At 74.6% G+C, this 47,122-nt stretch carries 39 protein-coding genes, 3 tRNA genes and 1 pseudogene; 16 read left to right on the top strand and 27 right to left on the bottom strand.

The genetic code is table 11. The features are described from left to right. From ACWENR_RS09660 to ACWENR_RS09645, 4 genes and pseudogenes are all read left to right on the top strand, one after another. Positions 1–212, top strand: a pseudogene (locus tag ACWENR_RS09660) (hypothetical protein); the annotation flags it as partial. Between the two features lie 32 nt (positions 213–244). Beyond that, positions 245–442, top strand: coding sequence for a cold-shock protein (locus ACWENR_RS09655; RefSeq protein WP_452276589.1), 198 nt, complete (start codon positions 245–247; stop codon positions 440–442). A gap of 407 nt (positions 443–849) precedes the next feature. Next, a complete protein-coding gene (locus ACWENR_RS09650) occupies positions 850–3,012 on the top strand; it encodes an RNA degradosome polyphosphate kinase (RefSeq protein ID WP_452276595.1) in 2,163 nt (720 codons plus the stop codon). Positions 3,013–3,036: 24 nt separating this feature from the next. Continuing rightward, positions 3,037–3,990, top strand: a complete 954-nt coding sequence (locus ACWENR_RS09645) for an NUDIX hydrolase (RefSeq protein ID WP_452276588.1) — start codon at positions 3,037–3,039, stop codon at positions 3,988–3,990. A 93-nt stretch (positions 3,991–4,083) separates the two neighbouring features. Here the strand turns inward: ACWENR_RS09645 and ACWENR_RS09640 are convergent, their stop codons facing one another. The 4 genes from ACWENR_RS09640 to leuC form a co-directional block, all read right to left on the bottom strand. Beyond that, the gene (locus tag ACWENR_RS09640) at positions 4,084–6,000 is read right to left on the bottom strand and encodes an endonuclease/exonuclease/phosphatase family protein (RefSeq protein ID WP_452276587.1); all 1,917 of its coding nucleotides are present in this window, start codon (positions 5,998–6,000) and stop codon (positions 4,084–4,086) included. Between the two features lie 260 nt (positions 6,001–6,260). Beyond that, positions 6,261–6,977, bottom strand: a complete 717-nt coding sequence (locus ACWENR_RS09635) for an HU family DNA-binding protein (RefSeq protein ID WP_452276594.1) — start codon at positions 6,975–6,977, stop codon at positions 6,261–6,263. A gap of 172 nt (positions 6,978–7,149) precedes the next feature. Next, on the bottom strand, positions 7,150–7,737 hold the full coding sequence (leuD, locus tag ACWENR_RS09630) for a 3-isopropylmalate dehydratase small subunit (protein ID WP_452276586.1): 588 nt from the start codon (positions 7,735–7,737) through the stop codon (positions 7,150–7,152). Between the two features lie 13 nt (positions 7,738–7,750). After that, positions 7,751–9,199 (bottom strand): 3-isopropylmalate dehydratase large subunit, encoded by a 1,449-nt coding sequence (leuC, locus tag ACWENR_RS09625; RefSeq protein ID WP_452276585.1) that lies wholly within the window; start codon positions 9,197–9,199, stop codon positions 7,751–7,753. Positions 9,200–9,248: 49 nt separating this feature from the next. Here leuC and ACWENR_RS09620 point away from each other — a divergent pair, with 49 nt between their 5' ends. Next, on the top strand, positions 9,249–9,935 hold the full coding sequence (locus ACWENR_RS09620; RefSeq protein ID WP_452276584.1) for an IclR family transcriptional regulator: 687 nt from the start codon (positions 9,249–9,251) through the stop codon (positions 9,933–9,935). 94 nt (positions 9,936–10,029) lie between these two features. Here the strand turns inward: ACWENR_RS09620 and ACWENR_RS09615 are convergent. From ACWENR_RS09615 to ACWENR_RS09600, 4 genes are all read right to left on the bottom strand, one after another. Continuing rightward, positions 10,030–10,102, bottom strand: a tRNA-Glu gene (locus ACWENR_RS09615). A 170-nt stretch (positions 10,103–10,272) separates the two neighbouring features. Continuing rightward, positions 10,273–10,345 (bottom strand) — tRNA-Glu (locus ACWENR_RS09610). 137 nt (positions 10,346–10,482) lie between these two features. Continuing rightward, positions 10,483–10,554 (bottom strand) — tRNA-Gln (locus ACWENR_RS09605). 107 nt (positions 10,555–10,661) lie between these two features. After that, positions 10,662–11,465 carry a fumarylacetoacetate hydrolase family protein gene (locus ACWENR_RS09600; RefSeq protein ID WP_452276583.1) on the bottom strand — a complete coding sequence of 268 codons (804 nt, stop codon included), beginning with the start codon at positions 11,463–11,465 and terminating at the stop codon, positions 10,662–10,664. Positions 11,466–11,652: 187 nt separating this feature from the next. Here ACWENR_RS09600 and ACWENR_RS09595 point away from each other — a divergent pair, with 187 nt between their 5' ends. Continuing rightward, positions 11,653–12,939, top strand: a complete 1,287-nt coding sequence (locus tag ACWENR_RS09595; protein ID WP_452276582.1) for a hypothetical protein — start codon at positions 11,653–11,655, stop codon at positions 12,937–12,939. 149 nt (positions 12,940–13,088) lie between these two features. Beyond that, a complete protein-coding gene (locus ACWENR_RS09590) occupies positions 13,089–13,937 on the top strand; it encodes a 3-methyladenine DNA glycosylase (RefSeq protein ID WP_452276593.1) in 849 nt (282 codons plus the stop codon). A 25-nt stretch (positions 13,938–13,962) separates the two neighbouring features. Here ACWENR_RS09590 and arfB read toward each other — a convergent pair whose 3' ends face one another. The 7 genes from arfB to ACWENR_RS09555 all read right to left on the bottom strand — a co-directional run bounded on the left by arfB (position 13,963) and on the right by ACWENR_RS09555 (position 20,287). Further along, positions 13,963–14,388 (bottom strand): alternative ribosome rescue aminoacyl-tRNA hydrolase ArfB, encoded by a 426-nt coding sequence (arfB, locus tag ACWENR_RS09585; RefSeq protein ID WP_452276581.1) that lies wholly within the window; start codon positions 14,386–14,388, stop codon positions 13,963–13,965. 9 nt (positions 14,389–14,397) lie between these two features. Continuing rightward, positions 14,398–14,691 (bottom strand): hypothetical protein, encoded by a 294-nt coding sequence (locus ACWENR_RS09580; protein WP_452276580.1) that lies wholly within the window; start codon positions 14,689–14,691, stop codon positions 14,398–14,400. Positions 14,692–14,801: 110 nt separating this feature from the next. Beyond that, positions 14,802–15,665 carry a S1C family serine protease gene (locus ACWENR_RS09575; protein ID WP_452276579.1) on the bottom strand — a complete coding sequence of 288 codons (864 nt, stop codon included), beginning with the start codon at positions 15,663–15,665 and terminating at the stop codon, positions 14,802–14,804. A 44-nt stretch (positions 15,666–15,709) separates the two neighbouring features. After that, entirely contained in the window at positions 15,710–16,669 is a 960-nt protein-coding gene (locus ACWENR_RS09570; RefSeq protein ID WP_452276578.1) for a VWA domain-containing protein, read from the bottom strand. Then, the gene (locus ACWENR_RS09565) at positions 16,666–17,652 is read right to left on the bottom strand and encodes a DUF58 domain-containing protein (protein WP_452276592.1); all 987 of its coding nucleotides are present in this window, start codon (positions 17,650–17,652) and stop codon (positions 16,666–16,668) included. Before ACWENR_RS09565 ends, ACWENR_RS09570 begins: the two co-directional genes overlap by 4 nt. A gap of 29 nt (positions 17,653–17,681) precedes the next feature. Beyond that, positions 17,682–18,731 carry an AAA family ATPase gene (locus tag ACWENR_RS09560; RefSeq protein ID WP_452276577.1) on the bottom strand — a complete coding sequence of 350 codons (1,050 nt, stop codon included), beginning with the start codon at positions 18,729–18,731 and terminating at the stop codon, positions 17,682–17,684. Between the two features lie 1,028 nt (positions 18,732–19,759). Further along, positions 19,760–20,287, bottom strand: a complete 528-nt coding sequence (locus ACWENR_RS09555; RefSeq protein WP_452276576.1) for a hypothetical protein — start codon at positions 20,285–20,287, stop codon at positions 19,760–19,762. Between the two features lie 430 nt (positions 20,288–20,717). Here ACWENR_RS09555 and ACWENR_RS09550 point away from each other — a divergent pair, with 430 nt between their 5' ends. Beyond that, entirely contained in the window at positions 20,718–21,656 is a 939-nt protein-coding gene (locus tag ACWENR_RS09550) for an endonuclease/exonuclease/phosphatase family protein (protein ID WP_452276591.1), read from the top strand. 206 nt (positions 21,657–21,862) lie between these two features. On the opposite strand, the gene cimA is transcribed toward ACWENR_RS09550, so the two are convergent. Further along, complete coding sequence (gene cimA, locus ACWENR_RS09545; RefSeq protein ID WP_452276575.1) at positions 21,863–23,443, bottom strand: citramalate synthase; 1,581 nt, start codon at positions 23,441–23,443, stop codon at positions 21,863–21,865. A gap of 337 nt (positions 23,444–23,780) precedes the next feature. Between cimA and ACWENR_RS09540 the strand changes: the two genes are divergently transcribed. The 4 genes from ACWENR_RS09540 to ACWENR_RS09525 all read left to right on the top strand — a co-directional run bounded on the left by ACWENR_RS09540 (position 23,781) and on the right by ACWENR_RS09525 (position 26,440). Further along, complete coding sequence (locus ACWENR_RS09540) at positions 23,781–24,341, top strand: peroxiredoxin (protein ID WP_452276574.1); 561 nt, start codon at positions 23,781–23,783, stop codon at positions 24,339–24,341. Positions 24,342–24,343: 2 nt separating this feature from the next. After that, positions 24,344–24,874, top strand: coding sequence for a carboxymuconolactone decarboxylase family protein (locus tag ACWENR_RS09535; RefSeq protein ID WP_091096881.1), 531 nt, complete (start codon positions 24,344–24,346; stop codon positions 24,872–24,874). A gap of 185 nt (positions 24,875–25,059) precedes the next feature. Then, the gene (locus tag ACWENR_RS09530) at positions 25,060–25,518 is read left to right on the top strand and encodes a PRC-barrel domain-containing protein (protein WP_452276573.1); all 459 of its coding nucleotides are present in this window, start codon (positions 25,060–25,062) and stop codon (positions 25,516–25,518) included. A 187-nt stretch (positions 25,519–25,705) separates the two neighbouring features. Continuing rightward, a complete protein-coding gene (locus ACWENR_RS09525) occupies positions 25,706–26,440 on the top strand; it encodes a tyrosine-protein phosphatase (protein WP_452276572.1) in 735 nt (244 codons plus the stop codon). A gap of 306 nt (positions 26,441–26,746) precedes the next feature. Here the strand turns inward: ACWENR_RS09525 and ACWENR_RS09520 are convergent, their stop codons facing one another. Further along, positions 26,747–27,844 carry a branched-chain amino acid aminotransferase gene (locus ACWENR_RS09520; RefSeq protein ID WP_452276571.1) on the bottom strand — a complete coding sequence of 366 codons (1,098 nt, stop codon included), beginning with the start codon at positions 27,842–27,844 and terminating at the stop codon, positions 26,747–26,749. A 327-nt stretch (positions 27,845–28,171) separates the two neighbouring features. Further along, the gene (locus tag ACWENR_RS09515; RefSeq protein WP_452276570.1) at positions 28,172–29,203 is read right to left on the bottom strand and encodes a 3-isopropylmalate dehydrogenase; all 1,032 of its coding nucleotides are present in this window, start codon (positions 29,201–29,203) and stop codon (positions 28,172–28,174) included. Positions 29,204–29,426: 223 nt separating this feature from the next. On the opposite strand from ACWENR_RS09515, the gene ACWENR_RS09510 reads away from it, so the two are divergent. Then, the gene (locus tag ACWENR_RS09510) at positions 29,427–30,272 is read left to right on the top strand and encodes an FAD:protein FMN transferase (RefSeq protein ID WP_452276569.1); all 846 of its coding nucleotides are present in this window, start codon (positions 29,427–29,429) and stop codon (positions 30,270–30,272) included. Between the two features lie 445 nt (positions 30,273–30,717). Beyond that, positions 30,718–31,074, top strand: coding sequence for a hypothetical protein (locus ACWENR_RS09505; RefSeq protein WP_452276568.1), 357 nt, complete (start codon positions 30,718–30,720; stop codon positions 31,072–31,074). A 62-nt stretch (positions 31,075–31,136) separates the two neighbouring features. Here the strand turns inward: ACWENR_RS09505 and serA are convergent, their stop codons facing one another. The 5 genes from serA to ACWENR_RS09480 form a co-directional block, all read right to left on the bottom strand. Beyond that, a complete protein-coding gene (serA, locus tag ACWENR_RS09500; RefSeq protein WP_452276567.1) occupies positions 31,137–32,735 on the bottom strand; it encodes a phosphoglycerate dehydrogenase in 1,599 nt (532 codons plus the stop codon). 452 nt (positions 32,736–33,187) lie between these two features. Then, entirely contained in the window at positions 33,188–34,201 is a 1,014-nt protein-coding gene (gene ilvC / locus ACWENR_RS09495; protein ID WP_091096898.1) for a ketol-acid reductoisomerase, read from the bottom strand. A 92-nt stretch (positions 34,202–34,293) separates the two neighbouring features. Then, the gene (ilvN, locus tag ACWENR_RS09490) at positions 34,294–34,809 is read right to left on the bottom strand and encodes an acetolactate synthase small subunit (RefSeq protein ID WP_091096900.1); all 516 of its coding nucleotides are present in this window, start codon (positions 34,807–34,809) and stop codon (positions 34,294–34,296) included. Positions 34,810–34,861: 52 nt separating this feature from the next. Beyond that, complete coding sequence (locus tag ACWENR_RS09485) at positions 34,862–36,748, bottom strand: acetolactate synthase large subunit (protein ID WP_452276566.1); 1,887 nt, start codon at positions 36,746–36,748, stop codon at positions 34,862–34,864. Between the two features lie 189 nt (positions 36,749–36,937). After that, positions 36,938–39,349: a putative bifunctional diguanylate cyclase/phosphodiesterase gene (locus tag ACWENR_RS09480; protein ID WP_452276590.1), complete on the bottom strand. Its 2,412-nt coding sequence runs from the start codon at positions 39,347–39,349 to the stop codon at positions 36,938–36,940. A 128-nt stretch (positions 39,350–39,477) separates the two neighbouring features. On the opposite strand from ACWENR_RS09480, the gene ilvD reads away from it, so the two are divergent. Next, positions 39,478–41,325, top strand: coding sequence for a dihydroxy-acid dehydratase (gene ilvD, locus ACWENR_RS09475; protein ID WP_452276565.1), 1,848 nt, complete (start codon positions 39,478–39,480; stop codon positions 41,323–41,325). A gap of 164 nt (positions 41,326–41,489) precedes the next feature. On the opposite strand, the gene ACWENR_RS09470 is transcribed toward ilvD, so the two are convergent. From ACWENR_RS09470 to ACWENR_RS09460, 3 genes are all read right to left on the bottom strand, one after another. Next, a complete protein-coding gene (locus ACWENR_RS09470) occupies positions 41,490–43,175 on the bottom strand; it encodes a SulP family inorganic anion transporter (RefSeq protein ID WP_452276564.1) in 1,686 nt (561 codons plus the stop codon). Next, positions 43,172–43,510, bottom strand: a complete 339-nt coding sequence (locus tag ACWENR_RS09465) for an ArsR/SmtB family transcription factor (protein WP_452276563.1) — start codon at positions 43,508–43,510, stop codon at positions 43,172–43,174. Before ACWENR_RS09465 ends, ACWENR_RS09470 begins: the two co-directional genes overlap by 4 nt. A gap of 210 nt (positions 43,511–43,720) precedes the next feature. Next, positions 43,721–44,257: a hypothetical protein gene (locus tag ACWENR_RS09460; RefSeq protein WP_452276562.1), complete on the bottom strand. Its 537-nt coding sequence runs from the start codon at positions 44,255–44,257 to the stop codon at positions 43,721–43,723. Between the two features lie 366 nt (positions 44,258–44,623). Between ACWENR_RS09460 and ACWENR_RS09455 the strand changes: the two genes are divergently transcribed. Further along, on the top strand, positions 44,624–45,643 hold the full coding sequence (locus tag ACWENR_RS09455; protein WP_452276561.1) for a LacI family DNA-binding transcriptional regulator: 1,020 nt from the start codon (positions 44,624–44,626) through the stop codon (positions 45,641–45,643). A gap of 69 nt (positions 45,644–45,712) precedes the next feature. On the opposite strand, the gene ACWENR_RS09450 is transcribed toward ACWENR_RS09455, so the two are convergent. Further along, positions 45,713–46,975: an EAL domain-containing protein gene (locus ACWENR_RS09450; protein WP_452276560.1), complete on the bottom strand. Its 1,263-nt coding sequence runs from the start codon at positions 46,973–46,975 to the stop codon at positions 45,713–45,715. Positions 46,976–47,122: the final 147 nt, after the last annotated feature.

Raw genomic sequence — 47,122 nt, 5'->3', positions numbered from 1 at the left:
CGGCCAGATCGTCGTCGTCGACTGCGAAGGCGACCCCAACAACACCGACAAGTCCAAGCTCGTGTTCAGCCGCCAGCGGGGCGCTCGCCCTGGCCGGTGTGTGGCCGAGCCTGCGCCGCGACGTGGACACGGCCGACGACCTGGCGGCGGCGGCCCGGCTCGGGCTGGGGCCGACCACCGCCGCGCTCGCCGGCGCCGGCTGCGCCGCCTGACGGGCCCGCACCGGCCGTGTAGCGTGCGGGGCATGCAGGGCACGGTGGCGACCTACGACGCGGCGACCCGCAGCGGGCTGCTGCTCCTCGACGACGGCACCGAGCTGGCCTTCCCGGCCCGGGCGTTCGACGCCTCCGGCCTGCGGCTGCTCCGCCTCGGCCAGCGCGTACGCGTCGACACCGACGCCGCCGGCGAGGTCGTCCGAGTGTCGTTGCCGACGATGGCCTGAGCGGCCGGTCGAAGTTCGTTTTGCGTTAACCGGGATCGGGTGATTATGAGCGGGTGAGCACCCCTCGCGAGCCCGCCGACCGACCGCCCCACGCCACCGACCGACCGCCCCACGCCACCGACCGACCGCCCCACGCCGCCGACCCGACCGCGCCCCGCAACGGCACCCGCCCCCGGGGCGCCGACGGCCGCTTCCGCCCCCAGGGATCGCCGGAGACCGCCGACGACGCCCCCTCCCTCCCGCAGGCACCGGTCGGGACCGCCGACGACGCCCCCTCCCGCCCCCAGGCACCGGTCGGGACCGCCGACGACGACCGTTTCCGCCGGCAGGCACCGGTCGAGACCGCCGACGACAGCCCCGCCGCCGGCGCGGCGACGGTCCCCGGCACGGCTGCCGCCTCCACCGGCCTGGAGGAGGTGCTGGACCCGGTCGCCGGGCCGTCGGGCGCGTACGCGGCGCCCGCCGGGGTGGCGGACGGCGCAGCCGACGGGCCGCCCGCCGTGGCGCCGCTGCCGGAGGACCGCTTCCTCAACCGGGAGCTCTCCTGGCTCGACTTCAACGCCCGGGTGCTGGCGCTCGCCGAGGACCCGCGCACCCCGCTGCTGGAACGGGCCAAGTTCCTGGCCATCTTCGCCAGCAACCTGGACGAGTTCTACATGGTGCGGGTGGCCGGGCTGAAGCGGCGGCTCCAGGCCGGCCTGCCGGTGCGCGGCGGCGACCGGATGCCGCTGCGTACCCAGCTGGAGGCGGTCGCCGGGAAGGCCGCCGCGCTGGTCTCCCGACACTCGGCCTGCTTCACCGACGACGTGCTGCCGAGGCTGGCCGCCGAGGACATCCGCATCCTGCGCTGGGCGGACCTGGACGACCCGGAGCGGGAGCGGCTGCGCGCGTACTTCCGGGAGCAGATCTTCCCCGTGCTCACCCCGCTGGCGGTCGACCCGGCGCACCCGTTCCCGTACATCTCGGGGCGGTCGCTCAACCTGGCCGTGGCGGTACGCGACCCCGACGGCGGCTCCGAGCTCTTCGCCCGGGTCAAGGTGCCGAACAACGTGCCCCGGTTCGTCCGGGTGCACCGCGACCGGCCGGGCGTGCGGATGCTGCCGGTGGAGGACCTGATCTCGGTGCACCTGGGGCAGCTCTTCTCCGGCATGCAGGTGGTGGAGTGCCACCTGTTCCGGGTCACCCGCAACGCCGAGGTGGAGGTCGACGAGGACCGCGACGAGGACCTGCTCCAGGCCCTGGAGCGGGAGCTGGCCCGGCGCCGCTTCGGCCCGCCCGTCCGGCTCGAGGTGGACGCCTCGATCTCCGACCACATGCTGGAGCTGCTCGTACGCGAGCTGGACATGCACGACCAGGAGGTGCTGCGGGTGCCGGGCCTGCTGGACCTCTCGGCGCTGTGGCAGCTCTACGAGGAGGCGGACCGGCCCGACCTGAAGGACCCGCCGTTCGTGCCGGCCACCCACCCCCGGCTCACCGAGGGCGAGGTGCCCCGCAGCGTCTTCGCCACCCTGCGCGACGGCGACATCCTGGTGCACCACCCCTACCACTCGTTCGCCACCAGCGTGCAGCGCTTCATCGAGCAGGCCGCCGCCGACCCCGACGTGCTGGCCATCAAGCAGACCCTCTACCGCACCAGCGGCGACTCGCCGATCGTCGACGCGCTGGTCGACGCCGCGGCCGCCGGCAAGCAGGTGGTGGTGCTGGTGGAGCTGAAGGCGCGCTTCGACGAGGTGGCCAACATCGGCTGGGCGCGCACCCTGGAGCGCGCCGGCTGCCACGTCGTCTACGGCCTGGTGGGCCTCAAGACGCACTGCAAGACCGCCCTGGTCGTACGCCAGGAGGGCAACCAGATCCGCCGCTACTGCCACATCGGCACCGGCAACTACCACCCGAAGACCGCCCGGCTCTACGAGGACTTCGGCATGCTCACGGCCGACCCGGAGATCGGCGCCGACCTCACCGACCTGTTCAACGTGCTGACCGGATACAGCCGGCAGACCGTGTACCGGCGGCTGCTGGTGGCCCCGCAGGGCATCCGCAGCGGGCTGGTCGAACGCATCGAGCGGGAGATCGCGCACGTGCGCCTCGGCATGCCGGGGCTCGTGCAGATCAAGGTGAACTCGCTCGTCGACGAGGAGATCACCGACGCCCTCTACCGGGCCTCCCGGGCCGGCGTGCACGTCGACCTGCTGATCCGGGGGATGTGCACGCTGCGGCCCGGGGTGCCGGGCCTGTCGGAGAACATCCGGGTCCGCTCGATCCTGGGCCGGTTCCTGGAGCACTCCCGGATCTTCCGGTTCGGCAACAACGGCGACGCCGAGTTCTGGATGGGCTCCGCCGACCTGATGCACCGCAACCTGGACCGCCGCGTCGAGGCGCTGGTGCGGGTGAGCGACCCGGTGGCCCGGGCCGAGCTGGACCACGTCATGACCGCCGCGATGAGCCCCGACGTGGAGGCGTTCGACCTGGCTGCCGACGGCACCTGGAGCCGGCGTACGGGCACGGCCGAGGAGCCGCTGGTGCACCTGCAGGAACTGCTGCTGCGTCGCGTCGGTGGCACCGCGAGTTGACCGGCGCGCGCATAGGCTGACCAGATGCTGCATGAGCGGGACGGGGCCGGCCCGGGTCGGGCGCGGGCGGCCGACGTCCCGGGCGGGACACCACCGATCCGGGCGGCGGGCGGCGTCGTCTGGCGCCCCGACGGGGATCCCGGCGCGGGCGCGCGGCACGCCGGGATGCGCGTCTGCCTGGTGCACCGGCCCCGCTACGGCGACTGGTCGCTACCCAAGGGCAAGCTGGAGCCGGGCGAGCACCCCCTGCTGGCCGCCGTACGCGAGGTGGCCGAGGAGGCCGGCGTCCGGGCGGTGCCGCAGGTGCGGCTCTCCACCGTGCGCTACCGCAGCGAGGGCCGGCCCAAGGTGGTCGACTACTGGTCGATGCGCGCGGTGGCCGACGGCGGCTTCCAGCCGGACACGGAGGTCGACGAGGTGCGCTGGGTCGGCGTGGACGAGGCCGTCCGGCTGGTCAGCTACCCGCACGACGCCGAGGTGCTCGCCGGGTTCGCGGCCCTGCCGGCGGTCACCGGGACGGTCGCGCTGGTCCGGCACGCGCACGCGGGCAGGCGCGCCACCTGGTCCGGGCCGGACACCGGCCGGCCGCTGGACGCGCGGGGCTGGGCGCAGGCCCACGCGCTGGCGCCGCTGGTGGCGGCGGTCCGGCCGGCGCGGCTGCTGTCGGCCGCGGCCCGCCGGTGCGTGCAGACGCTCGACCCGGCGGCGGCGCTGCTGGACCTGCCGATCGAGGTGGACGGCGACCTGGACGAGCCGAGGCCGGGCCAGCAGCCCGACGAGTGCGCGCTGGCCGCCGCGGCCCGCCTGAGCGCGCTGGCGGCCTCGGGCGGGCAGGCGGGGGTGTGCAGCCAGGGCAAGGTGATCCCGGGCGCCCTGGAGCGCCTCACCGGCCGGGCCGACGACTTCACCACCCCGAAGGGCGGCGGCTGGCTGCTCGCCTTCACCGAGGACCGCCTGCTCGCCGCCGACCGCCTCTGACCCGCCCACCGACGCGACCATCCGGCCCGCCCCCGCCGGCGCGGCGGCACCCGGAGACCGACCGGGCCGGCCGAGGCGGCGGGCGCCCGACTACTACCGGGCCGGCGGCAGGGTCAGGGTCACCGCGACCGGGAGGTGGTCGCTGGCCGTGCCGCGCGGCGCCACCGCGTCCCGGGCGGCCAGGCCGGGCGTGACGAGGACGTGGTCGATCTGCTGGCGCGGGTCATCCGCCGGGCTGGTCGGCAGCGGACGGGCCGGGGCCAGCGCGTCGACGAGGCCGGCCCGGAGGAACTCGGCGAACGCCGGGTCGTCCGGCTCGGTGTTCAGGTCACCGGCGACCACCAGCGGGCGGTCGGCGGCGTACCGCAGGGCGAACTCGGCGACCGCGCGGGCCTGGACCACCGGGTCCTCGCCCGGCGGCGGTTGCAGGTGGGTGGCGACCACCGCCAGGCGGACGCCCTCGCTGAAGTCCACCGTGACGCCGAGGGCCTGCGCGCCGGTGGGCGCGCCGACCGCCGGCAGCCGCCGGGTCCGGGCCTCGTCCAGGGGCCAGCGGCTCAGCACGGCGTCGCCCCAGAGGGCGTCGGCGGCGGGGGCGAAGACGTACGGCATCTCCAGCCGCTCCGCCAGCAGGTCGAGCGTGTCGTGGCCGCCGTTGAGCAGCCAGCCCCGGTCCACCTCGCTGAGCGCCACGACGTCGGCCCCGGCGACCGCCCGGGCCAGCGCGTCCGGATCGAAGCGGCCGTCCGTGCCGAAGCCCATCCGGACGTTGTACGCCGCCACCCGCACCGTCTCGGGCGGGCCGTCCCGGTTGCTGGCGACCAGCAGCTCGTCGCTGGCGACGGCGGCGAGCAGGGTCAGCAGGGCGACGGAGGCGGCGGTACGCACCGGCGGCAGCGACGGCGCCACCCGATCCGCCGCGGGCCGGGCGGTCAGCGCCACCGCGGCGACGAGCACCGCCACGGCCACGGGCACCCCGGCGTTGGGGTGCCCCAGGTCGTACGCGGCGTAGTAGAGCACCGCCGCGACGGCGAAGAGCAGCATCCCGGCGACGACGGCGTACGCCCGCCGCCCCGCCGCCCGGGCCGGATCGGCGGCACCGCCGGTCGCCGGGCGCGGGTCCGCCGCGCCGGCGGACGCCAGGCAGCCGCCGAGCCCGGCCGCGCTGAGCAGGATGGCCGGCAGCAGCAGTCCACCGCGTTCGAGGGCGAAGAGGACGGCCCCGGCGACCAGGGCCGCCGGGGCGAGCCACCGCGACGTCCCGTGGCGGGGGGACGCCAGCGCGGCGAGCAGGAACCCACCGACGGCCAGGGCGACCGGGGCGGGCCCGAAGAGCGGCACCGTGGCGACCCCCACGTCGTCGTCGAGGTGCGAGCGCAGCAGGCCGAACTGGTAGGACGTCGCCGTGCGGGCGACCGCAGGGGAGAGCGCGACCATGCCGGCGAGCAGCACCGCCGGGCCGACCAGCAGCCAGCTCCGTACGCCGCCCTGGCCGGCCGGCGGTGCGGGGCGCGCCTGCCCGGCCAGGAAGAGCCCGGCGACCGCGACGGCGACCAGCCACGACGCCCAGGCCCCGCCCAGCGGCGGCTGGTAGGTGTCCAGCGCGGTGTGCGTGAGCGCGCCGAGCGCCAGCCCGAGCGCCAGGCCGGGCACCGGCCGGTCGGTGGTGGCGGCGACGCCGGCGAGCCAGACCAGCCCGGCGAGCAGGCCGGCCGTGGCGAGCCAGAGCTGGAGCCGACCGCCGGGTTGGCCGGCGACGGCGAGCCGGGCGGCGACGAGCAGCACGGCGGCGACGGGCGTGACCGGGCGGGCGCCGGCCCGGCGGACCAGCGCGGGAGCGGCCAGCGCGAGCACGAACCAGCCGAGCGCGAACGCCCCGAGCAGCTCGGCCGGGGTCGAGGCGGCCTGCCCGAAGATGGTGATGACGGCCGGCAGGAAGGCGCGCAGGACGTCGACCAGGAGCACGACGCCCAGGGCGAGGGTGAGGGTGGGAAGGTGGCGGTAGCGCACGGGGCTGCCTTTCGCCGACCGGAAGGGGTGCGGCGATTCTGCGGGCGGCGCGCCGCCCCGGTCAACGCCCCGGCGACGAAACCCGCCCGCCGGAGCGCCCGCTCCCCCGGCCGGCCACGACGCCGGGCGGACGCGACGCCGGGCGGACACGACGCCGGGCGGACACGACGCCGGGCGGACACGACGCCGGGCGGACACGACGCCGGGCGGACACGACGAGGGCGCCCACCCCACGGGTGGACGCCCTCGTACCGCCAGGATCAGCGCTTGGTCGCGGCCTTCTTGGCCGGCGCCTTCTTCGCCGGGGCCTTCTTGGCCGCGGCGCTCTTGCTCGCCGCCGCGGTGGTCTTCTTCGCCGCGGTGGCCTTCGTCGCCGCGGCGCTCTTCTTCGCCGGGGCTGCCTTGGTGGTCGCGGTCTTCTTCGCCGCGGTGGTCTTGGTCGCCTTCGCCGGGGCCGCCTTGGCCGTGGTGGTCTTCTTCGCCGCGGCGGTCTTCGACGCCGCGGACGTGGTCGCCTTGGCGCCGGTCGCCTTCGCGCCCGTGGCCTTGGCGCCCGTGGCCTTGGCGCCCGTGGCCTTGGCACCCGTGGCCTTGGCGCCGGTCGCCTTGGCACCCGTGGCCTTGGCGCCGGTGGCCTTCGCCCCGGTGGTCTTGGCGGCGGCCGTGGCGGTCTTCTTCGCCGCCGCCGTGGCCTTCGGCACCTTGCCGCTGGCCACCATCTCCTTGAATCCGGCGCCCGGACGGAAGGTCGGGACGGATGTCTTCTTGACCTTCACCGCCTCGCCGGTCCGCGGGTTGCGCGCTGTTCGGGCGCCCCGGACGCGCTTTTCGAACGCTCCGAATCCGGTGATCGCCACCTTCTCGCCCTTGGTGACCGCCGCCTGGACCTCAGCGAGGACCGCGTCGAGCGCGGCCGTCGCCGTCTTCCGGTCCCCCAGGCGAACGGCGAGCGCCTCGATGAGCTCGGCCTTGTTCACGACTTCCTCCCGATTGTGCAACTGACTCGACGCGAGCCATTCTGCGCGCACGGTATGCCCTGTGCTGCCGGGACACAAACATTCGGTGGAAAAAAGCCCTTGTGTCGTAACGGATTCGCCCCCACCGGTCGGACCGGTGGGGGCGGAAACCGCTGCGGGATCGGGCGTACGGCTATGCGACCGTCGGCAGGAACGGGGGCCGGGTGGCCTCGAAGGCGCCGATCTCGGCCTCGTGCCGGAGGGTGAGTCCAATGTCGTCCAAGCCCTCCATCAGCCGCCAGCGGCTGAAGTCGTCCAGGGGGAACGACCAGGTGGCCTCGCCGACCCGGACCTGCCGGGCGGTCAGGTCGACGGTCACCGGAGTGGTCGGGTCGGCCTCGACGAGATCCCAGATCTCCTCGACCGCTTTCAATTCCAACTCGACCGGCAGCAACCCCTCCTTGAGCGCGTTGCCCCGGAAGATGTCACCGAAGCGGGGGGAGATCACGGCGCGGAAGCCCCAGTCGCGCAGCGCCCAGACGGCGTGCTCGCGCGAGGAGCCGGTGCCGAACTCCGGGCCGGCCACGAGAATCGACGACCCGGAATACGCGGCATCGTTGAGCACGAATTCCGGGTCCTCCCGCCACGCGCTGAACAAGCCGTCCGCGAAACCGGTCCGGGTCACCCGCTTGAGGTACACGGCGGGGATGATCTGATCGGTGTCCACGTTGGAACGGCGCAGCGGCACGGCGGTGCCGGTGTGGGTGGTGAACCTCTCCATCTGCGGTGCCCTTCTACAGGTCGGCGGGAGCGGCCAGCCGGCCCGCCACGGCGGTGGCGGCGGCGACCGGCGGGGAGACCAGGTGGGTGCGTCCGCCCCGGCCCTGGCGGCCCTCGAAGTTGCGGTTGGAGGTGGAGGCGGAGCGCTGGCCGGGCGAGAGCGTGTCCGGGTTCATGCCCAGACACATGGAGCAGCCGGCGAAGCGCCACTCGGCCCCAGCGTCGGCGAAGACCTTGTCCAGCCCCTCCGCCTCGGCCGCCTCGCGCACGGCGGCGGAGCCGGGCACGACGAGCATCCGCACCCCGTCGGCGACCCGGTGCCCGCGCAGCACGTCGGCGGCGGCCCGGAGGTCCTCCAGCCGGCCGTTGGTGCAGGAGCCGACGAAGACCACGTCGACCGCGAGGTCGCGCAGCGGGGTCCCGGCCCGCAGGTCCATGTACTCCAGCGCGCGCCGGGCGGCGGTCCGCTCGGCCTCGGTGGGGAACTCCTCGGGATCCGGCACCGCCGCGCCCAGCGGCGCGCCCTGGCCCGGGTTGGTGCCCCAGGTGACGAACGGGGTCACCGCGCCGGCGTCCAGGGTCACCTCGGCGTCGAAGGTCGCGCCCTCGTCGGTGGGCAGGGTCCGCCACCAGGCGACCGCCGCGTCCCAGTCGGCGCCCTTCGGGGCGTTCGGCCGCCCCTTCAGGTACGCGAACGTGGTCTCGTCCGGCGCGATCATGCCGGCCTTGGCGCCCCACTCGATCGACATGTTGGCGATGGTCATCCGCCCCTCCATGGACAGCGACCGGATCGCCTCGCCGCGGTACTCGACGATGTGCCCGCGCCCGCCGCCGGTGCCGACCTGGGCGATCAGCGCGAGCACCAGGTCCTTGGCGGTGACCCCGGGGGCGAGCCGCCCGGTGACGTTCACCGCCATCGTCTTCGGCCGGGTCTGCGGCAGCGTCTGGGTGGCCAGCACGTGCTCGACCTCGCTGGTGCCGATGCCGAACGCGAGCGCCCCGAACGCGCCGTGGGTGGCGGTGTGCGAGTCGCCGCAGACGATGGTCATGCCGGGCTGGGTGACGCCGAGCTGCGGGCCGATGACGTGCACGATGCCCTGGTTGGCGTCGCCGAGGGGGTGCAGCCGGACGCCGAACTCGGCGCAGTTGCGGCGCAGCGTCTCGATCTGCGTACGCGAGGTGGGGTCGGCGATGGTGAGCAGGTCGCCACGCCGCTCCCGGAACGACGGGTCGGCGTACCCGGTCGGGGTGTTGTGGTCCTCGGTCGCGAGCGTGAGGTCGGTGCGGCGTACCCGGCGGCCGGCGAGGCGCAGCCCGTCGAAGGCCTGCGGGCTGGTCACCTCGTGCAGCAGGTGCAGGTCGATGAAGAGCAGATCCGGCTCGCCCTCGGCGGACCGTACGACGTGCGCGTCCCAGACCTTCTCGGCCAGGGTCCTCGGCTCGGTAGTAGTGACTCCCACCATCTGGACATCCTAAATTCTGGGAGGTAAATTTCGGCTTGTGGGACACAGTATGAGCGGTGTCGGCGTTCTCGACAAGGCGGTGGTCATCCTGGCCGCCTGCGTCGACGGCGCCAGCCTGGCCGAACTCGTTGAACGCACCAAGCTGCCCCGGGCCACCGCGCACCGGCTGGCGCAGGCGCTGGAGATCCACCGGATGCTGGTCCGGGACACCCAGGGCCGCTGGCGCCCCGGCCCGCGCCTGGGCGAACTCGCCAACGCCGCGCCGGACGTGCTGCTGACGGCGGCGGAGCCGCTGCTGGCGGCGCTCCGGGACGCGACGGGCGAAAGCGCCCAGCTCTACCTGCGCCGCGCCGACGAGCGGATCTGCGTGGCCGCCGCCGAGCGAGCCAGCGGCCTGCGGGACACCGTGCCGGTCGGCTCGGTGCTGCCGATGACGGCCGGCTCCGCCGCCCAGATCCTGCTCGCCTGGGAGCCGCCGGAGGCGGTGATGCCGCTGCTGCCCCGGTCCAAGTTCACCGGCCGCACCCTGGCCGAGGTACGCCGCCGCGGCTGGGCGCAGAGCATCGCCGAACGCGAGGCGGGTGTGGCGAGCGTCTCCGCCCCGATCCGCGACCGCACCGGCCGGGTCATCGCCGCGATCAGCATCTCCGGCCCGATCGAGCGCCTGGGCCGCCGCCCCGGCGAACGCCACGCCATGGCCGTCGTCCGCGCCGGCCAACGCCTCTCCGGCCTCTGACGCCACCCCGAACGCCGGCTGCTACGGAAGGTCGCCGGAAGACGGGATGCGAAACGGCCCGTCCCACCGGGAGTGGGACGGGCCGTTCGAGACGTAGCCCCGACCGGATTCGAACCGGCGCTACCGCCTTGAGAGGGCGGCGTCCTGGGCCGCTAGACGACGGGGCCAAGACTTCACTGCTTCCACCACCCTCGCGAGCGGTGCCGCTGTAGTCTAGCGGCGTCCCTCCGGAGACGAAAACCGGGGGCGTGCCCGGCGGCCGGGCAGCGGGCCGCCGCAGTCGACCGGGCATGCGAAACGGCCCGCCCCACCGGAGTGGAACGGGCCGTCCGAGATGTAGCCCCGACCGGATTCGAACCGGCGCTACCGCCTTGAGAGGGCGGCGTCCTGGGCCGCTAGACGACGGGGCCAGAACCTGCCTTGCCGCACCGCTCTGCCGAGCGGCGCGGCTGGACTCTATCAGAGAGAACCTCCGACCCCCTGACGGGAACCGGAGACTCTCTCCAGAGAGATCCAGCGCTCGAAGCTCTCTCGAACCTCGGCTGCGCTGGGGTACCAGGACTCGAACCTAGACTAACTGAACCAGAATCAGTCGGGCTGCCAATTACCCCATACCCCATTGGCCCCTTGCGGTGCCGGGAACAAACTTTACCCTCCCGGCCCCAGCAGGCCAAATCGAGCCCCCGAAACCGCCACTGAGCTGCGCAGACAGGGCCTCGGCCCGGATCAGGCGACGGGCACCACCGGATTGGTGAGCTCCCCGATCCCCTCGATCCGCACGGTGACCGTATCCCCGTCCGTGAGCGGGCTAACCCCCGCCGGCGTGCCGGTGAGCACCACGTCGCCGGGAAGCAGCGTCATCACGTGCGAGACGTACGACACCAGGGCCGGCACGTCGAAGACCATGTCCCGCGTCCGGCCGAGCTGGCGGACCTCCATCTCCTCGGGGTCACGCCCCACCTCGCAGCGGATCTCCAGGTCCCGCACGTCGAGGCCGGTGGTGATCCACGGCCCGATCGGGCAGAACGAGTCGAAGCCCTTGGCGCGGGTCCACTGGCCGTCCGAGCGCTGGAGGTCCCGGGCCGTGACGTCGTTGGCGCAGGTGTAGCCGAAGATGGCCCGCTCCGCGGCCGCCCGGTCGGCCCGGCGCGCGCCGGGCGCGCCGATGACCACCGCCAACTCGGCCTCGTGCTCGACCTGCCGGGAGAAGATCGGCAGCCGGATCGCGTCCCGGGGGCCGATCACGGAGGTGGACGGCTTGAGGAAGAGCAGCGGCTCCTTCGGCACCTCGCTGCCGTGTTCGGCGGCGTGCTCGGCGTAGTTGCGACCGACGCAGACGACCTTGCTGGGCAGGATCGGCGAGAGCAGCCGGACGTCGGACAGCGCCCAGCGGGCCCCGCTGAAGGTGATCTGGCCGAACGGGTGGCCCTCGATCTCGGCGACGGTCAGGCCCTGCGGGCCCGCCTCCGGCTCGCCCTCGACGACCCCGAACGACATTCCCTTGGCATGAGCAAAACGAGCGATACGCACCCGGCCAATCTAGCCCCGACCGGCGGCGCCTTGGCCGAGGCCACGACCGGGTCCCGGGCGACGTCCCGACCTCGGCCCCGTGGCCGGCGCACTGTACGCCACCGGCCGCCCGCCCGGGCCGACTTCCCGACTTCGTACCCGCCCGGCGTCGCCGCGCCCCTAGCGTCGGCTCCGGAGGTTCGTTCGCATGCCTGCATCGACACGACACCACAGGGCCCTCGCAGTGTTCGTACACGGCCTCGGCATTCTCGCCGCCGTGCCGGCACTGCCCACGGCGGCACCGCCCGCGGCGGCCGCGCAGCCACCACCGGCGGCGGCCGCGCCGACCCCGGCGCCGGGGATGCCGTCGGTGCCGCCGGCGGTGCCGACGCCGACCCGGGCCGCCCCGCCGGTGGCGAAGCCGCCGGTCACGGTGACGGTGGCGCCGGAGAGCACGCCGGCGCCGCGCTACCGGATCGAGGTCCGCAACACCGGCAGCACGCCGGTGGACACCACCGTGCGGCAGGAGCTGCCGCCCGGCGCCTCGGCGACCGCCATCACCACCGGCGGCCGGGCCAACCGCGCCGGCGGCCAGTCCGCCACCGAGGTGACCTGGCAGCTCAAGCTTCCCGCCCGCAGCACCACCACCCTCGGCACGACGCTGACCACCGCCGCCCCGGACCGGCCGCTGACCGCTCCGGCCTGCGCCTTCGCCCGGGACGGCAGCCGGCCGTACGACTGCGGGACCGCGACCTGGAACGCCGCCGCGCCGGCGGCCGCCCAGGAGACGCCGCAGACGCCGGCGTGGCGCCGGACGCCGGTGCTGCTGGCCGGGCTGGCCACGGTGGCGGTGCTCGCGATCGGTGGGGTCTGGACGTGGCGGCGGCGCCGGCGGCCCGTCGCCGCCGCCCTCTCCCCCGGCGGGCCGGGGACCGTCTACCCGAGGCCGGCCACGCCCCGGCCGGTGCAGGTCCGCCGCACGCCGTCGGTCTGGCTGATCGTCCCGGTGGCCGCCGCGGTGCTGGCCGGCACGGTGGGCACCGCCGCCTGGACGGCCACCCGGGAGGCGGCGTCCATCGACACCGACAGCCAGCCGACCAGCGGCGCGTGGATCGGGCAGGGCGCCAACGGCGCGATCGGCGAGCCGCTGCGCGAGTCCGCCTTCGAGTTCACCGTCTACCGGGTGGCGTGCGAACCGGGCGTCGGCGCGAGGCGGTGCCAGGCGACGCTCGGGGTGCGCAACCTCACCCCGGAGCAGCAGAGCTGGCACGGCCGGCTGCAGCGGGCGTACCTGCCGGACGGCAACTTCGTCACCGCCGACGAGCAGGCCACCCGGGTCGCCAACCAGGGCCGGGACGTGTTCGCCCAGCCGATGGCGGCCGGCAGCCGGACGGTGCTGCCGCTGGTCTTCACGGTCGGCGGGAAGGCCCCGCCCGAGCAGTTGGAGCTGCGCAGTGGGGTGTTCTCCGCCGGCGTCCGGGTGGACGTGCCCTGACCGGCGGCCGGGCGGCGGTCGTACCCTGGGTCCGTGACCGCCGCCCTCGCCCCCACCTGCCCGAGGTGGAAGATCGTCGGGCGGCCCGGAGCGGACAACCGGGGCCGGGGCCGGTGAACACCATCCCCGTGACCAACTGGCTTCCGCTCATGGCGGCCCACGAGCGGCGCGCCGACTCCCTCACCGCGGGCCACCGCGCGCGCCGGGCCGCCCGGGAGCGGCACGCCGTCGACGACTTCCTGTACGACTACTACGGGACCCGGCCCGCCGTGCTGCGGCGGTGGCACCCCGGGGTGGGCGCCCGCCTGGAGCCCGGGCCGGACGTCGCCGTCCCGCACGGGCGGTGGCGCTGGTACGCCACGGACGCCGACGGGGCGGTGGGTCTCGACGTCGCGGCGTTCCTCGCCGACCGGGGAGATTCGGTGCGCTTCGTCCACCGGTTGTTGTCCGCGATCGCGTCGCGCCCCGCCTTCACCGGCTGCTTCGGCCTGCACGAGTGGGCGATGGTGTACCGCCAGCGGGAGCATCGGCACCCGCTCCCCCTGCGACTCGGGCAGGCGGGCACCGACGCGGTGGTCGAGTCGCACCAGATCCGCTGCACGCACTTCGACGCGTTCCGGTTCTTCACGCCCGAGGCGGTGCCCCTCAACCGGCTGCGGCCCACCCGGGAGAGCCAGGTGGAACTCGACCAGCCCGGCTGCCTGCACGCCTCGATGGACTGCCACAAGTGGGCGACCAAGCTGGGCCCGGCGGTCCCGGGTGACCTGGCGCTCGACTGCTTCGAGCTGGCGCGGGACATCCGGCTGCTCGACATGCGGGCGTCCCCGTACGACCTCTCCTCGTACGGGGAACCGGCGGTGGCCATCGAGACTGCGGAGGGCAAGGCGGAGTACGTGGCTCGGCAACGCGAGTTCGCGCAGCGTGCCGGCCGGCTGCGCGCCCGGCTGATCGAGGTGTGCGCGACGCTGCTGGAGCCGCCGGCAGCAGTGACCGGCTGAGCCGCCCACGGCTGCGTCCGAGCTATCAGTCGCCGTCGACGCGGCGGTCGCGCTTGCGCTGCGACTGGCGCTTCTTCTCGGCCAGCCGACGCTCCTTGGCCCCGCGCGAGGGCCGGGTCGGCCGGCGGGGCGGGGGTGGCGGGGCCGCCGCCTCGCGCAGCAGGGCGGCCATCCGTTCGCGGGCGGCCTCCCGGTTGGCCAGCTGGGCGCGGTGCTCGCTCGCGGTGACGGTCAGCACGCCGTCGACGAGCCGCCCGGCGAGGCGTTCGATCGCCCGCGCCCGCAGCGGCTCGGGTACGCCGGGGGACGCGGCCAGGTCGTAGCTCAGCTCGACCCGGGAGTCGGTGGTGTTCACGCCCTGGCCGCCGGGCCCGGACGAGCGGGAGAAGCGCTCCCGCAGCTCAGCGGCGGGGACGACCCACCGGCCGGTCACCCGCAGTCCGTCGTCCACGTCCCGAGGCTAACGCCCCGCCCGGGTGCTCGTGGTGGCGGTCGGGGTCGGGGTCGGTGCGGGCTCGCCCTCGGAGCCGACGGCGGCGTACGCGACGGCCCCCACCAGCAGCAGGGCGATGATCCCGATCTTCGTGGTGGCCACCTTGATCAGCAGCCACGCGGTGCGCCGGGCACCGGGCACGGTCTTCTTGACGGTCTGGTAGTCGGCCCACCCGCGTCGCGCCCGGGCGTACGCCGACCCCACACCGGTTCCGATGAACAGGCCCACCAGCAGGAGGGCCGCGATGACAGGACGCTCCACCCACGCCAGTATCCATACTCAGCGTAATATTTCCATGGTCCGATCATTTCGCGCCGGGTATCCGACAGTTCTCACGTTCCCAGGGCCGGGCCGGCGGGCTTGCCCGCAGCTCAGCCCCCCTTTCCGATGATCGTGTCGGCGGTCTGCTGCACCTGCTCGATGGGGATGGCGAAGCCGATCCCGATGGAGCCGTTGCCGTCGATCGTGGCGATCGCCGTGTTCACCCCCACCACCTCGCCGCGCGCGTTGACCAGCGGGCCGCCCGAGTTGCCCGGGTTGATCGAGGCGTCGGTCTGCACCGCCGTGTGCCGGTTGTCGCCGAGACGCACCTGCCGGTCCAGGGCGCTCACGATGCCGGCCGTGACGGTGCCGGCGAGTCCCAGCGGCGAACCGACCGCCAGCACCGGCTCGCCGACCCGGGTCGACCCCGGCTTGGCCAGCGGCAGCGCCGCCAGGCCGGCCGACGGCGGGACCCGCAGCACCGCGAGGTCGCTGCGCGGCTCCCGGCCGACCACCTCGGCGGCGAACCGTCGCCCGTCCGGCAGCTCGACGGTCACCGCGCCGTCGCGCCCCTTGGCCAGGATGTGGTCGTTGGTGATGATGTGCTGCTGGTCGTCGACGGCGAAGCCGGAGCCGGTCGCCGAGCCCCCGCGCCCCCCGCCCACGAGCACCGAGACCACCCCCGGCACCGTCTTCTCGGCCGCGGTCACCAGCTCCGCCGGCACCGGGGCGGCCGAGGCCGCCGCCGGGCCGGGTTCGCCGCCCCGGCCGGCCACCACGCCGCCGGCCACCGCGCCGGAGGCGGTGGACAGGGCCACCACCGCCAGCCCGGCCAGCAGCCACCCGCGCGGTCGCCGTCCGGCCGGGCCCCGGTCCGGTCCGGTCCCGTCCCACCAGGTCCGCCCGTCCGGATCCAGCTCCGGCGAGACGAACCAGGGGCCGCGCGGTTCGCCCAACCCGGTCTGCGCTGCCATGCGTACGCTCCTCACGTGTCCTTGCCGGCGATGGCCGTACGGGGTCAGGGCAGCCGGGAGAACCAGCGCATCGAGCCGGCCGCGGCGCCCAGGGCGAACACCAGCCCCAGCCCGATGAAGCGGGCCGAGACGTCCTGCCGTTCGGTGCGGTAGCCCACCGAGGTGCCGATGTCTTCGTAGACCGCGCGCAGCTCGTCGCTGGTGCTGGCCTCGTGGAACCCGCCCCCGGTCTCCTCGGCGACCGCGCGCAGGGTCTGCCCGTCCACGGGCACCTGGATCGGCCGGCCGCCCCGGTCGACGGTGCCGCCGGGCGTGCCGAACGAGATGGTGTGCACCGGCACCTGCATGTTCACCGCGTCGGCGGCGGCCTCCATCGGGTCCATGCCGGAGGTGTTCGCGCCGTCGGAGAGCAGGATGATCCGCGCCGGCGGCGGATCCGTCGCGGCCTCGCTGTCGAAGCCCTTGACGGCGCCGAGCGAGGTGCTGATGGCCTCCCCAATGGCGGTGCCCTGCACCCCCGTGGCGCCCTCGACCAGCCGCTCGATGCCCTCGTGCAGCGCCTCCCGGTCGGTGCTCGGCGGCACCAGCACCGCCGCGCTGCCGGCGAAGGCGACCAGGCCGACGTTGAACTCGTCGGGCAGGCCGTCGACGAAGCTCCGGGCCGACTCCTTGGCGGCGCTGAGCCGGTCCGGCTCCACGTCGCCGGCCAGCATCGAGGTGGAGACGTCCACGGCGACCATCACCGTCGCCCGCTCCCGGGGCACCCGCACCTCGGCCGTGGGCCGGGCGAAGCCGACCACGAGCAGCGCCAGCATGGCGAGGAAGAGCCCGGCCGGCAGGTGCCGGCGCCAGGTCGGCCGCTGCGGCGCGACCCGGTCGAGCAGCCGCAGGTTGGTGAAGCGCACGGCGTAGCGGCTGCGGCGGCGCTGCACCAGCAGGTAGCCGACGGCCAGGGCGAGCACCCCCAGCAGCAGCCAGAGCCGCACCGGCGACTGCCAGATCACGCCGCACCTCCCCGGGCGGCGCGAGCCGGAGCGGCGGCGAGGCGCCGCTGGGCGTGCACGTGCCGCACGATGTCGGCGCCCCAGTCCCGGTCGGTGCGCAGCGGCAGGTGGGCCGCCCCGCTGCGACGCAGCGCCTGGCGTACCTGGTCGCGCTGGGCGGCGGCGGCCACCGCGTACCGCTCGCGCAGGCGCGGGTCGCCGGTCCAGACCTCCCGCCGCCGGCCGGTCTCCGGGTCGGCCAGGGTGACCAGGCCGACGTCCGGCAGCTCCAGCTCACGCGGGTCGGTGACCTCCACGGCCAGCACCTGGTGCCGTACGGCGAGCCGGCGCAGCGGCGCCTCCCAGGGCGGCGCGTGCCGGGGATCGTCGGGCAGGCCGTCGAGGAAGTCCGAGACCACCACCACGAGGCCGCGGCGCGACGCCACCCGGTGCACGGCGGCCAGCCCGTCGGTGAGGTCGGGGCCACCGGGCGGCGGGTTCGGTTCGTCGTGGCCGCCGGAACGCGGCGCGGTCAGCAGGGTCCGGAGCAGCCCGAGCAGGTGGGTACGCCCGCTGCGCGGCGGGAACCGGCGCAACCGGGTCGGGCCGAGCACCTGCGCGCCGAGCCGGTTGCCGGCCCCGGCGGTGAGGAAGCCGACCGCGGCCACGGCGGCCACGGCCAGTTCACGCTTGTCCAGCTCGGCGGTGCCGTACTCCATGCTGGGGCTCGCGTCGACCAGCAGCCAGGTGGTCAGCTCCCGGTCGGCGTCGACCTCGCGGACGTGCGGCACCGTGGTCCGGGCGGTCACCGCCCAGTCCATCCGGCGCACCTCGTCCTCCCCCGGGCGGTACTCTCGGCTGCCGGCCGGCTCGCTGCCCGGGCCGGGCAGCAGCCCCCGGTGCTGCCCGTGCAGCAGGCCGTCGAGCCGGCGCGTGACGGTCAGTTCCAGCCGGCGCAGCCGCCGGTCCGGGGCGAGGTCGGCCAGCCCCGGGTCCGCCGGCACGGGCGCCGGCGCGGCGGCCCCGCGCCGGATCATGCCGCCGCCAGGTCGGCCACGTGCGCGGGATGCCCGGTGGCGACCCGGGGCGGCGGCACCGCGTCGACCAGCCGGCGTACCACCGACTCGGCGGAGACCCCGTCGGCGACCGCGTCGAAGGAGAGCACCAGCCGGTGGGCCAGCACGTCCACGGCCAGCTCGCGGATGTCCTCGGGCAGCACGTACTCACGGCCGCGCAGCAGCGCCTGGGCCCGGGCGGCGGCGACCAGGCCGAGGGTGGCGCGGGGGCTCGCCCCGTACGCGAGCAGCGGGGCGACCTCGGGCAGGCCGAACCGGCCCGGGTCGCGGGTGGCCAGGATGAGCCGGACCACGTACTCGGCGAGGGCGTGGTGCACGAAGACGTGGCTGGCTCGGGCCTGGAGGTCGCGCAGGCGCTGCGGGTCGAGCACGCGGCGGGCGGTGGGCCGGTCGGCGCTCATCCGGTAGAGGATGGCGAGCTCGTCGGCGTCGCTCGGGTAGTCGACGACGATCTTCATCAGGAACCGGTCGCGCTGCGCCTCCGGCAGCTGGTATACGCCCTCGGACTCGATCGGGTTCTGGGTGGCCAGCACCAGGAACGGCTCGGGCACCCGGTAGCTGCGCCCGCCGATGGAGACCTGCCGTTCCGCCATCGCCTCCAGCAGCGCGGACTGCACCTTCGCGGGCGCCCGGTTGATCTCGTCGGCGAGCACCAGGTTGGCCATGATCGGGCCGAGCTCGATGTCGAAGGTCTCCTTCGACGCGCGGTAGATCCGGGTGCCGACGATGTCGGAGGGCACGAGGTCGGGGGTGAACTGGATCCGGGAGAACGTGCCGCCGACCACGGTGGCGAGGGTCTGCGCGGCGAGTGTCTTGGCCACGCCGGGCACGCCCTCCAGGAGGCAGTGCCCGTCTGCGACGAGGGCGGTGAGCAGGCGCTCGACGAGCCGATCCTGCCCGACGATCACGCGTTTGACCTCGAAGAGGGTCTGTTCCAGCTCGGCCGAACTCGCGTCGGGATCGGCCGGGCTGGGCACGCTGGCCAGGGTGTCCGAGATGTCCGTCACGGTGCTTGCTTCCCGTGCCGGCCCTCGGACAAACGTCGGATTATCAGCGCCGGGGCGGTCCTTACCGGCCTGAACCGGGACGAGCCTCCCGAGGCGGCAAGGACGGCGCGGCGCGGCTCCGGACGCGAACGATGGGGGTCGGTAACGACGGGGGCAGGCCCGGAGCGGCGCGACGGCAGGACAGGCCCGGAGCGGCTCCGGACGCGGACGACGATGGCGAGGCAGGCCCCGCACGGCTCCAGGCGCGAACGACGATGGCGAGGCAGGCTACGCGCGGCGCGACGGCGGGGCGGGCCCGGCGGACGATGCCCGTCGGGCGTCCCGCCGCGGCGGCGCGACGATTCCACCTCTGCCCGGGGGTGATGCCATGGGTGCTGTGGAGCTGATGTCGCAAACGATTCGCCTCTGCGCGGAGGTGGAAACTGCGCGCGCCGTGGGAGCTGATGTCACAGGGGATCCACCTCTAGGCGGGGGTGGATGCTGCGAGCGTCATGGAAGCTGATGCCCGCGCACGATCCCACTGCCCGGCGGTGGGTGCTGCGCTGCGCTGCCGAGCTGATGTCGCAAGCGATCCACTTCCGAGCGGAGGTGGCCGCTGGCGGGCGCTGTCGAGCTGCCCCACCCATGGGGCGGGCGCGTCACCGACGACACCGCCCACCGAGCGGTGGCCTCGGCGGGTCCGGCGAGCGCCCGAGATCTTGGCAGGAAAGTGCCCCTCCAGGGGCCATTACTCGCCAAGATCTCGCAGGTCCCGGCCGGCCAGCCGGCACCAACCCAACCAGCCGGAGCCAGCCCGGCCAGCGATGCCAATCCCAACCAGCCGGAGTCAGCCCGGCCAGCCAGCGCCAACCCAACCAGCCGACGCCCGGCCCCGCGGGCGGGGCCGTTCCGGCGAGCAGGTGTCGTTTCGGCGGGACGATGCGGCGGCTACGTTTCGGCTTGCTGTCGTCTTGACGTACGAGGTTGACGCTGGGCGGCGTGGCGCCGGCCCCCACGGACGGTGGGGGCCGGCGTCGTCGGGCCGTACGTCAGTTGGCGACGACCAGGTGGAAGGGCCGGTCGGCCGGGGTGCCAGAGTAGGTGCGGGTCTGGACGAAGACGGCGTTCGGCGTCTGGAGCCGCGGCGCCACCGAGACCTCGCCGCCCGGCGGCACATTGTACGGGTCGGTGGTGCCGACGGTCGCGACGAACGTCTTCAGCGACACGTTGTAGTTGAACAGGACCTGGTACTGCCCGGGGCCGTACCGGGTGGCGGAAACCACCTCGGGCGAGCCGCGGAGCAGGGTGCCGCCGCTGGAGACGACGGCGGAGGCGACGGTGCCCGGGGCGGTCGCCAGGGCGGACGGGCCCTGCGCCAGCGCGGCCTTGGCCTTGCGGGCCTCGGCGGGGGTCACCGCCGGCTGGCTGCCGGAGCCTGGCGCGCGGACGGCCGGCTGGGCGACCTCGGCGGGCGCCTGCGCCGCGGGCTGGGCGACGGCGATGCCGCCTCCGGCCAGGGCGAGCGCCAGGGCGGTGAAGGCAACCGCCGCCGCCTTGCGTCGGAAGATTTTGGTCATGACAGGTCTCCCTTTTTTTGACCGTACGGATTCGACCGGTCCCACCCGCTGGCGGGACGGCTGATTTCCAGTTTTCGGGCCGGGGAAATGAGCGGCAACCGCCGAAAGCCCGCATTACGGGCCGCACCTTGGATGTTGTCGTCTCAACAATTCTCACCGGCTCTGAGCAGGTATTACTACTCAGAGTTTCGACGTCTCAACCCACTGGAAGGTAGCACCACAAAAAGCCAGGCGTCAATAGTTGATCACGCCCACAAAACTCGCTCGAACGTCGTCGGTATTTTGTGAAATGCGAATGCTCCACCATTCACGAATGGTCTGCGGCGGGGCGGCGGACCGCGCCGCGTGGCGGTGTCGGGATACCCTCCCGGACGTGATCAACGAGGTGGCGGCGAGGCCGGCGGAGGGCCGGGCCGGACTCCCGGGCACCCTGCTCTGCTGGGCGGCCGTCGCGCCCGGCGTCGCGTGGGTGGTGGTGCGGCTGGCCGGCCTCGACCGGGGGCCCCTGGTGCAACTGCTGGCGTTCACGCCGTACGTCGCCGCCGGGAGCCTGCTGCCGCTGCTGCTCGCGCTCGCCCTAAGGCGCTGGTGGCCCGCGGTGGCCGCGGCGGTGGCCACGACGGCGCTGGTGGCCGTGGTCGCGCCCCGGGCCCTGCCCGCCGGGCAGCCCCCGGCCGCCGGGCCGACGGTGCGGCTGCTGACCGCCAACCTGCTCGCCGGGGCCGCCGACGCGCGGGCGCTGGTCGACCTGGTCGAGCGGCACCGGGTCGACGTGCTCACCGTCCAGGAGTTCACCCCGGGGGCGGCGGGCGAGCTGGACCGGCTCGGCCTCGGCCGGCTGCTCCCCCACCACAGCCTTTATCCGCAGGCCGGCACCGTGGGATCCGGGATCTACGCCCGCTTCCCGGTCGGCGAGGCCGGTGTCCGGCACAACCGGGGCGGCTGGGGCTTCGACCAGGCGTACGGCACCGTGACGGTGCCCGGGGCGCCGCCGGTGCGGGTCGAGTCGGCCCACCCGGCGGCTCCGTACGCGGTGGACCAGGTCGGCCACTGGCGCACCGACCTGACGGCGCAGCCACCCGCGACGCCGGACGGAGTGCTGCGGATCCTGGCCGGCGACTTCAACGCCACCCTCGACCACGCCCCGCTGCGCGCCCTGCTGGCCACCGGCTACGTCGACGCCGCCGACGAGGTCGGCGCGGGCCTCACCGGCACCTGGGGCCCCTACGACGGCGACCCGATCCCGCCGGTGACCATCGACCACGTGCTGGTCGACCGGCGGATCGCGGTGCGGGCGGTGGCCGTGCACCGGGTGCCGGGCAGCGACCACCGCGCCGTCCTGGCCGAGCTGCGCCTCCCCGCCGCCTGACCCGCCCCGCCGGCTGACGCTGGCGACGCGCGCCGACACGCGGGCACGACCGGTCCGGACGACCCGCGCCCAGACGCGGGCACGGCCGGTCCGGACGATGATCGACGAGCCGACCGGCGACGACGAGGACCCGCTGCTACACGGGCACGACCGGCGCGGACGACCCGCGCTCAGACGCGGGCACGGCCGGTGCGGGCGACGCGTGCTCAGACGCGGGCGCGGTCGAGGCCATAGGTGAGCGAGTCGACGAGGGCGTGCCAGCTCGCCTCGACCACGTTGGGGTGCACGCCGACCGTCGTCCAGTCGCGGCCGGTGCGGTCGGCGGTCTCCAGCAGCACCCGGGTCACCGCGCCGGTGCCGCTGCTGCCCTCCAGGATCCGCACCTTGAAGTCGGCCAGCTCGAAGTCGCCCAGCTCCGGGTAGTGCCGGGCGAGGCCGGCGCGCAGCGCCTCGTCCAGGGCGTTGACCGGGCCGTTCCCCTCGGCGGTGGCGATGACCCGCTCGCCGCGTACGCGGATCTTGACGGTCGCCTCGGAGACCACCGCGCCGTCCTCGCGGTGCTCGACCAGCACCCGGTAGGACTCCAGCGCGAACGGCTTCGCCGGCGCGGTGTCCAGCTCGGAGCGGACCAGCAGCTCGAACGAGGCGTCGGCGGCCTCGAACGACCAGCCGCCGGCCTCCAGTTCCTTGACGCGCCCGGTGACCCGGGACAGCGCCTCCGGATGGCCGGCCAGGTCCAGTCCGAGCTCGCGGCTCTTGAGCTCGACGCTGGCCCGGCCGGCCATCTCGGTGACGAGGATCCGCATGTCGTTGCCCACCACCTGTGGGTCCACGTGGTTGTAGAGCAGCGGATCCACCTTGATCGCGCTCGCGTGCAGTCCCGCCTTGTGGGCGAAGGCCGCGGCCCCGACGTAGGCCTGGTGGGTGTCGGGGGCGATGTTGGCGATCTCGGCGATGGCGTGGGAGACCCGCACCATCTGCCCCAGGCAGCCGTCCGGTAGGACGGGCAGCCCGAGCTTGAGCTGGAGGTTGGCGACCACGGCGAAGATGTCGGCGTTGCCGGGCCGCTCGCCGTAGCCGTTCGCGGTGCCCTGGAAGTGGCGCACTCCCGCCTCGACGGCGGCGACGGTGTTCGCCACGGCGCAGGCCGTGTCGTTCTGGCAGTGGATGCCGAGCAGCTCCGGGGCGACGCCCAGCCGCGCGGTCAGGTCGGCGATCGCGGCGCTCACCTGGGAGGGCAGCATCCCGCCGTTGGTGTCGCAGAGCACCACCCGCTCCGCGCCGGCGGCGAGCGCCGTCTCCACCACCGCCGCCGTGTACGCCGGGTCGTGCCGGTAGCCGTCGAAGAAGTGCTCCCCGTCGACGAAGACCCGCCGGCCCTCGGCCACCAGGTGCGCCACGGTGTCGTGAACCATCGCCAGGTTCTCGGCGGCGGTGGTGCGCAGCGCCCGCTCGACGTGCCGCAGGTCGGCCTTGGCGACCAGGGCGACCGCCGGGGTCTGCGCGTCGAGCAGGCCACGGACCTGCGGGTCGTCGGCGACCGGCACCCGCGCCCGCCGGGTGGCCCCGAACGCGACCAGCAGCGCGTGCCGCAGGTCCAGTTCGGTCCGCGCGCGGCGGAAGAACTCGGTGTCCTTCGGCACCGCCCCCGGCCAGCCGCCCTCGATGAAGCCGACGCCGAACTCGTCGAGCAGCCGCGCCACCGCGAGCTTGTCGACCACCGAATAGCTGAGCCCCTCGCGCTGGGCACCGTCGCGCAGCGTCGTGTCGTACACCTGGAAGGTCATCGGGGATCCTTTCGAGAGCAACAAAAAGACCCCCCGCGGGATGCGGGAGGTCTGCGCGCTCGGCGGAGGGGAGGCCGGCGCGCTAGGTCCGAATAATCAGGTGGGCGCTGTTCACGATCGCCACTCTGCCACCCGGGCGCGTTTTTGGGAGGCAAAATCCACATGGCGGGACGGTGACGCACCGTCGCGGGTGCCGCGCCGCGGGTCCGGCCACGAAAAAACCCGACAACGGTGATCCACTTCACAAGTCACCCGGCCGCCACCAGGCGGAAACAACGCTGAGGAAGTATCTGGAACTGATCCAGTTACGGCCTCGCGCCGCTGTCAAGGAGGACCTGTGCTCACTGTCGGTGACCGCTTCCCCGAGTACGAACTCACCGCCTGCGTGTCGCTGGACGCCGACAAGGCGTTCGAGACCATCAACCACAAGTCCCACGAGGGCAAGTGGCGGGTCGTCTTCTTCTGGCCGAAGGACTTCACCTTCGTCTGCCCGACGGAGATCGCCGAGTTCGGCCGGCTCAACGAGGAGTTCGCCGACCGCGACGCCCAGGTTCTCGGCGTGTCGGTGGACAACGAGTTCGTCCACTACGCGTGGCGCAAGGACCACCCGGACCTGCGCGAGCTGCCCTTCCCGATGCTGAGCGACATCAAGCGCGAGCTGACCGCCGACTGCGGCGTGCTCGGCGAGGACGGCGTGGCCCAGCGGGCGACCTTCATCGTCGACCCGAACAACGAGATCCAGTTCGTCATGGTGACCGCCGGCTCGGTCGGCCGCAACGTCTCCGAGGTGCTGCGCGTGCTCGACGCCCTGCAGACCGACGAGCTGTGCCCCTGCAACTGGAACAAGGGCGGCGAGACCCTGGACGCCACCAAGCTCCTCGCCGGCGCCGGGGCCTGACCATGGGTCTGGACGCGATCAAGGCGGCTCTGCCCGAGTACGCCAAGGACATCAAGCTCAACCTCGGCTCCACCATCGGCACCTCGACGCTGAAGCCCGAGCAGGCGTGGGGCACCGCCCTGGCCTGCGCGGTGGCGGCGCGCAACCCGGTCGTGCTGCGGGAGATCGCCGACGAGGCGGCCACCCACCTCGGGCCGGAGGCGGTCGAGGCCGCCAAGGGCGCCGCCGCGATCATGGCGATGAACAACGTCTACTACCGGGCCAAGCACCTGATCGGCGACGAGCAGTACCAGTCGATCCCGGCGCGGCTGCGGATGCAGATCATCGCCAAGCCGGGCGTGGAGAAGGCCGACTTCGAGCTCTGGTGCCTGGCCGTCTCGGCCATCACCGGCTGCGGGGTGTGCCTGGAGTCGCACGAGAAGACCCTGCGCGGCGCGGGCTTCAGCCGCGAGCAGGTGCACGAGGGGCTGCGCATCGCCGCCGTCGTGCACGCCGCCGCGGTCACCCTGGACGCCCAGGCCGCGCTCGCCTGACGCGTACGCCCTGGTGGGCCGGCGCCGCACGACGGCGCCGGCCCACCGTCGTCTCCGCCGACCACCGCCGTCTCCCCGGCTCCGGGGTTCCGCCGTTTCCGGTGGCGACCGCCCGGGTAGCTCCTCCCAGGACGAGGACACGATCCGGCGAGACGACTGGCGACAGTCGGGGCAGGAGTTGTCAGATGGACAGGCTCGACCCGCACAGCACGCACGGCAGCCCGGATCCGGTGCGCGACGGTGGCCGGGGCGAGTTCGCCGGCGGCGCGCCCGCCGGCTCGTTCGACCCGTGGCGCTACCGGGACACCGCGCGGGTCGCCGACGCCGACCTGGTCGGCTACCGGGTCGAGGCCACCGACGGCGGCATCGGCAAGATCGACAGTGCGAGCCACGAGGTCAACGACAGCTACCTGGTGGTGGACACCGGGCCGTGGATCTTCGGACGGAAGGTCATGATCCCGGCCGGCACCGTCAACCACGTCGACCACGACGAGCGCAAGGTCCACATCGACCGGAGCAAGGACCAGATCAAGGCCGCCCCGGAGTACGACGAGACCGCCGACACCGACCCCACCTACCGGGACCGGCTCGGCGGCTACTACGGCGAGACGTACTCGGCAATCCCGCCCGGCACCGCCCGGTAGTCACCGGCAGCTCGCCCTCGGCACCGCCCGGTGATCGCCGGCGGTTCGCCCCGGCACCGCGCGGTGGTCACCGGCGGTTCGCCCCCGGCACCGCCCGATGGTCACCGGCAGCTCGCCCGGCACCGCGCGGTGGTCACCGGCGGACGACGGTCTCCCGCGTCCCGTGGGAGGCCGTTACCGTGTCAGCGTGGACACCACCGAGGTCAACCGCAGCCCGTTCACCACCCTCTTCAACTTCCGCGACGTCGGCGGCCACATCGGCCACGACGGACGGGCGGTCCGCCCCGGCCGGCTCTACCGCTCCGACTCGCTACACCGCCTCGACGGCGCCGACCGCGAGGCGTTCGCCGCCCTCGGCGTACGCACGGTCATCGACCTGCGCCGCCCGCACGAGGTGGAACGTGACGGCCGGGTCCCCCACTTCGACGGCCTGACCTGGCACCACGTCCACCCCGAGCACGCGGAGTGGGGCGAGACCCCCTACCAGCCGGGCAGCGACCAGGCCCGCTACCTCGCCGACCGGTACGCCGACCTCGCCGCGACCGGCACCGCCGGGCTGGCGAGGGCCGTCGGGCTGATCGCCGAGGCCGCCAATGCTCCCGTAGTGGTGCACTGCGTCGTCGGCAAGGACCGGACGGGCCTCGTCTGCGGGCTCACCCTCGCGGCCCTCGGCGTCGGAGACGACGACATCGCCGCCGACTACGCGCTGAGCACGGCGGCCGGCGAGCGGTTCCACGCCTGGTACGCGGCCTACACGCAGCGGACGGGGCAGAGCCTCCCGCCGCTGACCTGCCCCGCCGAGGCCATGACGCTCTTCCTCGCCGAGCTACGCGACGCCTACGGCTCCGTCGAGGGCTACCTCCGCCACGCCGGCGTCACCGATGCCCAACTAGCCGCCCTCCGCACCCACCTCCTAACCTGACCCACCCCACACGCCCTACCCCACCCCGCCTCCCGCCCTCGCCTCGCCTCCCGCCCTCGCCTCCCGCCCTCGCCTCCCGCCCCCGCCCCCTCCCCCACTCCGCGATCTTGCAGTTCCTGCCCCCGCTATGCCGGACTTGCCCCTTCTGCCCGGGCACAAAGTGCAAGATCGACGCGGGCGCGGGCGCGGGCGCGGGGCGAGGGGCGAGGGGCGAGGGCGCAGGGCGAGGGGCGAGGGTGAGAGGTGGGGGTGCCCCCGCGCCGGGTGGGGGCGCGGGGGCGGGACGGTTGTGTTCGGGGGCGCGGGTCAGAGGATGCGACGGACCCAGTCGTGGGGGTCGGCGGCGCGGCCCCGCTGGAGGTCGACGAGCTGCTGCCGTAGGGCCATGGTGACGCGACCGGGCTCGCCGCCGCCGACCAGGAAACCGCCGTCGGGGAAGCGCACCTCTCCGATCGGGGTGATCACCGCGGCGGTGCCGCAGGCGAACACCTCCCGGAGCCGCCCGCTCGCCGCGTCGGCCTGCCAGTCGGCGAAGCTCACCGGCCGCTCCTCGATCCGGTGCCCCGCGCCGGCGGCCAGGGTGAGCAGCGACTCCCGGGTGATGCCGGGCAGGATCGTGCCGGTCAGCGGCGGGGTGACCACGGTGCCGTCGTCGTAGACGAAGAACACGTTCATGCCGCCCAGCTCGTCGACGAAGCGCCGCTCCACCACGTCCAGGAAGACCACCTGGTCGCAGCCGTGCTCGATCGCCTCGGCCTGGGCCACCAGCGAGCTGGCGTAGTTGCCGCCGCACTTCGCCGCGCCGGTGCCGCCCGGCGCGGCCCGGGTGTAGTCGGGCGTCACCCAGACGGTGACCGGCTTGACCCCGCCCGAGAAGTACGCGCCGACGGGCGAGGCGATCACCACGTAGAGGTATTCGTTGGCGGGCCGGACGCCGAGGAAGACCTCGCTGGCGAACATGAACGGGCGCAGGTAGAGGCTGCCGTCCTCGCCCTCGGGGATCCAGTCCCGGTCGGTCTCGACGAGCCGGCGCAGCGAGTCGACGAACGCCTCCTCGGGCAGCGGCGGCATCGCCATCCGCCGGGCGGAGGCGGCGAACCGGGCGGCGTTGGCCTCCGGACGGAACATGGTGACCCCGCCGTCGGCCGTCCGGTACGCCTTCAGGCCCTCGAAGATCTCCTGCGCGTAGTGCAGCACCGCCGCGGCCGGGTCCATCGGGATCGGCGCGCGGGCCTCGACCCGGGCGTCGTACCAGCCCTTGCCCTCGGCGTAGCGGATGGTGACCATGTGGTCGGTGAAGACCCGCCCGAACCCGGGGTTGGCCAGCAGGGCGGCCCGGTCGGCGGCGGATACCGGCGCGGGATTCGGACGGATCTCGAAGTCGAGCTTGTCACCACCGCTCATCGCGCTGACCTCCCTGCGGAACGAACGGCACGCGGGTCCGCATGCCGAGAATTGTGGTGCGAGAAACTTACCCCGAACGGTCGTTCAGCCGGTAGCGCCGTCCGGACGCCGCCGCGCCGCCGCACGGATGGACACCCCGCCGCCGCACGGCTGGACGCCGCCGGCCCGCAGCGGGATGGTGCGGCGGACGAGGACCGGCGCCCCGGTGAGGCGACGCGGCGGACAGAGGCCGGCGCCCTGGTGAGGCGACGCGGCAGACGAGGGCCAGCGCCCTGGTGAGGCAGCACGGCGGACGGGAACCGGCGCCCCGGTGGGGCGGCCGAGGGGTCAGGAGGCGGCGTGCCCGGCCAGCCGGTCGCCGACCTCCTCGGTACGCAGCGGCACGCCGGCGGTCCGGGCGGCCAGCTCCGCGCCGACCGCGGCGGTTACCCGGGCGGCGGCGTCGGCGTGGCCGAGCTGGTCGAGCAGCAGCGCGGCGGAGAGCACGGCCGCCACGGGGTCGGCCACGCCACGCCCGGCGATGTCCGGCGCGGAGCCGTGCACGGGCTCGAACATCGAGGGGTACGCCCCCTCGGGGTTGATGCTGCCGCTGGCCGCCAGCCCGATCCCGCCGGTGACGGCGGCGGCGATGTCGGTGAGGATGTCGCCGAACAGGTTGTCGGTGACCACCACGTCGTAGCGCTGGGGCTGCGTCACGAGGAACATCGCGGCGGCGTCGACGTGCTGGTATTCCGTGGTCACGTCGGGGTGCTCGGCGGCGACCGCCTCGAACGCGCGGGCCCAGAGCGAGCCGGCGTGGGTGAGCACGTTGGTCTTGTGCACCAGCGTGACCTTGCGCCGCTCCCGGCGGGAGGCGCGGGCGAAGGCGTCGCGGACGACGCGCTCCACCCCGTGCCGCGTGTTCAGGCTCTCCTCGGTGGCGACCTCGGCGGGGGTGCCCCGGTGCAGCACGCCGCCGGCGCCGGCGTAGAGGCCCTCGGTGCCCTCGCGCACCACCACGAGGTCGACCTCGCCGGGCTTGACGCTGGCCAGCGGCCCGGCCACGCCGGGCCAGAGCCGCGACGGGCGGAGGTTGACGTACTGGTCGAAGGCGAACCGCAGCTTCAGCAACAGGCCCCGCTCCAGCACGCCCGGCGGCACGCTCGGGTCGCCGACGGCGCCGAGCAGGATCGCGTCGTGCCCGGCCAGCTCGGTCAGCACCGAGTCGGGCAGCACCTCGCCGGTGCGGTGCCAGCGGGCCGCGCCGAGGTCGTACTCGGTGGCCTCCACCCCGGGGAGCACGGCGTCGATGACCTTGCGGGCCTGCGCGACCACCTCGGGTCCGATCCCGTCCCCGGCCACCACCGCGATCCGTGCCACGTCCTGCGCTCCTTCGACTCGCCGTTTGGTCCGACCGTACGCCGCCGTCCCGCGTCCCGGTACGAAGGTTCCAGAATGCGGGATATCGGGATGCACAGGGAGCTCACAGGTGACATTCATGGTCAGGTCATCTCCGCTGCCTAGCGTGGTGACGAGTCGGGTCACGGGGGCCCGCGACGGCACCGCGACGACGCGGCGCCGGCAGCGAGGGAGCACTGTCATCATGCGGATCGACCAGCAGCCACGCACCCGCTGGGTGGACCAGTCGGCCTTCCAGCCCCGCCGGCCGGACCTGCGCCTGGGCTCCCGCAACCACCGGGTCGACCGCCTCGGCGCCGCCACCGGCGACCGGATCGCCGTGCAGCACACCGTCCGGACCACCACGGCGGAATACTCGCTGCTGCTCAACGCCCCCGAGTGGCTGGGCCGCCGGGGCGTCGGGGAGGCGCTGCGGGACGCGGTCGCGGAGCTGCGGGCCATCGACCTCACCTACGGCCCCACCCGGCCGGAGAGCCTCGTCTCCCGGCTGCGCCGGGGCGAGATCAGTCCCGAGTCGTACCCGCCGCTGGCCGACCTCGTCGACCGCTGCGCGGCGATGCGGGCGGCCACCGACGGCTGGTTCGACGCCTGGGCGGTGCCCGGCGGCTTCGACCCGGGTGGCCTGCTCGGCGGGTGGGCGGTGGAGCGGGCCGCCGCCCGGCTGCGCGCCGCCGGCATCCACGACTACGCCGTGCTCACCGGCGCCGACCTGGTCGTACGCGGACACGCGGCGCACGGCGGGCCGTGGCGGGTCGCGGTGCACCACCCGACGGACCGGCACCGCGCGCCGCTGGTGCTGGAGATGACGGCGGGCGCGGTCGGCACCTCCGGGGTCAGCGGCCGGCGGGGGCACGTGGTCGACCCGCACACCGGCGAGCCGGCCGACCAGATGGTCGCCGCGACGGTCGTCGGCCCGGACCTCGCGGTGGCCGACGCCTACGCCACCGCGCTCTACGCCGCCGGGCCGGCCGGGCTGGCCTGGTTCCGCAACGGGTCGGACTACCGCGCGCTCTTCGCCCACCGCCGCTGAGCCCACCCCGAGGAGTCGGCGCCGGCGACGACGCGCACGGCAGGCCGCCTGGCAGACGACCACCCGCACACGGAAAGCCGCCTGGCAGACGACGAGCACCACGAACGGGAAGCAGGCTGGCAGACGACGACCACCGCACACCGGGAGCCGCCTGGCAGCGGGGAACGCGATCGGCCCCCACGGTCTCGGCAACGACCGTGAGGGCCGGTCAGCGACGAGTGCGCGTGGCTCGCGCAATCGAGGGGTGCGGGCCGGTCGGCCGGACGTCGACCTCGCCACCCGAAGACGGGCCTACGCCGCGAGCTCGGCCAGTGACCGCACCGGTACGCTAGCGAATCGACGCAACTCGACGCAAGGGTCTCCACACCGGACTGTGGCGGCGCCGATCGCGTCGGTCGGCAGGGCGATTTCGACAGTGAGCACGGCGGATGGCACGCTGTCCGCCGTGAGTTTCGATCTGAGCGTGTGGGCCCTGGCGGACGGGGCGACACCCGAGGACGTGCGGGCGGCCGTGGGCCGCTGCCGGCACGGGCAGCACGTCGAGCGCTACCCGGACCCGCGGGTCGTGGCGTTCTACCGGGCGATCACCAGCAGATACCCGGACCGCCCCGCCGGGCGGGACACCCCGTGGGCGGTGGCGCCGCTGCACGCGGCGAGCGACCACGTCGAGCTGAACCTGCACCCGACCTGCGCGGACGAGGTGCTGCTCGACATCGAGCGGCTGGCCGGCGAGCACGACCTCATGCTCTTCGACGCCCAGGACGGCTCGGTCTACCCGCCGCCGGCCCGGCTGCCCGGCTGACCCTGCCCGCGTACGACGAAGGGGCCCGGCGGATCGCCGGGCCCCGCTGTCGTGCGCTCAGGTCACTCGTCGCGCAGGTCGGCGGCGCTGGCCGCCACCGCGCCGATCGAGTCCGCGGCGGAGGTGAGCAGGTCCGCGCCGAGCGCCTGGTCGACCGTGAGGGTCATCAGCGTCTCGCCGCCGGCCTCCCGGCGGGCCACCTGCATCGCCGCGATGTTGATCCCGGCCTCGCCGAGCAGCGTGCCGACGGTGCCGACGACGCCGGGGCGGTCGGCGTAACGCAGGAAGACGAGGATGCCCTCCGCGCCGATCTCCACGTCGAAGCCGTCCACCTCGGTCAGCTTGATGACGTCCCGCGCGCCCGCCTGCGCCACCGTGCCCGAGACGCTGACCGTACGGCCGTCGGGCAGCGCGCCGCGCACGGTGACCAGGTTGGGGTGGTCGACCGTCTCGGCCTGGGTGGCCAGGGTGACCTCGACGCCGCGCTCGGCCGCCAGGTGCGGGGCGTTGACGTAGGTGACCTGCTCCTCGACGACCGAGCTGAACAGCCCCTTGGTGGCGGCGAGCTTGAGCACCGACACGTCGTGGTTGACGATCTCGCCGCGCACCTCGACGGTGACGCTGGCGGCGACCCCGCCCGCGACGGCGGTGAAGGCCCGGCCGAGCTTCTCGGCCAGCGGCAGCAGCGGCCGTACGTCCTCGGCGACGACCCCGCCGGCCTGCACGTTCACCGCGTCCGGCACGAACTCGCCCTGGAGCGCCAGCTTGACGCTCCTGGCCACGGCCAGACCGGCCTTGTCCTGCGCCTCGGCGGTGGACGCGCCCAGGTGCGGGGTGGCTACCACGTTGTCGAAGGCGAACAGCGGCGAGGAGGTGCACGGCTCCTTGGCGTAGACGTCCACGCCCGCGCCGGCGACCCGGCCCTCGGCGATCGCGTCGGCCAGGGCCTGCTCGTCGACCAGCCCACCCCGTGCGGCGTTGATGATCCGGACGCCCGGCTTGACGACGGCCAGCTCCTTCTCACCGATCAGGCCGACGGTCTCCGGGGTCTTCGGCAGGTGGATGGAGATGAAGTCGCTCTCCCGCAGCAGCTCCTCCAGGCCCACCAGGCGCACGCCGAGCTGGGCCGCGCGGGCCGGCTGGATGTAGGGGTCGTACGCGATCAGCCGGGTGCCGAAGGCGGCGATCCGCTGCGCGAAGAGCACGCCGATGCGGCCGAGCCCGACCACGCCCACGGTCTTGCCCTGGATCTCCACGCCGGTGTACTTCGACCGCTTCCACTCCCCCGCCTTCAGCGCGGCGCTGGCGCTGGCGGTGTTGCGGGCCACGGCGAGCAGCAGCGCGAGGGCCTGCTCGGCGGCGGAGACGATGTTGGAGGTGGGGGCGTTGACGACCATGACGCCCCGCGCGGTGGCGGCCGGCACCTCGACGTTGTCCAGGCCCACGCCCGCCCGGGCGACGACCTTCAGCCGGGGCGCGGCGGCGATCGCCTCGGCGTCGATCTGGGTGGCGCTGCGCACGATGACGGCGTCGGCCTCGGAGAGCGCCGAGAGCAGGGCCGGACGGTCGGTGCCGTCGACGTGACGGACGTCGAAGTCGTGGGCGAGCACCTCGATGGCGGCGGGGGCGAGTTCTTCGGCGATCAGTACGACAGGAGTCATTGGTCCTCTAGTTGTCGTCAGAGCGGTGGGCCGGGCTGCGGGACGCCGCGCTGCGCCCTGCGCTGATCCGGGCCATGGCCGTCAGGTGCCGGCTACGCACCTACCCGCGATCGTAGGGGGCCGGCCGGCCGGCGGGTCCCGGACCACGGGGTGAGTGCCCTCACAACGGGTGACGACGCGCCGGTGAACGGCGCGCGACACGGCGCCCGGACCACCGGGACTCGGCGGACCGGCGCGGCGGACAGCGGTGGGACAGGGAGCGGCCCGGCCGGCTCGGCGGGCAGCGGTGGAGAAGGGCGCGGCGCGGCGGACAGCGGTGGGACAGGGAGCGCCCGGCCGGCTCGGCGGGCAGCGGTGGAGAAGGGCGCGGCGCGGCGGACAGCGGTGGGACAGGGGGCGGCCCGGTCCGGACGCCGGGGAGAGCGCCCGGGCCGGGCCGCGGGGGTGACGTGTCAGGCGGTCTCGGTGATCGGGCGGTCCACCCAGCTCATCATGCCGCGCAGCTTCCGGCCGGTCTCCTCGATCGGGTGCGCCGCGCCCTCGGCCTGCCACTTGCTGAAGTTCGGCCGGCCGGCCTCGTCCTCGGCCACCCACTCCCGGGCGAACTCGCCGGACCGGATCTCGCCCAGGATCTTGCGCATCTCCTCCTTGACCCGGGCGTCGATGACGCGCGGCCCGCGGGAGAGGTCGCCGTACTCGGCCGTGTCCGAGATGCTGTAGCGCATCTTGGCGATGCCGCCCTCGTACATGAGGTCGACGATCAGCTTCAGCTCGTGCAGGCACTCGAAGTACGCCACCTCGGGGGCGTAGCCCGCCTCGGTGAGCACCTCGAAGCCGGTCTGCACGAGCGCCGCCGCACCGCCGCAGAGCACCGCCTGCTCGCCGAAGAGGTCGGTCTCGGTCTCCTCGGTGAAGGTCGTCCGGATCGCGCCGGCCCGGGTGCCGCCGATGCCCTTGGCGTACGACAGGGCCAGGGCGAGCGCGTTGCCGCTGGCGTCCTGCTCGACGGCGACCAGGCAGGGCACGCCCTTGCCGTCGGCGTACTGGCGGCGGACCAGGTGACCGGGGCCCTTCGGGGCGACCATCGCCACGTCGACCTCGGCGGGCGGCTTGATCAGGCCGTAGCGGATGTTGAAGCCGTGGCCGAAGAAGAGGGCCTTGCCCGGGGCCAGGTTCGGCGCGATCGACTCGGCGTAGAGGCGGCGCTGGGCGGTGTCCGGCGCCAGGATCATGATGACGTCGGCCTCCGCCGCCGCCTCGGCCGGCGTCACCACGCGCAGGCCCTGCTCCTCCGCCTTGGCCCGGCTCTTGGAGCCCTCCGGCAGGCCGATCACCACGTCGACGCCGGAGTCGCGCAGCGACAGCGCGTGGGCGTGGCCCTGGCTGCCGTAGCCGACCACCGCGACCTTGCGGCCCTGGATCAGGCCCAGGTCGGCGTCGTCGTCGTAGTACACCTCAACGCTCATGATTTCCCTTTCGTACGGCGGTCCGGGCGGCCCGTCGTGGATCTGTGCGGTGTCGGTTCGCCGGCGGCGCGCGGCGCCGGCGGCGTCGGGGTTCAGGCGGCCCGGAGGGCGGGACCGGCGGTGATGGAGCGCGAGCCGCGCCCGATCGCCACCAGCCCGGACTGGACCATCTCCTTGATCCCGAAGGGTTCGAGGTCGCGCAGCAGCGCGTCGAGCTTGTCCGGGGTGCCGGTGGCCTCGATGGTCAGGGTGTCCGGGGCCACGTCGACCACGCGGGCCCGGAACAGGCCGACCGTCTCCAGGACCTGGGCCCGGGCCGCGCGGTCGGCGCGCACCTTGACCAGCAGCAGCTCCCGGGCGACCGAGACCTGCGGATCCAGCTCGACGATCTTGAGCACGTTGACCAGCTTGTTGAGCTGCTTCGTCACCTGCTCCAGCGGGGACGACTCGGCGTTGACCACGATGGTGATCCGGGAGACGTCCGGGTTCTCGGTCTCGCCGACGGCGAGGCTGTCGATGTTGAAGCCGCGCCGGGAGAACAGCCCGGAGACCCGGGCCAGGACGCCCGGCTTGTTCTCGACCAGCACCGACAGGGTGTGCATCGTCATGGGAGTGCCTTCCTCGTCATGCCCTCGTGGCGCGCGCTCGGCCCGGCCACGGCTACAGCTCGTCCTCGTCGAAGGCGGGGCGGACACCCCGGGCGAACATGATCTCGTCGTTGCTGGTCCCGGCGGCTACCATCGGCCACACCATGGCGTCCTTGCCGACCACGAAGTCGATGACCACCGGGGCGTCGTCGATGGCCATCGCGGCCTCGATGGTCTTGTCGACGTCCTCGGCGTTCTCGCAACGCAGACCGATGCAGCCGAGCGCCTCGGCGAGCTTGACGAAGTCGGGGATGCGGTGCTTGTGGGTGCCGAGGTCGGTGTTGGAGTAGCGCTCCCCGTAGAACAGGGTCTGCCACTGCCGCACCATGCCCAGGTTGCCGTTGTTGATGACGGCGATCTTGACGGGGATGCCCTCCAGCGCGCAGGTGGCCAGCTCCTGGTTGGTCATCTGGAAGCAGCCGTCGCCGTCGACCGCCCACACCACCGTGTCGGGCTTGCCGACCTTGGCGCCCATCGCCGCCGGCACCGCGTAGCCCATCGTGCCGAGGCCGCCGGAGTTCAGCCAGGTGTACGGCTTCTCGTACGAGATGAACTGGGAGGTCCACATCTGGTGCTGGCCGACCCCGGCGACGAAGATCGCGTCCGGGCCGGCGATCTCACCGAGCCGCTTGATCACGTACTGCGGGGAGAGGGTGCCGTCGGCCGGCTCCTCGTAGCCCAGCGGGTAGCGCCGGCGCAGGTCGTCGAGCTGGGTCCACCAGTCGGCGGTGTCGGCGCGGTGGCCGGCCGACTGCTCGTTCGTCACCGCCGCGACCAGCTCGTCGATGACGTGCCGGGCGTCGCCGACGATCGGGACGTCGGCGTGCCGGTTCTTGCCGATCTCGGCCGGGTCGATGTCGGCGTGCACCACCGTCGCGTCCGGGGCGAAGGAGTCGAGCTTGCCGGTGACCCGGTCGTCGAAGCGCGCCCCCAGGGCCACGATCAGGTCGGCCTTCTGCAGGCCGTAGACCGCGGCGACGGTGCCGTGCATGCCGGGCATGCCCAGGTGCTGGGGGTGCGAGTCGGGGAACGCCCCGAGCGCCATCAGCGTGGTGACCACGGGGATGCCGGTCAGCTCGGCCAGCCGCCGCAGCCCCTCGGTGGCGCCGGCCTTGAGCACGCCGCCGCCGACGTAGAGCACCGGGCGGCGGGCGGAGGTCATCAGCCGCGCCGCCTCGCGGATCTGCTTGCCGTGCGGGTGCAGGGTCGGCCGGTAGCCGGGCAGGTCCAGCGTCGGCGGCCAGGTGAAGGTGGTGGGCGCCTGGAGGACGTCCTTGGGGATGTCGACCAGGACCGGGCCGGGCCGGCCGGTGGCCGCCAGGTGGAACGCCTCGGCCAGCACCCGCGGGATCTCCTCGGCGTTCTGCACGAGGAAGTTGTGCTTGGTGATGGGCAGCGTGATGCCCTGGATGTCCGCCTCCTGGAAGGCGTCCGTGCCGATCGAGGGCCGCGCGACCTGACCGGTGATCGCCACGATCGGCACCGAGTCCATGTACGCGTCGGCGATCGGGGTGACCAGGTTGGTCGCGCCGGGGCCGGAGGTGGCCATGCAGACCCCGACCCGGCCGGTCGCCTGGGCGTAGCCGGTCGCGGCGTGCCCGGCGCCCTGCTCGTGGCGGACCAGGATGTGCCGGACGGTGGAGTCGTAGAGCGGGTCGTACGCCGGCAGGATCGCCCCACCCGGGATGCCGAAGACGACGTCGACGCCGAGCGCCTCGAGGGACCGCACGAGCGAGCCGGCGCCGGAGACCCGGGCCGGGGCGGGTGTGCGTACCCCCGGGACGGCCGGGTTGGCGGCGGCGCGGGCGGCGCCGGCGTGGTCGGCGTCGGCCGCCGGCTCGGCGCCCGTGCGGGCCCGCCGGGCGGAGTGGGCGAGTGTCTCTGGCGTGGGTCTCGTCATGGCGGTTCAGGCCTTCGGCTGGAGTGGGTGAGGCTGTTCGAGCGGTGTGACGCGGGACGCGGGCCCGGCGTCGATTGGTCCGACGGCAACAAAAAAGCCCTCGTGCAGGATGCACGGGGCCAGCGCACTCTCGATGGACGAGAGCGCGCTCAGGTAAGTACTCGCAGCGACCGGTACGACGACATGCGGTCAAGCCTGACGCATCTCACGCGATGAGTCAACTGATCCCACATGTTGGTTGACGGATCGCGGGGATTCACCCGTTCGGGGCGCCTGCCCACCCCACTCCACCTGCCCGGACTCCGGTTCCGGCGGGCGCGGGGCGGGCACCGTGGGCAGCCGTCGGGGCCGCGCGGCGGGAGCGGCGGGCGGGGCGGGGGCGGGAGCCGGCGAAGGGCGGGCGCCGGGCGACGTGGCCGCCTCCAGCATCGCCTCCAGGTGCTCGGCCGGCACGCCCCAGCCGAACAGCGCGCCCTGGCCGAACCGGCAGCCGGCGGCGACCACGGCGGCCAGCTCGGTCGGCGTGGTGACCCCCTCGGCGATGACCTCCAGCCCGAGCTGGTGGCCGAGGCGCATGACGATGTCGACCATCGGCGCGAAGGCGGGGCCGTCCCGGTCGACCGGCCGCACCGGCTCGTGCTCGGCGACCAGGCCGTGATCGATCTTGAGGATGTCGATCGGCAGGCGCCGCAGCTGGCCGAGCGAGGAGTAGCCGGCGCCGAAGTCGTCCAGCGCGATCCGGACGCCGGTCAGCCGCAGCGCGGTCAGCCGCCGGATCAGCTCGTCCAGGTCGGTCGCCACGGCGTGCTCGGTCACCTCCAGCACCAGCCGCTGCGGCGGCACGTGGTGGGCGCGCAACGCCTCGGCGACCTGGACCACGTATTCCGGGGCGTGCAGCTCGCGCGGCGAGACGTTCACCGAGACCCAGACGTCGTGGCCGTCGGCGAGCCAGCGGGAGAGCTGGTAGCAGGCCTGGTGCAGCACCCACGCGCCCAGCTTCGCGATCATCCCGCACTCCTCGGCGAGCGGGATGAACTCGTCGGGGCGGACGTTGCCCAGCTCCGGGTGGCGCCAGCGCAGCAGCGCCTCCGCGCCGACCGGGCGCACCGACGGCAGCGAGGCCACCGGCTGGAACGCCAGGCGCAGCTCGTCGCGCTCGATCGCCCCGCGCAGCTCGTGTTCGAGGGTGGTGCGCCGGCGCAGCAGCCGGTCGTACGCGGCGTCGTAGCGCTCGATCCGGTTCTTGCCGCGCTGCTTGGCGTAGCGCAACGCCAGGTCGGCGTGGCGCAGCAGCAGCTCCACGTCGGGCTCCCCGGCCCAGCCCGCCAGCCCGATGCTCACCGACAGGAAGACCGCCCCCTCGGGCTGGTCGTAGGCGCCGCCGAGCACCCCGAGCAGCCGCTCGGCGACCCGGTCGGCGTCGGCCGGGCGGCCGTGCATCAGCACCGCGAACTCGTCGCCGCCGAGCCGGGCCGCCACGTCGCCCGGGCGCAGGTTGGCGCGCAGCCGCCGGCCCACCTCGGCCAGCACCGCGTCGCCGACGTCGTGCCCGCGCATGTCGTTGACGTTCTTGAAGCCGTCGAGGTCGAGGCCGAGCAGCACGCAGGGCGTGCCGGCCTCGGCGCAGCGGTGCAGCGCCCGCAGCAGCCCCCGCCGGTTGGCCAGCCCGGTCAGCGGGTCGGTGTGCGCCAGCTCGCGGAAGTGGGCCTCGCGCTCGGCCAGCCGTCCGGCGTAGCCGCGCACGTCGTGCAGGGTCAGGTACTGCCGGGTCACCAGGGCGAAGCCCTCCACGCTGCCGGCGACGATGCCGAGCGCGTCGAACCGGCCGTCCTGGAGGAGGTGGTACATCGCCGAGGCCGCCATCGCGAACATCGGGACGAACGCGTGGTCGCCGTCGCGGCGGATCAGGTCGAGGTCGGCCCGGCCGGCCGGCGCCCCGGCGCGGGCGGCCAGCGCCGCGCCGAACAGGCCGGCGGCGAGCGCCCCCGACCCGGCCAGCGCCACGCCCGGCCCGGCCTGGCAGAGGCCGGTGGCGACGCCGAGCCCGCCGCAGGTCACCGCCGTGGCCGCCGCGCCGAGGCCGGCGAGGAACCGGCGCGGCGGCGCGGCGCGGAACGCCACGATGAGGGCGATCCCGGCGGTCAGGGCCGCGCTGACCGTGGCCAGCAGGATCGGCGGGCAGGCCACCGGGGTGGCGTCGCCCAGCAGCCGGGTCGGCTCGGAGAACAGCACCCAGCCGACGAACCAGAACGCGGCGGCCATCACCAGCCCGTCGAGCGCCAGCCGGAGCGCCGCCGCCGCCGAACCCGCCACCCCGGGGAGCCGGAGCAGCCCGGCCGAGAAGAGCAGCCCGCTGGCCGCCGTGCCGACCCCGACGACCGTGGCCCACCCCGGGCGCCGCTCCGCCCCGTGCGCCTCGTGGCCGGCCGCGGCGAGCGCCACGACGACCCCGACCAGGAGGCTGGCGAGCGCGACCGCGGACGCCGCGGCGAGCAGCGCGTACGCCTGCCGGTGCGGCCCGGACCGGCGTCGGGCGTCGACGGCCGACAGCGCGGTGGCCACCGCCGCGACCAGCCCGCACAGCACCGCCGCCGCGACCATGCCCGGGGAGAGATGCACGTCTCAACTGTGCCGGATCGGGACCGGCCGTGGGGGACCGGGTGTGCATCTGTTGGGACACGGCACGCACGGCCGGCGGGCGTGCCGGCGGCGGTGCCACACTTGTGTGCATGCCTGAGCTGCGGTCGAAGACCTCCACGCACGGTCGGACGATGGCCGGCGCCCGGGCCCTGTGGCGGGCCACCGGGATGACCGACGACGACTTCGGCAAGCCGATCGTCGCCATCGCCAACAGCTTCACCCAGTTCGTACCCGGTCACGTGCACCTGAAGGACATGGGCGGCCTGGTCGCCGAGGCGGTGGCCGAGGCCGGCGGGGTGGGCCGCGAGTTCAACACGATCGCGGTCGACGACGGCATCGCCATGGGGCACGGCGGCATGCTCTACTCGCTGCCCAGCCGCGAGCTGATCGCCGACGCCGTGGAGTACATGGTCAACGCGCACTGCGCGGACGCCCTGGTCTGCATCTCCAACTGCGACAAGATCACCCCGGGCATGTTGCTGGCCGCGCTGCGGCTCGACATCCCGACCGTCTTCGTCTCCGGCGGGCCGATGGAGGCCGGCAAGACGACGGCGATCGAGGGGGTCGTGCACAGCAAGATCGACCTGATCGACGCCATGATCGCCTCCTCCAACGAGGCGGTCACCGACGGCCAGCTCGGCGAGATCGAGCGGTCGGCCTGCCCGACCTGCGGCTCCTGCTCCGGCATGTTCACGGCCAACTCGATGAACTGCCTCACCGAGGCGATCGGCCTGGCGCTGCCGGGCAACGGCTCGACGCTGGCCACCCACGCCGCGCGCCGCTCGCTCTTCGTCGAGGCCGGCCGCACCGCCGTGGAGATCGCCAAGCGGTGGTACGACGGCGACGACGCCTCCGTGCTGCCCCGCGCGATCGCCAGCCGGGCCGCGTTCGAGAACGCGGTCGCCCTGGACGTGGCGATGGGCGGCTCGACCAACACGATCCTGCACCTGCTCGCCGCCGCCCGCGAGGCCGAGCTGGACTTCCACGTCGCCGACATCGACGAGATCTCCCGCCGGGTGCCCTGCCTGGCCAAGGTCGCCCCGAACTCGCCGCAGTACCACATGGAGGACGTGCACCGGGCCGGCGGCATCCCGGCGATCCTCGGCGAGCTGGACCGGGCCGGCCTGCTCAACCGGGACGTGCGCGCCGTGCACTCCCCCAGCCTGGAGCGCTGGCTGGCCGACTGGGACGTCCGGGGCGGCTCGGCGACGCCGGAGGCGGTCGAGCTGTTCCACGCCGCCCCGGGCGGGGTGCGCACCACCGAGCCGTTCTCCACCACCAACCGCTGGTCGTCGCTGGACACCGACGCGGCCGGCGGCTGCGTGCGGGACCGCGAGCACGCATACTCGGCCGACGGCGGGCTGGCCATCCTGCACGGCAACCTGGCCCCGGACGGCTGCGTGGTGAAGACCGCCGGGGTGCCCGAGGAGTGCCTGACCTTCCGCGGCCCGGCCAAGGTCTACGAGTCCCAGGACGACGCGGTCGAGGCGATCCTCAACAAGCGGGTCGTCGCCGGCGACGTGGTGGTGATCCGGTACGAGGGTCCGAAGGGTGGCCCCGGCATGCAGGAGATGCTCTACCCCACCTCGTTCCTCAAGGGCCGGGGGCTGGGTCGGGCCTGCGCGCTGCTCACCGACGGGCGGTTCTCCGGCGGCACCTCCGGGCTCTCCATCGGGCACGTCTCCCCCGAGGCGGCCTCCGGCGGGCTGATCGCCCTGGTCCGCGAGGGCGACGAGATCGTCATCGACATCCCGGGCCGCTCCATCGCGCTCGACGTGCCGGAGGACGTGCTCCAGGCCCGCCGGGTCGCCGAGGAGAAGCGCGACAAGCCGTACACGCCGGTGGACCGGCAGCGGCCGGTGTCGGCGGCGCTGCGCGCGTACGCCTCGATGGCCACCTCGGCCAGCGACGGCGCCTACCGCCGCGTCCCGGAGTAGCCGCCCCCGCTGCCCGGGCGGTGGTGGCCGGAGGGTCGGGGGCCAAGGGTCGTCCGGCGCTGTCGAGCTGAGTCGCTTGCGACATCAGCTCGACAGCGTGCTCCGTGTCGGCGCCTTCGGCTACCCGACTCCGGCTCCGCCCTGCCGCTGATCGTGGCCGGAAGTCAGAGGCCGGCGGGCTGGTGGGCCCCGGCTGCCGGCAGCACGACGGTGCGGGCGTGGCGGATGGCGGCCGGGGTGTCGGGGAAGACCAGCCCGTCGCGGCGCAACTGGGCGGCGACGCCGAGGGTGGCCAGCACCTGGTCGTGGTCGGGGTCGATGCCGGAGAGCAGCACGGTGACGCCGCGTTCGGAGAGCCGGTGGATGGCGTCGCCGAGCACCTGCGCGCCCGTGGCGTCGAGGGTGGTCACCCGGGACATCCGCAGGATGACCACGCGCACGTCGGCCACGTCGGAGAGCCGCAGCAGGAAGTTGTGCGCGGCGGCGAAGAAGAGCGGCCCGTCCAGCCGGTAGGCCACGATGTGGTCGGCGAGCAGCGCGTGCTCCTCGGCGCCGTGCTCGCCGGGGTCGAGGGGCACCTGTTCCACCCGCGCCGTGCGGGCCACCGCGCGCAGGGCGATCACGATCGCCACGCCCACCCCGACCGCCACGGCGGTCACCAGGTCCAGTGCCACCGTGACCGCGAAGGTGAGCACCAGCACGAGGGCGTCGCCCCGGGTGGCGCGGGCCAGCGCCCAGAGCGATCCTGCCTCGACCATCCGCACGGTGGTGGCCAGCAGGACGCCGGCCAGGGCGGCGAGCGGGATCCGGCCGACCAGCGGGGCGGCGGCCAGGACGATCCCGGCGAGGGCGACGGCGTGGGTGAGCGCGGCCAGCTTGGAACTCGCGCCGGCCCGCACGTTCACCGCCGTACGGGCGATGGCGGCGGTGGCCGGGATCCCGCCGAACGCCGGGGCGGCGAGGTTGGCCAGCCCCTGGCCGAACAGCTCGCGGTCCGGGTCGTGGCGCTGGCCGACCGTCATCCCGTCCGCCACGGTGGCGGAGAGCAGGCTCTCCAGCGCGGCCAGCGCCGCGACCGCGAGGGCAGAGGGCAGCAGGGCCCCGACGGCGTCGAGGTCGAGGAAGCCGAGCGAGGGGGCGGGCAGGCCGGCGGGCAGCGCGCCGATGCGGGCCAGCTCGACCGGGGCGGTCTCGGCCAGCAAGGTCGCGGCGGCCACTCCGAGCAGGGAGAACGGCCAGCCGGGACGCCAGCGCGCGCCGAGCAGCATCACCGCCGCGACGCCGAGGGCCATCGCCACCGGGACCGGCCGCGGGTCCGCGACGAACCGGAGGACCGCGTCGGCGGCCACGGCCCAGACGCGGTCGCCGTGCGCGTCGTTCACCCCGAGGGCGGCCGGCACCTGTTGCAGGGCGATGACCACCGCGATGCCTGCCGTGAAGCCCTCGATCACCGGGACGGGCAGGTAGTGGACGTAGCGGCCGAGGCGGGCGAGGGCCAGCGCGATCAGCACGAGCCCGGCCAGCGCACCGACCATCAGCACCCCGGTGGGGCCGAACTGCTGGACCACCGGCACCAGCACCACGGTCATCGCCCCGGTGGGCCCGGAGACCTGGAGGTGGGAGCCGCCGAAGACGGCCGCGACCGCGCCGGCCACCACCGCCGTCACCAGCCCGGCCTGGGCGCCGAGCCCGGAGGTGACGCCGAAGGCCAGGGCCAGCGGCAGCGCCACCACCGCCACGGTCAGCCCGGCGAGCAGGTCGCGCCGGGGCGCGCGGCGCACGGCCTGCCAGTCGGCGCGCGACGGCAGCAGCCCGAGGAACCGGTCGGCCAGCCCGAGCGGCTGGCTCACCGCTGCGCCCCGGAGGACCGCAGCTCGTCCAGCAGCGCGTCCCGGTCGGTGAGGACCGCGCCGAGGATGCGCCGGCCGGCGGCCAGCAGGTCGGCCACGTCGGGGGTGCTGAGCGCGTACATCACCAGGGCGCCGTCGCGGCTGGAGGTGACCATGCCGGCCCGGCGCAGCACGGCGAGCTGCTGGGACAGGTTCGACGCCTCGACGTCGATCGCGGCCAGCAGGTCGCGGACGGGCTTCGGCCCGTCCTGGAGCAGCTCCAGCACCCGGATCCGCACCGGGTGACCGAGGGTGCGGAACAGCTCCGCCTTCGCCTGGTAGAGCGGTACCGACACGTCAGCCTCCGTCACGCGACGCCATATTCGGTTGCCAACTTTAACACTTGCGAAATTCTTCAACTCGCAGCGTGGGCCGAGCCCGCCCCGACCGGGCGCCGGCGGCCGGCACGTCAACGGTCGGGACGCGGACGGCGGCAACGTCGGCGGCTACCGCCGCGTGCCGGGGAGGGCGCGACAGGCCGCCGCGTGCGGCGGGGGCCGCCTGCCTCAGTACGCGACCAGGGCGATGAGCAGCGACGACACGGCGCCCGCGAGCAGCACCGCGCCCGTGCCGAGACCGACCACGGCGCTCACCGCGACGCCGCGGGCCCGAGCCAGCGGGACCGCCGCCAGCGCCACGGCCGTCACCAGGGCGGCGACCACGTGGACCAGCGGGTAGTCGATCAACGCCGCGACCGGGAACAGGTGCAGGCCCACCACGAGGGCGACCCAGACCGGGATCAGGTCCCGTCGACGCCGCAGGGCGAGCAGCACGGCACCGAGTGCCGCGGCACCGAACTCGATGCCCACGACCACTCCGAAGGAACGGCTGGTGTCGGCGTCGAAGGCCGTCGGGTCGGACCAGCGCTGCCAGGTCAGGATGCCGCCGACGGCCGCCGTGAGCAACGAGAACATCGATCCGAGGCCGAGGATCGGCGGCCACCGCCTGGGCGGCGACTCCTGAGCCCAGCCGAACCAGCCGGACCCGAAGAGACCGAACACGACAGCCGTGGCCGACGCGTCACGAATGTGCTCCGCGATCATCATTTTCCCCCGGGCGATGCGGTGACGGGCTCACGCCGTGGCGGCCACCCGATCTTGGTAGATCCTCGCCCACCGAGCGGGCCCCCCGCCATCGGGGTCCTGCCCTGCCCGGACGCCCGGCTCCACTCGCGCGCCCAGCCTCCCGCCCCGACAGAGATCTTGGCGGGAAAGTGCCCCTCCAGGGGCCGTTGCTCGCCAAGATCTCCGTCGGGCGAGCGGGAGTCGTGCGAGTCGAGCCCGAACCGCGGCGCCGGCCGGTCGGAGCGGTCCGGGGCGCCGGCCGGTGCAGTAGCGTGGGTCGCGCCGCCGGTCGTCCCGGCCTCCCGGTGACGCCCGCCCCGGCGGGAGAAGCGGAGGAGTACGCCGGTGAAGCGCCCCACGATCGCCGACGTCGCCCGACGCGCCGGGGTCTCCAAGGGGGCGGTGTCCTACGCGCTCAACGGTCAGCCCGGGGTCTCCGAGGCCACCCGGCAGCGGATCCTCGCCATCGCCGCCGAGATCGGCTTCAGTCCGAGCCGCGCGGCGCGCTCCCTCTCCGGCGCCACCGCCGACGCGGTCGGCCTCGCCCTCTGCCGCCCGGCCCGCACGCTCGGCATCGAGCCGTTCTTCATGGGGCTGATCAGCGGCGTCGAGGCCGAACTCTCCGCCCGGTCGTACGCCCTCACCCTCCAGGTGGTCGCCGACGAGGAGGCGGAGGTCGCGGTCTACCGCCGGTGGTGGGGCGAGCGGCGGGTCGACGGGGTCCTCGTCTGCGACCTGCGCACCGACGACCGCCGGGTGCCGGTGCTGGCGGAGCTGGGCCTGCCCGCGGTGGTGATCGGCGGCCCGGGCGGCACCGGCGGGCTGGCCAGCGTCTGGTCCGACGACGCGGCGGCGCTGGTGGAGACCGTGGAATACCTGGCCGCCCTCGGCCACCGTCGGATCGCCCGCGTCGGCGGGCTGCCCGAGCTGCTGCACACCGAGATCCGCAACGAGGCGTTCGCCGGGGTGTGCCGGCGGCTCGGCCTGACCGACGCGGTCACCGTGCCGTCGGACTACACCGGCGAGGAGGGGGCGCGCGCGACCCGCCGGCTGCTCAGCTCGGCCGGCCGCCCCACCGCCGTGATCTACGACAACGACGTGATGGCGATAGCGGGCCTGTCGGTGGCCCAGGAGATGGGCCTCGCCGTGCCGGGCGACCTCTCCATCGTGGCCTGGGACGACTCGCCGCTCTGCCAACTGGTGCACCCGCCGCTGACCGCGCTCGGCCGGGACATCCCGGCGTACGGCGCGCACGCCGCCCGGCAGCTGCTCGCGGTCATCGGCGGCGCGCCGGCCGGCCGGGTTGAGGACGAGACGGCCCGGCTGACGCCCCGGGGCAGCACGGCCCCGCCGCGCGCCGCCTGAGACCGGGGACCCGTTCCGTTCCCCCGGCGCCGACGCCCGACCGGGATCGGCGATGGCTCCGGCAGCGGGTCAGCGCGACGCCGACGGGAACTCCTCGAAGTACGCCTCCACCCGCTCCGCCGTGGCCGGGCGGGCCAACGCGAAGCCCTGCCCGTACCGGCAGCCCGCCCGCCGGGCGCCCTCGACCAGGCCGGCCGACTCGAGCTCCTCGGCCACGATGTCGAGGCCCAGCCGGTCCCCCACGTTGACCACCACGTCGATGAGCGGACGCTGCGGATCCGCCGGGTCCACCAGCTGCGGGCCGACCTTGAGCAGGTCGATCGGCAACCGGCGGAGCTGGGCCAGCGAGGCGTGCTCGGCCCGGAAGTCGTCCAGCGCGGTGCGCACGCCCAGCGAGCGCAGCCCGGCCAGCCGGGCCACCACGGTCGGCAGCTCGGCACCCACCCGGGGCTCCGCCACCTCGACCACCAGCCGCTCCGGCGCCACCCCGTACGCGTCCAGCACCGCGGCCGTGCGCGGCACGAAGTCGGGCGCGGCCAACTCCCGGACGGTCACGTTGACCCCCATCCAGAGCTGCCGGCTCCCCAGCGACCAGGCGGCGAGCTGCCGGCAGGCCCGGTCCAGCACCCAGCAGCCCAGCTCGCCCACGATGCCGAGATCCTCCGCCACCGGCAGGAACTCGGCCGGCAGCACCGTGCCGAGCACCGGGCTGCGCCAGCGCAGCAGAGCCTCCGTACCGACCGGCTGCCGGTCGCCCAGGTCGAGCACCGGCTGGTAGACGAGGTCCAGTTCGCCGCGGGCGACCGCCCCGGGCAGTTCCCGTTCCAGGTCGAGCCGGCGGACGAGCTGCTCCTCCAGGTAGGCGTCGTACCACTCGACCCGGTCCCGGCCGAGCTGGACGGCGCGCCGCCGGGCCAGCTCCGCCTGGCGCAGCACGTCCTCCGGGGCGGCACCGGCGACCTCGGCCAGCCCGACGCTTACCCGCAGCCGCAGCACCCCGCCCGGCGCCCGGTAGGGCCGGGTGAGGGCGGCGAGGAGCCGGGCGCCCAGCGCGTACGCCAGCACCGGGCCGGTCGCGGTGACCACCGCGAAGCCGGTGGCGGTGAGGTCGGCGAGCAGGTCGCCGGGGCCGACGACCGCGCGGGCACGCCGGGCGACCTCGGCCAGCAGGTCCTCCCGGGCGGGGTCGCCGGGCCCGTCGCCGACGGTGCCGCCGGGGCCGTGCAGGTCGACGACGAGCACCGCGCCTCCGGGCGACGGCGCGTCGCGCAGGACGGCGAGGGCCCGCAGCAACCCGGCCCGGTCCGCCGGCTCGCCGGTACGGCCGCGCATCGACGGGTGCCCCTCCGCCCCCGCCACGCGGTCCGCCGGGGGAAGACCAGCGGCCGGCGTGGCCTCGCCGGCCGGCGACGGCGTGCCGACCGGCGACGGCGTGCCGACCGGCGACGGCGTACCGGCACGGCGCTACCTGGCCGCGAC

The organism is Micromonospora sp. NPDC004336 (assembly GCF_053602615.1).
The sequence above is the reverse complement of the archived record's forward strand: the minus strand, read 5'-3'. Positions and strand labels throughout refer to the sequence as shown.

Coding starts and splice junctions, on each gene's coding strand:
- ACWENR_RS09655 (WP_452276589.1), top strand. CDS start 245: ATGCAGGGCACGGTGGCGACCTACGACGCGGCGACCCGCAGCGGGCTG.
- ACWENR_RS09620 (WP_452276584.1), top strand. CDS start 9,249: ATGAGCGGTGTCGGCGTTCTCGACAAGGCGGTGGTCATCCTGGCCGCC.
- ACWENR_RS09530 (WP_452276573.1), top strand. CDS start 25,060: ATGGACAGGCTCGACCCGCACAGCACGCACGGCAGCCCGGATCCGGTG.
- serA (WP_452276567.1), bottom strand. CDS start 32,735: ATGACTCCTGTCGTACTGATCGCCGAAGAACTCGCCCCCGCCGCCATC.
- ACWENR_RS09485 (WP_452276566.1), bottom strand. CDS start 36,748: ATGACGAGACCCACGCCAGAGACACTCGCCCACTCCGCCCGGCGGGCC.
- ACWENR_RS09535 (WP_091096881.1), top strand. CDS start 24,344: ATGGGTCTGGACGCGATCAAGGCGGCTCTGCCCGAGTACGCCAAGGAC.
- ACWENR_RS09575 (WP_452276579.1), bottom strand. CDS start 15,665: ATGGCAGCGCAGACCGGGTTGGGCGAACCGCGCGGCCCCTGGTTCGTC.
- ACWENR_RS09480 (WP_452276590.1), bottom strand. CDS start 39,349: ATGGTCGCGGCGGCGGTGCTGTGCGGGCTGGTCGCGGCGGTGGCCACC.
- leuC (WP_452276585.1), bottom strand. CDS start 9,199: ATGGTGGGAGTCACTACTACCGAGCCGAGGACCCTGGCCGAGAAGGTC.
- ilvD (WP_452276565.1), top strand. CDS start 39,478: ATGCCTGAGCTGCGGTCGAAGACCTCCACGCACGGTCGGACGATGGCC.
- cimA (WP_452276575.1), bottom strand. CDS start 23,443: ATGACCTTCCAGGTGTACGACACGACGCTGCGCGACGGTGCCCAGCGC.
- ACWENR_RS09645 (WP_452276588.1), top strand. CDS start 3,037: ATGCTGCATGAGCGGGACGGGGCCGGCCCGGGTCGGGCGCGGGCGGCC.
- ACWENR_RS09450 (WP_452276560.1), bottom strand. CDS start 46,975: ATGCGCGGCCGTACCGGCGAGCCGGCGGACCGGGCCGGGTTGCTGCGG.
- ACWENR_RS09555 (WP_452276576.1), bottom strand. CDS start 20,287: ATGACCAAAATCTTCCGACGCAAGGCGGCGGCGGTTGCCTTCACCGCC.
- ACWENR_RS09595 (WP_452276582.1), top strand. CDS start 11,653: ATGCCTGCATCGACACGACACCACAGGGCCCTCGCAGTGTTCGTACAC.
- ACWENR_RS09460 (WP_452276562.1), bottom strand. CDS start 44,257: ATGATCGCGGAGCACATTCGTGACGCGTCGGCCACGGCTGTCGTGTTC.
- ACWENR_RS09590 (WP_452276593.1), top strand. CDS start 13,089: ATGGCGGCCCACGAGCGGCGCGCCGACTCCCTCACCGCGGGCCACCGC.
- leuD (WP_452276586.1), bottom strand. CDS start 7,737: ATGGAGAGGTTCACCACCCACACCGGCACCGCCGTGCCGCTGCGCCGT.
- ACWENR_RS09510 (WP_452276569.1), top strand. CDS start 29,427: ATGCGGATCGACCAGCAGCCACGCACCCGCTGGGTGGACCAGTCGGCC.
- ilvC (WP_091096898.1), bottom strand. CDS start 34,201: ATGAGCGTTGAGGTGTACTACGACGACGACGCCGACCTGGGCCTGATC.
- ilvN (WP_091096900.1), bottom strand. CDS start 34,809: ATGACGATGCACACCCTGTCGGTGCTGGTCGAGAACAAGCCGGGCGTC.
- ACWENR_RS09520 (WP_452276571.1), bottom strand. CDS start 27,844: ATGAGCGGTGGTGACAAGCTCGACTTCGAGATCCGTCCGAATCCCGCG.